Source organism: Klebsiella sp. 4_1_44FAA (assembly GCF_000238715.1).
Lineage (GTDB): Bacteria > Pseudomonadota > Gammaproteobacteria > Enterobacterales > Enterobacteriaceae > Klebsiella > Klebsiella pneumoniae.
The window spans coordinates 326752-383661 of record NZ_JH414799.1; the positions used below are offsets into that span (position 1 = coordinate 326752).

48 protein-coding genes and 3 pseudogenes (1 of these 51 only partly in view) are annotated in these 56910 nt (G+C 60.4%); 29 read left to right on the forward strand and 22 right to left on the reverse strand.

The window, feature by feature from the left end; genetic code table 11:
- Positions 1-538: 538 nt before the first annotated feature.
- Positions 539-1546, reverse strand: coding sequence for a Gfo/Idh/MocA family oxidoreductase (locus HMPREF1024_RS18815; protein ID WP_009308075.1), 1008 nt, complete (start codon positions 1544-1546; stop codon positions 539-541).
- Positions 1547-1647: 101 nt separating this feature from the next.
- On the opposite strand from HMPREF1024_RS18815, the gene HMPREF1024_RS18810 reads away from it, so the two are divergent.
- From HMPREF1024_RS18810 to HMPREF1024_RS18790, 5 genes and pseudogenes are all read left to right on the forward strand, one after another.
- Positions 1648-2667 (forward strand): LacI family DNA-binding transcriptional regulator, encoded by a 1020-nt coding sequence (locus HMPREF1024_RS18810; protein WP_004191476.1) that lies wholly within the window; start codon positions 1648-1650, stop codon positions 2665-2667.
- Between the two features lie 429 nt (positions 2668-3096).
- Positions 3097-4020 (forward strand): sugar ABC transporter substrate-binding protein, encoded by a 924-nt coding sequence (locus HMPREF1024_RS18805; protein ID WP_002892597.1) that lies wholly within the window; start codon positions 3097-3099, stop codon positions 4018-4020.
- Positions 4021-4052: 32 nt separating this feature from the next.
- Positions 4053-5537, forward strand: coding sequence for a sugar ABC transporter ATP-binding protein (locus HMPREF1024_RS18800; protein ID WP_004142660.1), 1485 nt, complete (start codon positions 4053-4055; stop codon positions 5535-5537).
- 19 nt (positions 5538-5556) lie between these two features.
- A complete protein-coding gene (locus HMPREF1024_RS18795; protein WP_176564480.1) occupies positions 5557-6579 on the forward strand; it encodes an ABC transporter permease in 1023 nt (340 codons plus the stop codon).
- A gap of 183 nt (positions 6580-6762) precedes the next feature.
- Positions 6763-7372 (forward strand): annotated as a pseudogene (locus tag HMPREF1024_RS18790) (hypothetical protein).
- Between the two features lie 47 nt (positions 7373-7419).
- Here HMPREF1024_RS18790 and HMPREF1024_RS18785 read toward each other — a convergent pair.
- The 5 genes and pseudogenes from HMPREF1024_RS18785 to HMPREF1024_RS18765 all read right to left on the reverse strand — a co-directional run bounded on the left by HMPREF1024_RS18785 (position 7420) and on the right by HMPREF1024_RS18765 (position 13933).
- A complete protein-coding gene (locus HMPREF1024_RS18785) occupies positions 7420-8430 on the reverse strand; it encodes a LacI family DNA-binding transcriptional regulator (protein WP_014907957.1) in 1011 nt (336 codons plus the stop codon).
- 23 nt (positions 8431-8453) lie between these two features.
- A pseudogene (locus tag HMPREF1024_RS18780) lies at positions 8454-9853 on the reverse strand (sucrose-6-phosphate hydrolase).
- Positions 9853-11223, reverse strand: coding sequence for a sucrose-specific PTS transporter subunit IIBC (locus tag HMPREF1024_RS18775; RefSeq protein WP_002892640.1), 1371 nt, complete (start codon positions 11221-11223; stop codon positions 9853-9855). Before HMPREF1024_RS18775 ends, HMPREF1024_RS18780 begins: the two are co-directional and overlap by 1 nt.
- Before the next feature lie 104 nt (positions 11224-11327).
- Positions 11328-12845, reverse strand: coding sequence for a carbohydrate porin (locus HMPREF1024_RS18770; RefSeq protein WP_004147437.1), 1518 nt, complete (start codon positions 12843-12845; stop codon positions 11328-11330).
- Positions 12846-13009: 164 nt separating this feature from the next.
- Complete coding sequence (locus HMPREF1024_RS18765) at positions 13010-13933, reverse strand: aminoimidazole riboside kinase (RefSeq protein ID WP_009308079.1); 924 nt, start codon at positions 13931-13933, stop codon at positions 13010-13012.
- Between the two features lie 238 nt (positions 13934-14171).
- Here HMPREF1024_RS18765 and HMPREF1024_RS18760 point away from each other — a divergent pair, with 238 nt between their 5' ends.
- The 3 genes from HMPREF1024_RS18760 to HMPREF1024_RS18750 all read left to right on the forward strand — a co-directional run bounded on the left by HMPREF1024_RS18760 (position 14172) and on the right by HMPREF1024_RS18750 (position 16435).
- Positions 14172-14813: a helix-turn-helix domain-containing protein gene (locus HMPREF1024_RS18760; protein WP_014599058.1), complete on the forward strand. Its 642-nt coding sequence runs from the start codon at positions 14172-14174 to the stop codon at positions 14811-14813.
- Between the two features lie 135 nt (positions 14814-14948).
- On the forward strand, positions 14949-15293 hold the full coding sequence (locus HMPREF1024_RS18755; protein ID WP_004178874.1) for a DUF3302 domain-containing protein: 345 nt from the start codon (positions 14949-14951) through the stop codon (positions 15291-15293).
- A complete protein-coding gene (locus tag HMPREF1024_RS18750; RefSeq protein ID WP_004223411.1) occupies positions 15293-16435 on the forward strand; it encodes an HlyD family secretion protein in 1143 nt (380 codons plus the stop codon). Before HMPREF1024_RS18755 ends, HMPREF1024_RS18750 begins: the two co-directional genes overlap by 1 nt.
- A 40-nt stretch (positions 16436-16475) precedes the next feature.
- Here the strand turns inward: HMPREF1024_RS18750 and HMPREF1024_RS18745 are convergent, their stop codons facing one another.
- The 3 genes from HMPREF1024_RS18745 to HMPREF1024_RS18735 form a co-directional block, all read right to left on the reverse strand.
- Complete coding sequence (locus HMPREF1024_RS18745) at positions 16476-17273, reverse strand: ABC transporter ATP-binding protein (RefSeq protein ID WP_002892698.1); 798 nt, start codon at positions 17271-17273, stop codon at positions 16476-16478.
- Positions 17270-18298, reverse strand: a complete 1029-nt coding sequence (locus tag HMPREF1024_RS18740; protein WP_072145329.1) for an iron ABC transporter permease — start codon at positions 18296-18298, stop codon at positions 17270-17272. The genes HMPREF1024_RS18745 and HMPREF1024_RS18740 overlap by 4 nt, the downstream gene beginning before the upstream one ends.
- A 61-nt stretch (positions 18299-18359) precedes the next feature.
- Entirely contained in the window at positions 18360-19478 is a 1119-nt protein-coding gene (locus HMPREF1024_RS18735; protein WP_009308082.1) for an ABC transporter substrate-binding protein, read from the reverse strand.
- A gap of 271 nt (positions 19479-19749) precedes the next feature.
- Between HMPREF1024_RS18735 and HMPREF1024_RS18730 the strand changes: the two genes are divergently transcribed.
- Entirely contained in the window at positions 19750-20139 is a 390-nt protein-coding gene (locus tag HMPREF1024_RS18730) for a hypothetical protein (protein ID WP_002892699.1), read from the forward strand.
- A 179-nt stretch (positions 20140-20318) separates the two neighbouring features.
- Positions 20319-20775 (forward strand): annotated as a pseudogene (locus HMPREF1024_RS18725) (RcnB family protein).
- Between the two features lie 64 nt (positions 20776-20839).
- Here the strand turns inward: HMPREF1024_RS18725 and HMPREF1024_RS31205 are convergent.
- Complete coding sequence (locus tag HMPREF1024_RS31205) at positions 20840-20965, reverse strand: hypothetical protein (protein ID WP_016831715.1); 126 nt, start codon at positions 20963-20965, stop codon at positions 20840-20842.
- Here HMPREF1024_RS31205 and HMPREF1024_RS31210 point away from each other — a divergent pair.
- The 4 genes from HMPREF1024_RS31210 to HMPREF1024_RS18710 all read left to right on the forward strand — a co-directional run bounded on the left by HMPREF1024_RS31210 (position 20928) and on the right by HMPREF1024_RS18710 (position 24337).
- The gene (locus HMPREF1024_RS31210; protein ID WP_012737575.1) at positions 20928-21065 is read left to right on the forward strand and encodes a hypothetical protein; all 138 of its coding nucleotides are present in this window, start codon (positions 20928-20930) and stop codon (positions 21063-21065) included. The two genes, HMPREF1024_RS31205 and HMPREF1024_RS31210, sit on opposite strands and share 38 nt — an antisense overlap.
- 215 nt (positions 21066-21280) lie before the next feature.
- Positions 21281-22459 (forward strand): M20 aminoacylase family protein, encoded by a 1179-nt coding sequence (locus tag HMPREF1024_RS18720; protein ID WP_004176999.1) that lies wholly within the window; start codon positions 21281-21283, stop codon positions 22457-22459.
- A gap of 19 nt (positions 22460-22478) precedes the next feature.
- On the forward strand, positions 22479-23255 hold the full coding sequence (locus HMPREF1024_RS18715) for an ABC transporter substrate-binding protein (RefSeq protein ID WP_002892707.1): 777 nt from the start codon (positions 22479-22481) through the stop codon (positions 23253-23255).
- A gap of 128 nt (positions 23256-23383) precedes the next feature.
- Positions 23384-24337, forward strand: a complete 954-nt coding sequence (locus tag HMPREF1024_RS18710) for an aldo/keto reductase (RefSeq protein ID WP_004147443.1) — start codon at positions 23384-23386, stop codon at positions 24335-24337.
- A gap of 1219 nt (positions 24338-25556) precedes the next feature.
- Here HMPREF1024_RS18710 and HMPREF1024_RS18705 read toward each other — a convergent pair.
- The 4 genes from HMPREF1024_RS18705 to HMPREF1024_RS18690 form a co-directional block, all read right to left on the reverse strand.
- Entirely contained in the window at positions 25557-26348 is a 792-nt protein-coding gene (locus HMPREF1024_RS18705; protein ID WP_009308084.1) for a MoaF C-terminal domain-containing protein, read from the reverse strand.
- A 25-nt stretch (positions 26349-26373) separates the two neighbouring features.
- On the reverse strand, positions 26374-27150 hold the full coding sequence (locus tag HMPREF1024_RS18700) for an SDR family NAD(P)-dependent oxidoreductase (protein WP_009308085.1): 777 nt from the start codon (positions 27148-27150) through the stop codon (positions 26374-26376).
- 87 nt (positions 27151-27237) lie between these two features.
- Positions 27238-28971, reverse strand: coding sequence for an arylsulfatase (locus HMPREF1024_RS18695; RefSeq protein ID WP_002892764.1), 1734 nt, complete (start codon positions 28969-28971; stop codon positions 27238-27240).
- Positions 28972-29014: 43 nt separating this feature from the next.
- Positions 29015-30202 (reverse strand): anaerobic sulfatase maturase, encoded by a 1188-nt coding sequence (locus HMPREF1024_RS18690; RefSeq protein ID WP_009308086.1) that lies wholly within the window; start codon positions 30200-30202, stop codon positions 29015-29017.
- A 425-nt stretch (positions 30203-30627) separates the two neighbouring features.
- Between HMPREF1024_RS18690 and HMPREF1024_RS18685 the strand changes: the two genes are divergently transcribed.
- The 3 genes from HMPREF1024_RS18685 (at position 30628) to HMPREF1024_RS18675 (ending at position 33730) form a co-directional block, all read left to right on the forward strand.
- Positions 30628-31311 carry a LuxR family transcriptional regulator gene (locus tag HMPREF1024_RS18685; RefSeq protein WP_009308087.1) on the forward strand — a complete coding sequence of 228 codons (684 nt, stop codon included), beginning with the start codon at positions 30628-30630 and terminating at the stop codon, positions 31309-31311.
- Positions 31312-31428: 117 nt separating this feature from the next.
- The gene (locus HMPREF1024_RS18680; RefSeq protein ID WP_009308088.1) at positions 31429-32601 is read left to right on the forward strand and encodes an MFS transporter; all 1173 of its coding nucleotides are present in this window, start codon (positions 31429-31431) and stop codon (positions 32599-32601) included.
- Between the two features lie 16 nt (positions 32602-32617).
- Positions 32618-33730 carry a class II histone deacetylase gene (locus HMPREF1024_RS18675; protein WP_009308089.1) on the forward strand — a complete coding sequence of 371 codons (1113 nt, stop codon included), beginning with the start codon at positions 32618-32620 and terminating at the stop codon, positions 33728-33730.
- Positions 33731-33736: 6 nt separating this feature from the next.
- Here the strand turns inward: HMPREF1024_RS18675 and HMPREF1024_RS18670 are convergent, their stop codons facing one another.
- From HMPREF1024_RS18670 to HMPREF1024_RS18655, 4 genes are all read right to left on the reverse strand, one after another.
- Complete coding sequence (locus tag HMPREF1024_RS18670; RefSeq protein WP_004183274.1) at positions 33737-34330, reverse strand: DUF3156 family protein; 594 nt, start codon at positions 34328-34330, stop codon at positions 33737-33739.
- Complete coding sequence (locus HMPREF1024_RS18665; protein WP_009308090.1) at positions 34308-35807, reverse strand: APC family permease; 1500 nt, start codon at positions 35805-35807, stop codon at positions 34308-34310. The genes HMPREF1024_RS18670 and HMPREF1024_RS18665 overlap by 23 nt, the downstream gene beginning before the upstream one ends.
- 418 nt (positions 35808-36225) lie before the next feature.
- Positions 36226-36591, reverse strand: coding sequence for a cupin domain-containing protein (locus tag HMPREF1024_RS18660; protein ID WP_002892824.1), 366 nt, complete (start codon positions 36589-36591; stop codon positions 36226-36228).
- 13 nt (positions 36592-36604) lie between these two features.
- Positions 36605-37906, reverse strand: a complete 1302-nt coding sequence (locus tag HMPREF1024_RS18655; protein ID WP_004176990.1) for an FAD-binding oxidoreductase — start codon at positions 37904-37906, stop codon at positions 36605-36607.
- A gap of 158 nt (positions 37907-38064) precedes the next feature.
- Here HMPREF1024_RS18655 and HMPREF1024_RS18650 point away from each other — a divergent pair, with 158 nt between their 5' ends.
- The 7 genes from HMPREF1024_RS18650 (at position 38065) to HMPREF1024_RS18620 (ending at position 48354) form a co-directional block, all read left to right on the forward strand.
- A complete protein-coding gene (locus tag HMPREF1024_RS18650) occupies positions 38065-39549 on the forward strand; it encodes an aldehyde dehydrogenase family protein (protein ID WP_009308091.1) in 1485 nt (494 codons plus the stop codon).
- A gap of 395 nt (positions 39550-39944) precedes the next feature.
- Positions 39945-41027 (forward strand): YncE family protein, encoded by a 1083-nt coding sequence (locus HMPREF1024_RS18645; RefSeq protein ID WP_004147457.1) that lies wholly within the window; start codon positions 39945-39947, stop codon positions 41025-41027.
- 59 nt (positions 41028-41086) lie between these two features.
- On the forward strand, positions 41087-43285 hold the full coding sequence (locus HMPREF1024_RS18640; protein WP_009308092.1) for a TonB-dependent siderophore receptor: 2199 nt from the start codon (positions 41087-41089) through the stop codon (positions 43283-43285).
- A gap of 107 nt (positions 43286-43392) precedes the next feature.
- Positions 43393-44769, forward strand: coding sequence for a phenylalanine transporter (pheP, locus tag HMPREF1024_RS18635; protein ID WP_009308093.1), 1377 nt, complete (start codon positions 43393-43395; stop codon positions 44767-44769).
- A 187-nt stretch (positions 44770-44956) separates the two neighbouring features.
- Positions 44957-46162 carry an MFS transporter gene (locus HMPREF1024_RS18630; RefSeq protein WP_004198867.1) on the forward strand — a complete coding sequence of 402 codons (1206 nt, stop codon included), beginning with the start codon at positions 44957-44959 and terminating at the stop codon, positions 46160-46162.
- 16 nt (positions 46163-46178) lie between these two features.
- Positions 46179-47201 (forward strand): sugar phosphate isomerase/epimerase, encoded by a 1023-nt coding sequence (locus HMPREF1024_RS18625; protein ID WP_004178891.1) that lies wholly within the window; start codon positions 46179-46181, stop codon positions 47199-47201.
- Position 47202: 1 nt separating this feature from the next.
- Complete coding sequence (locus HMPREF1024_RS18620) at positions 47203-48354, forward strand: Gfo/Idh/MocA family protein (RefSeq protein WP_009308094.1); 1152 nt, start codon at positions 47203-47205, stop codon at positions 48352-48354.
- A 19-nt stretch (positions 48355-48373) separates the two neighbouring features.
- Here HMPREF1024_RS18620 and HMPREF1024_RS18615 read toward each other — a convergent pair whose 3' ends face one another.
- Positions 48374-48790: an Exc2 family lipoprotein gene (locus HMPREF1024_RS18615; RefSeq protein WP_009308095.1), complete on the reverse strand. Its 417-nt coding sequence runs from the start codon at positions 48788-48790 to the stop codon at positions 48374-48376.
- Between the two features lie 248 nt (positions 48791-49038).
- Between HMPREF1024_RS18615 and HMPREF1024_RS18610 the strand changes: the two genes are divergently transcribed.
- Positions 49039-50019, forward strand: a complete 981-nt coding sequence (locus HMPREF1024_RS18610) for a LacI family DNA-binding transcriptional regulator (protein ID WP_009308096.1) — start codon at positions 49039-49041, stop codon at positions 50017-50019.
- Between the two features lie 3 nt (positions 50020-50022).
- Here HMPREF1024_RS18610 and HMPREF1024_RS18605 read toward each other — a convergent pair whose 3' ends face one another.
- Together HMPREF1024_RS18605 and HMPREF1024_RS18600 are read right to left on the reverse strand one after the other, a co-directional pair.
- Positions 50023-51267, reverse strand: a complete 1245-nt coding sequence (locus tag HMPREF1024_RS18605) for a mechanosensitive ion channel family protein (RefSeq protein WP_002892943.1) — start codon at positions 51265-51267, stop codon at positions 50023-50025.
- Between the two features lie 70 nt (positions 51268-51337).
- A complete protein-coding gene (locus tag HMPREF1024_RS18600; protein ID WP_009308097.1) occupies positions 51338-52765 on the reverse strand; it encodes an MFS transporter in 1428 nt (475 codons plus the stop codon).
- A gap of 108 nt (positions 52766-52873) precedes the next feature.
- On the opposite strand from HMPREF1024_RS18600, the gene HMPREF1024_RS18595 reads away from it, so the two are divergent.
- The 4 genes from HMPREF1024_RS18595 to HMPREF1024_RS18580 all read left to right on the forward strand — a co-directional run bounded on the left by HMPREF1024_RS18595 (position 52874) and on the right by HMPREF1024_RS18580 (position 56231).
- Complete coding sequence (locus tag HMPREF1024_RS18595) at positions 52874-53740, forward strand: helix-turn-helix transcriptional regulator (RefSeq protein WP_004151823.1); 867 nt, start codon at positions 52874-52876, stop codon at positions 53738-53740.
- A 665-nt stretch (positions 53741-54405) separates the two neighbouring features.
- Complete coding sequence (locus HMPREF1024_RS18590) at positions 54406-55449, forward strand: DUF2157 domain-containing protein (protein ID WP_009308098.1); 1044 nt, start codon at positions 54406-54408, stop codon at positions 55447-55449.
- A 184-nt stretch (positions 55450-55633) separates the two neighbouring features.
- Positions 55634-55951: a type II toxin-antitoxin system RelE/ParE family toxin gene (locus tag HMPREF1024_RS18585; RefSeq protein WP_004893639.1), complete on the forward strand. Its 318-nt coding sequence runs from the start codon at positions 55634-55636 to the stop codon at positions 55949-55951.
- The gene (locus HMPREF1024_RS18580; protein ID WP_004142561.1) at positions 55944-56231 is read left to right on the forward strand and encodes a helix-turn-helix transcriptional regulator; all 288 of its coding nucleotides are present in this window, start codon (positions 55944-55946) and stop codon (positions 56229-56231) included. The genes HMPREF1024_RS18585 and HMPREF1024_RS18580 overlap by 8 nt, the downstream gene beginning before the upstream one ends.
- 264 nt (positions 56232-56495) lie before the next feature.
- Here HMPREF1024_RS18580 and nfsB read toward each other — a convergent pair whose 3' ends face one another.
- Positions 56496-56910, reverse strand: partial view of an oxygen-insensitive NAD(P)H nitroreductase gene (gene nfsB / locus HMPREF1024_RS18575; RefSeq protein ID WP_004178896.1) — the 3' portion only. It continues 239 nt past the right edge of the window; only the last 415 of its 654 coding nucleotides appear in the window; the start codon falls outside the window, past its right edge; its stop codon occupies positions 56496-56498.

Consider the following 56910-nt stretch of genomic DNA (forward strand, 5'->3'; position numbering starts at 1 on the left):
GCAACCGTTTGATATTAAATCGTATTAATGCCTGTGTTATGTAGGCCGGGCAAGGCATCGCCGCCGCCCGGCATAAAACGGCTCCGCGCCCGCTGTTCTTGCCCGGCGGCGCTGCGCTTGCACGGGCCTACGATTTTACTGCAACCGTTTGATATTAAATCAGATTAATGCCTGTGTTATGTAGGCCGGGCAAGGCGTTGCCGCCGCCCGGCATAAAAGCGGCTCCGCGCCCGCTGTTCTTGCCCGGCGGCGCTGCGCTTGCGCGGGCCTGGGGTATCTATGCAAGTGTTTGATATTAAAGCATATTAATGCCTGTGTTATGTAGGCCGGGCAAGGCGACGCCGCCGCCCGGCATAAAAGCGGCTCCGCGTCGGCTGTTCTTGCCCGGCGGCGCTGCGCTTGCGCGGGCCTACGATTTTACTGCAACCGTTTGACATTACAGTGTATTAATGCCTGTGTTATGTAGGCCGGGCAAGGCATCGCCGCCGCCCGGCATAAAGGCAGGTACAGCGCCTGATAGCGGTTGCCTCGCACCCGCTCAGCGACAGTCGTCGACGGCGACAAACTGACCATACTGCAGGGACTGAACCGCCGCTTCGGCAATGGCCTGCGCCTGCAGGCCGTCCAGCAGGCCGGGCAGGTCGGCGACGGTTTCACCATTCAGGGAGCGAATAAAGGCGTCAAGATGCTGGTAATAAGATCCCTGTACCCGGCTGAACCAGTCCGGCCACAGGCCCGGCTCAATGCGCTGATTGCCGCGCCACAGGGTAGGGCCCGCCGGCGACTGGCTACCGGACTCCAGCGCGCCTTCGGCGCCCAGCAGGGTGATCCGTTCATCGTACCCGTGGCCGGTGCGGCGGGTATTGTCCAGCTGCGCCAGCGCGCCGCCGCGCATCTGCATCATCAGGATGGAGGTGTCGACATCGCCAAATTCGGCAATGTCCGGCAGGGCCAGCGCCGCGCCCATCGCTGCTACGGTGCGCACTTCATCGCCAGTGAGAAAGCGCAGGAGATCGAAGAAGTGGATCGCCTGATCGCGCATCTGGCCGCCGGAGCTGCGCAGATAGTCGAGCGGCGGCATGCTGGAGGCGCGGCAGACCATCTGCACCAGCTCGACCCGGCCGATCAGCCCTTGCTCCAGCTGGCGGCGGAGCTGCTGATGGCTGCTATCGAAGCGCCGGTTAAAGCCGACAGTGACCGGCACGTTCAGGGGGAGCACCCGCTCCACCACCTCACGGGCGCGCGCCAGGGAGAGGTCGATCGGTTTTTCGCAATAGACCGCCTTGCCCGCCCTGGCGGCGGCTTCCAGCAGTTCGGCATGCGACGGGGTTGAACTGGCGATCAGCACCGCGTCGATGGCGTCGCTATGGATCGCCTCGCTCACGGTCACCGCCCGGGCGCCATAGCGGGCGGCCAGCGCTTGGGCGCGCTCCGGGGCGGCATCGGCCACCATCGTCAGCGCACTTCCTTCATGACGGGCAAGACTGGCGGCATGAACCTGACCGATAAAACCACTGCCTACCAGGGCAAAACGTTTGCAGATCATTTTTTTCTCCAGAATGGCGAGGGGACGCTGCCACCATAATCGGTTTGCTAAACTCACTGACACTGCCGTTTTGATGGATTTCCATCATGAAGAGAGGGGCGATGAAAAACATTTCACTGGCGATGCTGGCCAGACAGATTGGCGTCGGCGTGGCCACCGTTGACCGGGTGCTGAACGAGCGCGGCGGCGTATCGCCGCAGACCACGCGCAAAGTGCTGCAGGCGGCGCGCGAGGCGGGGCTGAAGCGGATCCTGCCGGAGGAGCACCGCTTTCCCTGGCAGATTGAGGTCTTTCTCAGCAGCAATGACTCGTTCTTCTTTCCGCAGCTGGCGCAGGATTTTGCCGCCGTGGCGGATAGCCTCGGCTATCGCCGTCTGACCTTGCACCGCACCTTTGTCCCGGAGTCGCAGCCGACGACGCTGGCCCGGCGCATTGCGCGCAGTTGCCAGCAACGTCAGGGGATCATCGTCTTCGGCAATGACCATCCCGCGGTGCATGACGCGCTGCGCCGCTGCCGGGAGGCTGGCGTCCCGGCGATCACCCTGGCGACGGACCTGCCCGGCGCCGACCGACTCTGCCACGTGGGGATCAATCAGCTGCAGGCTGGCCGCACGGCGGGGTTAATGCTGGGGAGAATGACGCCGCGGCCCGGCGAGGTGCTGATGGTCAGCGGCCGGCAAGATTACAGCGCGCATCGCCTGCGCATTCAGGGGTTCCGCGAGGTGCTGAGCCAGCGCTTTCCCCACCTGCAGCTCAGCGACGTGCTGGCGGGCGAGGAGCGGCGGGAGCAGATCACCCGCCTGGTGGAGCAAGCCCTGTGCCGCAGCCGAAATATTGTTGGGATCTATAACACCGGGCTTGGCAATACCCAGATTGCCGAGGCGCTGGCCCGCCACCGCCGCGAAGGCGACGTCTGCTGGATCACCCATGAGCGTTACAACACCACCCGGCAGCAGCTGGCGAAGGGCAGCCTGGCGTTAACGCTCGATCAGAACACCCGCCAGCACGCCCAGCTGGCGATCGACCTGATGCTGCGCCATCTGGAGTCCGGCTACCAGCCGCAAACCTATGCCGACGGTAAAGTCGACTTTATCCTCTACAGCGCCGAGAACGTGGACTAAGGCGTGCGGCGCCTCCCTTCCTGACAACACGGATTTCCCCGGCGGGTAAATGACCACCCCGCCGGGAGGGATCGCTTCAAAGCGTTGTCTGCTTCTCATTTTTCGCTCATTTATGCGGCAATGTTAGATGTCTGTCAAAATTCTGTTACTGCATAGTTTTAAAATTTTCATTTCAGTTATTTACTTATAAAAGTTTCAAATGTCTTGTTAATGAAATAAATGGTCTGAAATCCAGGTTGCGGCGTAAATGGACTGATGTTTCAAAATAGTGATGATAAAACAGCCGTTATTTGTGATTTAGATCACGATGGAGTGCGAGAGGTGCCGCAGCGTCGTCGATATACCAGCAGACATTTGCCGCAACGTAACTGAAATTAATTTTTCATTTTGTTTCATTCACCGGCGTACCTACAAAATCAAGGATCAACTATGAATATTAAGAAAACGATTGTTGCCTCTTTGTTAGCCTGCATGCTGCCTGCGGTGGTTATGGCAAAAGATGTCTCCATTGGCGTCTCGATGGCGCTGTTTGACGATAACTTCCTGACGATCCTGCGTACCTCGATGCAAAAAGAGATGAAAAAAGATGGCGTTAAATCGCAGATCGAGGACGCGAAAGGGGATGTCTCCCAGCAGCTGCAGCAGGTACAGAACTTTATCGGCCAGGGGGTGGACGCCATTATCGTCAACCCGGTGGATACCAACGCGGTGAAACCGATCATGGATCAGGCCACCAAAGCCGGGATCCCGCTGGTGTTTGTGAACCGCCGTCCGCAGGCGGAGCTGACCGACAAGATGGCCTATGTGGGATCGGACTCCATTCTTGCCGGCCGTCTGCAGATGGAAGCGCTGGCGAAAGCGATGAACGGTAAGGGCAATGTGGCGATCCTGCTCGGCGACCTGGCGAATGAATCCACTCGCGACCGCACCAAAGGGGTGGAAGAGGTGGTAGCGAAATACCCGAACATCAAAATCGTCCAGAAGCAGACCGCGAAATTTACCCGCAATGACGCAGTGGATGTGGTCAGCAACTGGATGACCAGCGGTGAGGATATCCAGGCCATCGCCTCCAACAACGATGAAATGGCGATCGGCGCCCTGCAGGCGCTGGGCAAAAACCCGAACCATATTCTCATCGCCGGCGTGGATGGCACCCCGGACGCGCTGCAGATGCTGAAGAGCGGCAAGATGATCGCCACCATCTTCCAGGATGCGAAAGGCCAGGGTGAAGGCGCAGTCGACGCGGCCATCAAGCTGGCGAACGGCGAGAAAGTGGAAAAAATCATCGACGTGCCGTATCAGCTGATCACCAAAGAGAACATGGCTGAATTTACCAACCGTAATCAGAAATAGTCCTGGCCAACCTGTGGTACGGAGGTGGATGTATGAACGCTTTTGCCCTTGAAGCCGAAGGTATCAGTAAGTTCTTCCCCGGCGTGAAGGCGCTCGATAATGTCTCATTGCGCGTGCGTCCGGGAACGGTGCATGCCCTGATGGGCGAGAACGGCGCCGGTAAATCCACGCTGATGAAATGCCTGATCGGTATCTATCGCCCCGATAAAGGGTCGATTCGCGTGAAAGGGGAGCCGGTGGAGTTTACCGACACCATGGATGCGCTGCGCTCGGGGATCTCGATGATCCACCAGGAGCTCAATCTGGTGCCGCATATGACGGTGGCGGAGAATATCTGGCTGGGGCGCGAGCCGATGAAGTACGGCTTTGTCGACCATGGCCAGCTGACCCGCCAGACCCAGGCGCTGCTGGATAAGCTCAATATCCGCTTAACCGCTGACCGGCTGGTGGGCGACCTGAGCATCGCCGCCCAGCAGATGGTGGAGATTGCCAAAGCGGTTTCATGGAACGCGGATATCGTGATCATGGATGAGCCCACCTCGGCGCTGACCGAAGGCGAGGTGGCTCACCTGTTCACCATCATCCGCGACCTGCGCGCCCAGGGGAAAGCGATCATCTATATCAGCCACAAAATGGATGAGATCTTTGCCATCACCGATGAGATCAGCGTCTTTCGCGACGGCACCTGGGTGGGGAGCAAAAACACCACCGAATTTACCCGGCAGTCGCTGATCACCCAGATGGTGGGCCGCGAATTAACCCAGCTGTTTCCGAAATTTAATAACACCATCGGCGAAGAGGTGCTGACGGTTCGCAACCTGACGCGTCAGGGCGTGTTCCATGACGTCAGCTTTAGCGTACGCCGTGGCGAAATCCTGGGCGTGGCCGGGCTGGTGGGCGCCGGGCGCAGCGAGGTGATGGAAAGCCTGTTCGGTATGGAGCGCTTCGACAGCGGCGAAGTGCTGATCGACGGAGCGCCGGTGACCATCGATTCCCCCTCCGTGGCGATTGAAAAAGGGATGGCATTATTAACCGAAGACCGGAAAAAGTCGGGCCTGTTTCTGGTGCTGTCGGTGCTGGAAAATATGAGTATCGTCAAAATGCCGGAATATATCGGCAAGAGCGGTTTTGTCCAGCACGTGAAAATGGCCGAAGACTGCATGGAGCAAATACGCCGGCTCAATATTAAAACGCCGACGATGGATCAAATTATTAATAACCTCAGCGGGGGGAATCAGCAAAAAGTCCTGATTGCGCGCTGGCTGTTAGCGCAACCGAAAATCTTAATTCTCGATGAGCCGACCCGCGGTATCGACGTCGGGGCGAAGGCGGAGATTTATCATCTTATCAGTGAACTGGCGAATCGGGGGGTGGCGGTGATTATGGTCTCCTCTGAACTGCCGGAAATCCTTGGCATGAGCGATCGGGTCATGGTGATGCATGAAGGTCGTATCACCGGCATCCTGGAAAAAGACGAAGCCGACCAGGAAACCATTTTGTCGTTGGCATCCCATTGAGGCACAGAGAATGAGTAATATGAAATTAACGGCGGCTCCGGCCAGCGAGGGTTCCTCCTTCTTCGCTAATTTGCGGCATAAAATGCCGAAAGATACCGGCATCTTTGTGGTGATGCTGGTGATTGCCCTGACCTTTGAAATCGCCGGCTGGTATGTTCGCGACCAGTCGTTCCTGCTCAATACCAACCGACTGGTGCTGATTGTGCTGCAGGTGGCGATTATCGGCATCATCGCCGTCGGCGTCACCCAGGTGATCATCACCACCGGGATTGACCTCTCCTCCGGCTCGGTTATAGCCCTTGCGGCGGTGGTGGCGGCCAGCCTGGCGCAAACCTCCGATAGCCTGTCGCCAATGTTCCCGGCGCTGGTCAACCTGCCGGCGGTGATCCCCATTTGCGCGGGGATCGGCGTCGGCCTGCTGTGCGGCCTGACCAACGGTTTCCTGGTGACGCGGACCGGTATTCCGCCGTTTATCGCCACCCTCGGGATGATGGTTTCGGCGCGCGGTCTGGCGCAGTATTACACTCAGGGCAACCCGATCAGCTTCCTCTCCGACAGCTTTACGGCGATAGGCCAGGGGGCGATGCCGGTGATTATCTTCTTCGTGATCGCCGCCGTGTTTCACATTGCGCTGAAGCATACCCGGTATGACAAATATGTGTATGCCATCGGCGGCAACATGACCTCGGCCAAAGTGTCCGGCATCAATGTGAATAAATATCTGGTGATCGTCTACACCATCGCCGGGGCGCTCTCAGGGCTGGCGGGGGTGGTGCTGGCGGCGCGCGTCAGCAGCGGCCAGTCGAGTATGGGGATGTCCTACGAGCTGGACGCGATTGCCGCCGCGGTGATCGGCGGCAGCAGCTTAATGGGCGGAGTGGGGCGCATTACCGGCACCCTGATTGGCGCGATGATCCTTGGCCTGATCAAAAGCGGTTTTACCTTTGTCGGCGTCGATGCGTATGTGCAGGATATTATTAAAGGCATCATTATCGTTGCGGCAGTAACCATCGATATGCGTCGCAACAGGAAAAAACACTAATCTTATCAACGGGCGGCAACGGCGAAGGATGCCGTTGCCGCCAGTCCTGTCCAGAAATAAACAAAATACTCCCCGCCAGGCTCCGCCTGTCTGTTTTGCCCGCGCTGCGCATCCTGTACAGTTTCGCCACTTCCGTTGTCCATTCGTCAGGGGCCACGCGTGGCCTGCGGTTTCTGGAGTCGTATGAATACACCATCCTTTGGCAAATTCTCGCCGCGCTGGCTAGCGGGAAAAAGGGGCCTTATCGTCACGCTGCTCGCGGGGCTGGCGATCCTGGCGCTCGGTCGGGGCATGAATTTGCCGGCCAGAGAGGTTTACCGTGAGAGGCAGATCCGCCAGCTGGAGGAGGATGCGCAGTGGGTGACGGAACGCCTTGAGCGGCGGATGAACATTCCGGCGCCGCAGCGGGAAGCGACCTGGCCGCTGGCGGCGATGCGCGCCGCTCTCCAGACCCTCGCCCGGGAGCGGCATTATCAGCTGCTGCTGGTGAATGGCGACGGGCATCTGCTGGCGGCATCGCACGCGCTGCCGGCCAGCGTGCTGGCCCAGGTGCAGGCGCAGTTCCCGCGAGAGATGCAGCCCCCGCTGTTCGGCAGCCACTACCAGACCATTCAGCCATTCGCCCCGCATCAGCGGATGTTAAGCCGGGCGCTGAACGGCAACGCGGGGCTGGCGGGCTGGAATCTGGTGATGCTGGCGCCGGATGGTGGATTGCCCTCGTTGCTGGTGGCTTACCGCTGGCCGGTAACGATCGGCCTTGGCGCGGTGCTCGCCAGCGCGCTGCTGGCGCTGAGGCAGGCGGCGCGCGCCAGGCGAAAACGCTAATTGCCAACCGCGCCGTCAGGGATGGCGAATCTGCAGGGTGGCGGGCAGGTAGCGCTGAAGCGGCTCCGGGGCCTGACCATCGATCAGCTGGCTGAGCAGATCGTAGCAGTGCCAGGCCAGCTGGCGATTATCCTGCTGCACGGTATCAATGCGCAGGGAAAGCGAATCATACAGATAGTGATCGTCGAAGCTGGCGAGATGAATATTGGAATCCAGCAGATGATGCTGGCTCATATAGCGCAGCACCCCTTCGAGCAGCCCGCAGGCCGCGGTGAAGAGCGCCTTCGGCGGACGCCCCAGCCGCGCGCAGAGCGCCGCGAACATCTCATAGCCGGAGCTGGGGTGGTAGTTGCCGTTGATCACCCACTCGGGGCGCAGCGTGATCCCCGCCTGGGCCAGGCCCTGGGTGAACCCCGCCAGCCGGTCGCGCGACGGCGACAGCCGCGGCTGGCCGCCGAGAAACCAGAACTCGTCCGCATGCTGAGGCGCGATACGGGAGATCAGCTCGGCCGTTGGGGTGACCGAGTCGGTCATCACCAGCGGCAGGGCGCTGTCGCTGGGGGAGCGGTCAAACAGCACCACCGGCAGCTGTTCGCTGAGCTTCTGATAGTCGGCATCGCTGTGCATACAAGAGGCGACAATCAGGCCGTCGACCTGGCGGGCGATCATGTTATTGACCACCACGCTCTCCTGGCCAGGGTTTTCGTCGGTGCAGGAGATAAGCAGCTGCACGCCGGCTTCCCGGCAGAGCGTCTCAAGCTCGTGGGAGAAAACGGCAAACCCGTAGTTGGTGATCTCCGGCACCACCAGACCAATGGTATGGCTGCGGTTATCGCGCAGCGAGCGCGCGTGAATGCTCGGCTGATAGTGCTGTTCGCGAGCGATCGCCAGTACGCGCTCGCGCGTCTCCTGCGCCACGCGCAGCTCTTTACCACGACCGTTGAGTACCAGGCTGGCGGTCGCTTTGGAGACGCCCGCCAGTTCGGCGATATCTTTGATAGTTACGCGTTTGGTTTTCATCAGCACCCGGGAGCCTGAAAGCAAAACGCTTATTCTACCATGCATGGCCGCAGCAGCCAGCGGCAGAATGCCACCGGCGTCGCACCGCTGAAGATGAGCTGCCCCGGATAGCCCGGGAAGAAGCGGCTGCTCATCACCCCTTCGCCATCGTTGATGAAAATCTCCACGCTGGAGCGGTCGATAAAGATCCGCAGGCGTCGCGCCTCGCCGCGCCAGTAGCGGTGATGCATCTCCGCCGTCTGCAGGCCGCGGCGCGACAGACGCAGACCGTCGCGATTGACGGTGAGCTGCAGGGCGCCGGCAAAGTCCAGCCCCAGCGTGCTGTCGGGGGAAAGTCAAAGGTCAGCTCCATCGGGGCGAGGGGCAGGGTCTGTCCGCACCAGCCCTGAGCTTCCTCGCGCAGAGCGGCCAGCTCGCGCAGCGGACGCTGATACAGAGTGCCAGCCTGCCACTCCAGCTCACGCACGCAGGTCATCTGATGGATCCAGCCCTGCGCGCGGGTGGGCTGATGCATCTCGTCCCCGTCGGGGACGCCCATCCAGCCGACCAGCAGGCGGCGGCCATCATCGGCCTGCATGGTCTGCGGCGCGTAGAACTCAAATCCGCTGTCCAGCTCGTGCAGCGGGCCGTGGTCGAAGATCCCGCGTTCGGCGTCGAAGCGGCCTGCCATCCACACCGCCGGATAGGTATTGAGAAAGCGCTGCGCTTCGCGGGCCAGCCCCTGCGGGCAGCAGATCAGCAGGTGGGTGTCCGCCAGCGGAAAGAGATCCGGGCACTCCCACATGTAGCCGGCGTTCGCCAGGCCGTTCACGTCGTGCCCGGCGATCTCGCCCACCAGGCGCCACTCCCGCAGGTCGCTGGCGGTAAACAGCAGCACTTTGCCGCGCTGTTGCACATCCTGCGCCCCAAGAACCATGTACCAGCGCCCGTCCTGCCGCCACACTTTAGGGTCGCGCACATGGCCGGTATAGCCTTCTGGCAGCGGCAGCACCGGCCCCAGCTTGCGGAAGGTGCCATCGGCATTCTCGGTCGCCAGACATTGCCAGGCGGTGCGCCCGCCGTCGGGGAATTTCACGTTGCCGGTGTAGCACAGAGTCAGGGCGCCCTCGAACTCGACCGCGCTGCCAGAGTAGCAGCCGTTGCGGTCATACTCTTCATCCGGCATCAGGGCGATAGGTTCGTGCCGCCAGTGCAGCAGATCGGCAGAGCTCCAGTGTCCCCAGCACTTATAGGTATGGTCGCAGGCGAGCGGGTTCCACTGATAAAACAGGTGGTAACGCCCGGCGACCTGGCAAAAGCCGTTAGGATCGTTCAGCAGTCCGTTGACCGGCGCCAGATGCCATTGCGGATAATGGCTGTCGGCCAGCGCCTGCGGCTGGCCCTGCATAACGGCCTGCAGGATCGCAGGCAGACGTGACGGTAATGACATTATTCAGCGTCCGTTTTGTATTTCAGCGTCAGAGAGAGCGCGAAGGCCACGGCGAAGGCGATCGCCATTCCGATAATGTAGTTCAGCAGCGAGCTGGCCTGCACGATAGCCATCCCCGGGATCGCCGTCAGGCCCACCGCGGTCATGTAGACGTGCATCGACACCACCCAGGCGCCGCCGGCGGCACCGCCCACCAGCGCGGCGATGAACGGTTTCACAAAGCGCAGGTTAATCCCGAAGATTGCCGCCTCGGTGATCCCCAGCATCGCCGAAAACGCCGACGGCAGGGTGATGGCTTTTATTTTGGCATCTTTGGTTTTAAACCACACCGCAAAGCAGGCGCCGCCCTGGGCGACGTTGGCCATCGCCCAGATCGGCAGCAGGAAGTTGACGCCAATCGATGGGTTGCCCAGCAGTCCGGCCTCGATGGCATGGAAGCTGTGATGGATACCGGTAATGACGATCACCGAATAGAGGCCGCCGAACAGCAGGCCTGCCAGCCAGCCGGCGTGGCTGATAAGCGTGCTGAGGATAAACGAAATGCCGTCGCCGAGCGCGCGACCGGCCGGGCCGATCAGCAGCAGGGCGATAAAGCCGGAGATAATCACCGTCAGGAACGGAGTGAGGATCAGGTCCAGCGCGTCAGGGATCACGCGGCGCAGCCGCTTCTCGACCATGCTCATAAACCACACCGCCAGCAGCACCGGGAAGACGGTGCCCTGGTAACCGATCATCGCCACTTCGATGCCGAAGAAATTCATGGTGTGGAAGCCGGCGGCGACGCCCCAGGCGTTGGTCAGAGCCGGATGGGTGAGGATCCCGCCGAGGGTCGCGCCCAGATAGGGGTTACCGCCAAATTCGCGGGCGGCGGTAAAGCCGATCAGGATCGGCAGAATGATAAACGCCGCCGAACTGCACATATCCAGCATGATATAGAGAGCGTTGCTCGGGTCGACCCAACCGTAGGTTTTCACCATCCCCAGCAGGCCCATCAGCAGGCCGGAGGCGACGATGGCCGGAATAATCGGCACGAAGATGTTGGACAGCAGGCGGGCGATGCGCTGGAACGGGTTCAGCTTTTTCGCCGCCAGGTCGGCGGCTTCGGATTTGCTCGATTCGCTGATGCCTGCGGCCTGGATAAAGGCGGCATAGACTTTATTGACCACCCCGGTGCCGAAGATGATCTGCATCTGTCCGGCATTGCGAAAGCAGCCTTTCACCCCGTCGATTTTGCCAATCGCCTGCTGATCGGCGAGCGCGTCGTCGACCAGCACCAGCCGCAGGCGGGTGGCGCAGTGCGCGGCGCTGGCGATATTTTCCTTGCCGCCCAGCAGGGGAAGCAGTGAGCGGGAAATCTGTTCAAAATCCATAGTACCCTCTAAATGCATGATGATATGGCGTGGGCGGCGCCAGCCGTGGCAGGCGCCGCGAACCTTATATTTATGTGTTATTTACCCTGTCGCCCCGGTGGCCGTCAGAACCAGGTCTCCATTTGCATACCGAACGACCATTCGCCGCCCGATTTGAATCCGTTGCTGCCTAACGCGTCATCGTTGGCGTAGTTGTCCAGTTTTTTGCTCCAGTCCATCCACGATGTATAGAAGCGGATCTCCGGCCGCGAGAAGAAGTCGCCGATGCTGCCCACCTTGAAGGTCGGGGCGAAGGTCAGCTTGTAGAAGCTGCCATTGACCGCATGGCGATCGTTGTAGCCTTCAGGCTGCAGATCCATGTACTGATAGCTGCCCTCCCAGGCGAGGGCGAAGTTCTGCGTCACTTCCTGAATCAGACGCAGGTTGAGGGTGGCCCACTGATAGCTGTCGCCATCGACATAACGATCTTTACTGCTCTGCGCCAGCACGGCCGGGGCAATAAACCAGCGATCGCTCAGCGGCGTAGTGCCATAGCTGGCGAAGCGCCAGGTATTGGCCCCCGGGCGCAGCGCGCCGTCGGAGCCGATGCCTTTAACCTCGGCGCCCAGCCCGTGGCCGTACAGCAGGGCCGTTTTGCTGGTCCCGTCGCGCAGGCCATAGAAGCTCTCATTGTGCAGGCCCAGCAGGGCATGAACCCCGGTGTTAGCGGCATCGCCTTTCACCAGATTGCCGTTCGCGTCCTGGCGGTCGTCATTATCTTTCGCCCGCATCCCGCTGACCATCATCTGCACCGGGCCGGCAAAGTTATTCATGCTGACGATATAGTTCTGCACGCTGTTGCTGCTGTCGGCGATATCGCCAAAGTTGCGGCCGTATAACGAGAAGTTGCTGCGCAGGCTGTCGTTCCATTTCACGTCGTAGATCCCGCCGCCGGTCCCGGCGAGGAACACCACATCCGAGTCAATCCAGTGGATGTCGAAGTTGTCGCGGTCAAAGCGTTTCCCGGCCCACAGGGTCGAGCCTTTGAACGGGCCTTCGAAGGTCGGCAGATTGCCCAGCTCGACGAACGCCTGGCGTACGTTCAGGTCGCTGCTGCTTGCCGTCCAGTCGTTATAGGTGGTCTGTCCGTCGGCCACCATCACTTTGAAACGGGTGGTCGCCCCGTTGTCCAGGGTCTGTTTATGTTCGAGGTTCATTTCCACATAGGTGTCGGCCTGGTTGCCCAGGCGACCAATGGCGCCGCCGGTCTCCCCGGCGGGGGTCATATAAGCGCCGGATTTGGTACTGGCGGCCGAGTCGTTCATGATCACCCCGGAACGCGCATAGCCGTGGAACTCAAAGCCGCCGGGCCGTTCGGCTTTTTCTTCCAGTTGAGTGGTGCGCCTGGCCACCTGCTGGGTGGTGGCCTGGGTTTGCTGCTGCTGCTGGGTTAACTGCTGAACTTTCTGCTCCGCTGAGGCGGCGCGGCTTTCGGCAGTGCTGGCGCGGGTCTCGGCGTCCTGCAGGCGTTTTTCCAGGGCGGCGAGACGCGCTTCAATGCTGTTCAGGTCTGTCTGCCCATGGGCGGCGGCGGTGCCGGTTAGCAAAGCAATAAGAATGGCTAACTTCCGTTTTTTATACATGTTGGTGACATCCAAAGGTAAATCAGTGAGTGTGCTAATGTTTGCTAAACCGGTTTAGTTGATATGTTAAACATGTCGGTAACGCGGTGAAAATAAAAATTGCTAAACCGGTTTAAGAATTGTGATGTCGCCAGCAAAGTGGGCCGTTAACCGGCCCAAGGGGATCACAGCGAGCGCTGAAGATCGTCCTTGTAGGGCAGGGCGGTCATGGCGCCTTTGGCGGTGGTGGCCAGCGCGCCGCAGGTTTGCGCCAGCGCGAGGTCGGGAGCCAGGGCTGCGAGGTTGTCCGGGATACCGTGGGCGGCGAGGCCGGCGAGTAGCCCGGCGACAAAGGCATCGCCGGCGCCGGTGGTATCGACGGCCACCACCGGGCGGGCAGGGAAGTGGCTAACCTGCCCGCGCAGGGCGGCCTGGACCCCCGCTTTACCCTGGGTCACCAGCAGTAGCGTCGGCTGGAAGCGGGCGTTCAGCCGGGCGATGCCGCTGACGATGTCGTCGCTGCCGCTGATAAACGCCAGCTCCTCTTCCGAAAGTTTTATGGCGTCGGCGAGGGCCAGCGCCCGGTCGAGACAGTCGCGAAGGTCCTGCGGATCCTGCCACAGGTCGCTGCGGATATTGGGGTCGAAGCTGACATAGCCCCCGGCGCGCTTTATCGCCTCCATCGCCGCGAATGTCGTGCTGCGGCTCGGCTCCGCGCTGAGAGCGATGGAGCAGACGTGCAGCCACTGACCGGCGGCAAACGGCGGGAGATCCTCGGGCAGAAGGAACAGGTCGGCGCTCGGGCGGACCATAAAGGTAAAGGTGCGCTCCCCGTGGCTATCGAGATCGACCACCACCGTGGAGGTGCGCTGCGCCGCATCGAGGCGCATATAGTTCACATCCACTTGCTCCTGCGCCAGGGTGTGAAGCATAAAACGGCCGAAGGGATCGTCGCCGACGCGGCCGATAAACCCGCTGTCACCGCCGAGCCGCGCCACACCGACCGCCACGTTGGCCGGCGCGCCGCCGGGGCATTGCAGCAGGCGGCCCTCTCCATCGGGCAGGAGATCGACGACCGCATCGCCGAGTACCCAGATTTTTCCATTCATACGACAAGCTCCTCTAAGCTAAACTTTATTAAACCGGTTTAGCTCATTAAAGCACAGCCCACCGGTAAGCGGAACGATTGGGTCACGAAACAGGGAGGCGAGGGTAAAAAATGTGAGCCAGGCGGAATATTTCGCCACTCCAGATCTGGACTTTTCCTTCCCCACCCGCTTAGGTATAGTTCAACAGGTCGCGGTTAGCCCCGCCGCGGTGGCCAAAGGTAAAGGAGTGCGTAGCGCGATGAACCCCAGTTTTGGCGATATTTACGATCGGTACCAGAAGCTGACGCTGACTACGCATCTGCCGGCGGTGATCGCCTGCAGTGAAACGCTGAGTTTGGGCAAAGACCAGGGCTTTATTCCGCAGTCGGGCTATCTCTACTTTCTGCTGCAGGGGCAAATGACATTGGCCTTTGGCGATGAGCAGAACCTGGTCGGGATTGTTATCGCGCATATGCCGTTAGGATTACTGGAACATTATTGTCCGTCGGTCGCGCTCTATTATCAGTGTCTGGGCGAGTGCCAGCTGGCGAAAATAACCGCCAGCGATTTTGAGCGAATATTCTTTCATTCGTCGCCGGGCTATATGCAAGAGCTGACCACGATCCTGGCCTATATGGGCATATTTGCCCTTGATGCCCACTATGAACGCGGCAGCCAGACCAGCTTTCAGACCATTAAATCGATGCTGTCGCGCTATTTATATCGCGGCGAAATTGATGGGGGTCAGCATGAGAGCCTGTCGGCATTTATTATTAAACGAACCAATCTCTCGCGCAGCTATGTGTACCAGGTGCTGGCCGCGCTGCGCGAGGGGGGATATATCACGGTGAAAAAAGGCAAGCTGATCTCCATCGACCGTCATATTCCTGAGAAATTCTAAATCCGATTCGGCAGATTCACGCCATCACGTTGCTATTACCGCCAGGGAAAGCGCTAAGCGCGCTTTTTCCCCCGGCCCCGTTACGCCTGAATCTGGCTGTTTTATTTATTTAACCTTGCACTCTGGAGTTATTTTATGACCCTGGACTATGTGGCGCTGGCCATTCTGATCGCCGTGGCCTTAATACTTTTTTATGGCGTGATTGTTATTCACGATATTCCTTATGAAATCGCCAAAGAGCGGCGTCATCCTCATCAGGATGCGATTCATTATGCCGGTTGGGTCAGCTTATTTACCCTCCACGCGCTGTGGCCCTTGTTATGGATCTGGGCGACGCTGTGGCGCGAAGACCGCGGATGGGGGATGCGCCACATTGCCGACGATCAGCAGGCGCTGCATCAGCGTCTGGAAACGGTGGTCCAGCAGCTGGAACAGGTCCAGCGCGAGGTGGACGTTCTGAAAGCGAAGGAGGCAAAATAATGGAAACGTTAATGTTGCTGACCTACGCCGCGCTATGCATCGTGGTGTTTAAAGTTTTTCGCATCCCGCTCAATAAGTGGACCGTGCCGACGGCGGTGCTCGGCGGTATCGCCCTGATTGGCGCGGTGATCTTCGGGATGAACTACAACTTCCCTTATACCGACGTCGGTAACCAGGTGTTTCGCACCGTGCCGATTGTGTCGCAGGTACGCGGCCGGGTGCAGAGCGTACCGGTGAAGCCTAACCAGATGCTGCATAAGGGCGATGTGCTGTTTACCCTCGACCCGACGCCGTTCCAGGCGAAAGTAGACGATCTGCAGGCGCAGATAAAAGCAGCCAGTCAGGATGCGCTCTCCTTAAACGCGGCGTTAAGCCAGGCGCAGGCCGAGCTGAGCCGTGCGGTGGCCCAGCGCGACCAGTCGCGGCGGGAGTATGCCCGCTATCGGGAGGGCCATGCCCAGGGCGCCTTCTCCGATCAAATGGTTGATACCCGTCTGCAGACGTGGAAAGCCGATGAAGCCAGCGTCAGCGCGGCTCAGGCGAAGGTGGTTCAGGCGCGTAATGCGCTGGACTCGGTGGTGAAGGGCAAAAACACCACCGTGGCCTCCCTGCTGGCGCAGCTGCAAAAGGCGCAGTTTCAGCTGGAGAACACTGTCGTCCGCGCCCCGGAGGATGGCTATGTCAGTACCGTCGGCTTACGGCCGGGCACCATGTCCACTGCGCTGGGGATGATCCCGCTGATGACCTTTGTGCCGGTGGAGGGCGCCGCCTCGCGGGAGTACGTCGCGGCATTTCGCCAGAACGCCCTGCAGCGTCTGCACAAAGGCGAGCCCGCGGAGCTGATGTTTCCGGCTATCCCGGGCACCGTCTTTCACGGAGAAGTGGCCGACGTGCTGCCGGCGATTGGCGAGAGCCAGTTCCAGGGGCAGGGCAAATTGCTGACCACAGACGCGCTCAATACCCATGGCCGGGCGCTGGTGGTGCTGAAGGTGACCGATCCGCGTTTTGCCGAATACGCTCTGCCGCAGGGGGCCACCCTCGAGGCGGCGGTCTACTCGGATCACCTGAAAGAGCTGTCGCTGATCAGGAAGATCCTGATCCGCATGAAGAGCTGGGAAAACTATATCTATCTCGATCACTAAGCCGGCGGGCGCGGGGCGGACGAACCGCCCCGCGCCGCGGTCAGGCCTCGCTGTCCACCAGGCCGTCAATAATCACCTGCCGCACCCCCTGCGAACAGGGTTCAATACGCCCGCGCACCCCATAGACGGCCGCCAGAGTCTCGGGGGTGATGACCGCGGCCGGGGTGCCGTCGCCGAGCAGCTGGCCCGCCTTGAGCATCAGCACGTGGTCGGCGTGACGCAGGGCAATATTGATGTCGTGCACCACCACCAGGGTCACGATGTTGCGCCGCCGGGTCTCCCGGCGCACCAGATCCATCACGTGAAACTGGTAGTTGAGGTCAAGGGCGCTGAGCGGTTCGTCGAGCAGCAGCAGGCGCGGCTGGCGGATCAGCGACTGGGCGAGACCCACCAGCTGCTTTTGCCCGCCGGAGAGCTGATCGAGGTAGCTCATCGCCAGATGGGCAATCCCCAGCTGTCGCAGCAGCGCCATGACCTCCTCCTGGCGCTGCGGACTGTGGCGTCCTCCGGCGGCGCGCTGGGCAACGATTATCGACTCCAGCACATGCAGATGCACGCCGGCGGGCAGCGTCTGCGGAAGATAGACTACCTGCTCTGCGCGACGTGAGAACGGCTGCGTCAGCAGATTTTCCCCCTCCAGCAGCAGCTCGCCGCGGCAGGGGCCCAGACCCGCCATCGCCCGCATTAACGTTGATTTACCGCTGCCGTTTGGCCCCAGCAGCGCGGTGATTTTCCCTCGCGGCAGATGGGGAACCGTCAGGTTCTCGATCACCTTGCGTCTGGGGTAGCCGGCGCTGAAGTGAGACAGCGACAGCCCGGATAATGTCTGGTCGCTCATACCTGCCCCCGATGACGTAAAATGATGCTCAAAAAGAACGGGACCCCGACCAGGGAAGTGACGATCCCCACCGGAATAATGGCCCCGGGGATCAGGTTTTTCGAGGCGATGGAGGCCAGGGAGAGCACCAGGGCGCCGATCAGCGCGCTGGCGGGCAGGTAAAAGCGATGGTCTTCGCCGAAGAGCATCCGCGCAATATGCGGCGCCACCAGGCCGATAAAGCCGATTGGCCCGACAAAGGCCACCGAAAGCGCTGACAGGATGCTGATCCGCAGCAGCGTGGTCAGGCGCAGACGGCGAACGTTAATGCCAAAGCTGATGGCCCGGTCCTCACCCAACCGCAGGGCGGTCAGCTTCCACGCGCTGCGCAGCGACAGGGGCATCACCAGCGCCAGGGCGACCAACAGGATGGCGACTTTGCTCCAGGAGGCGCGATCGATGCTGCCCATGGTCCAGAACACCAGCCCCTGCAGCGTGTCTTCGTTGGCGATGAACTGCAGCATCGAGACCAGAGCGTTAAAGGTAAAGACCAGCGCGATGCCGAACAGAATGACGCCGGAGGTGGCCACCTGGGTCCAGCGGCTGATGCCGTCCAGCAGCAGGGCAGCCAGCAGGGCGAAGATAAAGGCGTTGGCCGAGATAAACCACTGGCCGGGAATACCGGGCAGGCCAATACCGAGCACAATCGCCAGCGCGGCGCCAAACGCCGCAGCCGAGGAGACGCCGAGGGTAAACGGGCTGGCCAGCGGGTTATTGAGGATGGTCTGCATTTCGGCGCCGGCCAGTCCCAGCGCCAGACCGACGATAATCGCCATCACCGCATAGGGCAGGCGGATATCCCAGACGATGGCGCGCGTGCCCGGATCGGCGCTGGCCGGATCGGTTAACGTCTGCCACAGGCTCTGCAGCGGCAGACCGGAGGGGCCGAGCATAAAATCGAGCAGCAGCGACGCGACAATCAACAGCGTCAGCAGGAGGATCAGCAGCAGACGGCGACGCACGATACGGCGATAATCATTCATCATGCCAGAGGTCCCGGCGGGCAGCCCGTCGAGCACGGAGTCGGAGGTTAAACGCATGCTGTATTTACTCGCTCTGCTGCCAGGAGAAGACGAACGGCTGGTCCGGCAGGTCGGTGAAATGGCGCACAATATAATGGTACGTCTCATCCGGGTTGAGATCGCCGAAGGCCTGCGGGTAGATATCTTTCGCCAGGTATTCCATGCCGACAATATTCCACGGGTGGTTATAGAAGTGGTGATAAACGCCATAGGCCCGCTTTTCCTGTACCGCCGGGATCTGGCTGACCCCAGGTCGCGCCAGCAGCGTCTGCGCCTGGGCCTTCACCGCCTCTGGCTTAACCGCATAACCCAGGGGCAGCACCTGGCTGTTGCCGCGCTTCGAGCCGGTCATGATCCAGGCGTCGGGCTTCATGCTGATGATTTTCTCCAGCGAAACGAACCCGGAGGCGCCCGGCAGCAGCTGCGAACCGATATTGTTCGCCCCGACCGCCTCTACCAGCCCGCCCCAGCCGCTGTGGCCATGAGTAAAGCAGCAGGCGTCGCTGTTGCCGGCCAGCGCTTCCACGAAGACGTTGGCCTTCGGCGTGATGGCCGCGGTTTTCTGGCGAATCGTCTGCAGCTGCTGACGATAGTAATCGGTAAAGGCTTTGGCCTGGCTCTCGCGGTTAAGGACTTTGCCCAGCAGGTCGATGCTGGGGGCGGTATCTTTCGCCGGGGCGATCTCATAGTCGACAAACAGCACCGGAACGTGCAGGGCGCTGAGCTTGTCGATGACGCCACTCTCCATCAGCGCTGGCCTGGCGCGCAGCTGGGCGATCATCAGATCCGGCTGACGGGCGATGACGCTTTCAAGATCGACGTTCCCTTTATCGCTGAAGCCCATGTCAAGGATCGTGGCCGACTGGGGCCACGTCGTTTTCAGCATCTGCCAGGTGGCAACATCCTGCTTTTTCGCCAGATTATTCCATGCCACCAGCCGTTTAAACGGATTGTCCCGGTCCAGCAGGGCGAGGGTCATAATGTCGCGGCCATCCTGCAAAATAATACGCTGCGGCTCTTTGGCGAGGGTGACCTGCCGGCCGTCGAGGTCCGTGACCGTCAGGGGATATTGGGTTGCATAGCTGAGGAGGGGCGTCGCGAGCAGCGCAGTAAGTAACAGCGATCTTACTGATTTTCTTGCCATAAAATGAGTTCCGTTTGCCAATTTATAAATATAATGATTCTGAGAATTATTCTCGAGTAAACGTCAACGGCAAGTATATCAAGGGCAAATTTCATAAAATGTAACAAACATGTTGGAAATTATGCCAACGCCGACAGGGCGCGCGAGGCGGCAGCATTTTCTGCCATGGCTGGAGGTCGAAGACGTTTTTCAGGCTAATTCCTAATGTCATCCCCGGTTCGTTGTGCCATCCTGAATGCGACTCATAACACGACACGTGAGAGAGGATATTATGAAAAAAGCAATGATTGCGTTATCGGCTATTCTGGTTGCGGCTCCGGTTTTTGCTGCGACAACACATGCAACAGATGATACCGTCGCGGCGGCGAATGCCAACGCCAACACCGCTAAAGAGAAGCTGCATCAGGCCCAGCACGAGGGCGAAGAGCAGCAGCTGAAGGCGAAACACGCCGCCGAAGGCAAGCAGGACAGCGTCGGCAGCCAGGTGAGCGAAGGCGCGCAGAAAACCTGGAACAAGACCAAAGAAGGCACCGAGAAGGGGTGGGATAAGACCAAAGAGGTCAGTGAAAAAGGCTGGAACGCCACCAAATCCGGTGCGGAAAAGGGCTGGGATAAAACCAAAACCGGCGCCGAAGAGTTAAAAAATAAAGTGACTGAATAAGTCCTTTTACCTGTCTGAATAAAGGTCGCGAAAGCGGCCTTTTTTATTGTCCTTCCTCCCGCTGCCTGGCTGTTGCGCAGCACAGCAACTGCCGATGCCAGGAATCGTCCTGGTTAACCAGTTACTCACTCTTTCTTCACATTTGCCCGGTACAAAGGAGCTGAATCAGGAGGTGTACCATGAAAAAGATGATTTCTCTGGCAGTAATTTTATCCTGTGTGCTGAGCGTCCCGGCCTTTGCCGATGGCCCGAACGACGGCCATCGTCCGGGGGCAACCCACGGTGTGGCAGAACGGTCCGGACCATGACGGGCATGCACCGCAGGGCGGACCTGACGCGCATCATCAGGGCGACCATGACCAGCGTGGCCCGGATCGCGACGGCCATGACAAACGCGATCTGGCACGTCATGAGCAGGACCATTTCGCCTGGCGCGGGAACGATTTCCGCAAAGGCCACCCGGCTCCGGCGCCGTTCCGTGGCGATGAATATCGCGTCCGCGACTGGAGCGACCGCGGCCTGCCGCCCCCGCCGGAAGGCCATCACTGGTCCTATATCGACGGTAACTATGTGCTGATCGCCGCGGCGACCGGGATCATCACCTCGATTCTGGTAAGTGGCGCCCTCGGCCACTAAATGCGCTGCTCCGCGACGCCGGGTCAGGAAAAGCCTGATCCGGCGATGGCGCACTCGCGGAAAGCTACGGATCCAGCGCAGCATCCGGCCAGTATTTATAACCATTGATCGTTGCCTGGGTGGACAGTTCTTTTTCGGTCAGATGATAAACGTTGACCTTCGAGAGCAACGAGGCGGTATCTGACGCCACGCCGCTGGAAGCGGCGGCGATCGGCGCGCTGCAGCCCGCCAGCGCAACGATAGCGAGAAGGAAAAGCCTCTGTAATTGTCTGCCCGTTTATTTTATATAACGCTGGATGTGGCCGTGCAGGGTAGGGTAAATAACGGGAAATTCTCAAAAAAATAAACTTTTATTTTTTAATTGCACTATTTTTATTATTCATTGCGCTGTGGTGAGTGGATTATTAAATAAGATGCGTCGATTCCAGGTATTAGAAATGCTGCTTGCATAAACTTTTCATCGCGATACCGTGATAAGTCCTTAATTTATTTCCCGGAGAGCGGCATGAGTGATTATGTAATTCCAGAAATTAAAGCGACGGAAGCGGAAATGATTTCTATCCGTCATTATTTACATGCCAATCCGGAATTAAGTCTTGAAGAGTTTAATACCAGCGAACTGGTCGCCAGCAAGCTGACGGAGTGGGGCTATCAGGTGACGCGCGGTCTCGGCAAGACCGGCGTGGTCGGCAGCCTGAGCAAAGGCGATTCTCCGCGCACCATCGGTTTACGCGCCGATATGGATGCCCTGCCGATCGAGGAAACCACCGGTTTACCCTGGGCCAGCACGGCGCCAGGAAAAATGCACGCCTGCGGCCATGACGGTCACACCACCATTCTGCTGGCGGCGGCGAAATATATCGCCTCGCCGGCCTGTCAGTTCAACGGCACGGTGCATCTGATTTTTCAGCCGGCGGAAGAGGCTATCGGCGGCGCGGATTTAATGATTAAAGACGGCCTGTTCGAGCAGTTCCCCTGCGAACGCATCTTTGGCTTGCACAACATGCCAGGCCTGCCTGTAGGCAAGCTGGGCTTCTACGCCGGCAACTTCATGGCCTCGGCGGACACCGTCAAAATCACGATTACCGGCTACGGCGGCCACGGCGCCCACCCCGAGCGCACCGTCGACCCGATCGTCGCCGGTGCGGCGCTGGTGATGGCCCTGCAGAGCATTGTGGCGCGCAACGTGCCGCCGGGAGAAACGGCAGTGGTCAGCGTCGGCACCTTCCAGGCCGGTATCGCCTCCAACGTCATTCCGGAGAGCGCGGTGATGGAGCTGAGCGTGCGGGCGATGAAGCCGGAAATCCGCGACCTGCTGATCAAGCGTATTCACGAGCTCGCTGACTTTACCGCCAAAAGCTATGGCGCCAGCAGCGTAGTGGAGGTTTACGACTCCTATCCGGTATTAACCAACAGTCCTGAAGAGACCGATTTCGCCCGGGCGCTGGCGCTGGAGGTGTTTGGCCGCGAAGGGGTCCTGGAGTCGGTCTCGCCGATGAACGCCAGCGAGGATTTCGCTTTTATGCTGCGTGAACGCCCTGGCAGCTACTTCCTGCTCGGCAATGGCGAGAAAGGGGAGAAGGGCGGTTGCATGGTGCACAACCCCGGCTACGACTTTAACGATGACATTATCACCATCGGCGCGACGCTGTTCGCCCGTCTGGTGGAAAAACACTGTCGCTAATCTCTGGAGAAGAACGCGAATGAAAAAATCACTGTTGCTATGGCTGGCATTAATGGCGTCGACGTCGGCGCTGGCCGAAGGGGGAAAGGAGATCCGCTTCGGCGTCGACCCGACTTTCGCGCCGTTTGAATGGAAAGATCCGCAGGGCAAGCTGGCGGGGTTTGATATCGATTTAGGCAACGCCATTTGTCAGCAGCTGCAGGCGAAATGCGTGTGGGTGGAAAGCAATTTCGACGGCATTATCCCGGCGCTGAAGGCGCGTAAATTCGACGCGATCCTTTCCGGGATGTACATGACCGAGAAGCGCAAAGCGCAGATTGCCTTTAGCGACAAGTTGTATAACGGACCGGTGTTCCTCGTGGCGCGTAAAAATACCCTGCAAGGCAATACGCCGGAACAGCTGAAGGGCAAAACCATCGGCGTGGAGCAGGGCTCGGCGCAGGAGACGTATGTTAACCAGCACTGGCGGCCGCAGGGGATAAACATTGTGGCCTACCAGGGGGCCGATAGCGTGGTGCGTGACCTGGAGTCGGGGCGCATCGACGGCGCGGTGCTCTCCGGGATGATGGCCGACTACAGCTTCCTGCAGCAGCCGCAGGGTAAGGAATTCGCCTTTGTCGGCGGCCATCTGCAGGACGATACGCTGTTTGGCGCCGGGGCGGCGATAGGTTTGCGTAAAGACGATGAGGCGCTGCGTCAGGAAATTAACGGCGCGATTGCGAAGATTCTTGCCGACGGCACCTATAAAAAATTAGCTGGCAAATATTTTAGCTTTGATGTTTATTCCGGGACATAATGTCAGAGTGTACCTGCGGGCGTGGAGCGCCCGCCGTAAGATTCCTTTTCTGATTATCCAATCGACCTCCTCTCCTGACCCCTGTGGTTACCTGAGGGAAGCAGAATATAAGCTAAGGAGTACTCGGCATGATGACACGTCCTTTGGGCAAAACCGGATTTTCCATCGCCCCATTAGTCTTTGGCGGCAACGTCTTTGGCTGGACCATCGATGAAAAAACCAGTTTTGCTCTTCTTGATGCTTTCGTTGACCACGGTTTTGACGCTATCGATACGGCGGATGTTTATTCCCGCTGGGCGGAGGGCAACCAGGGCGGCGAATCTGAAACCATAATCGGCCGCTGGCTACAGGCGCGCCCCGGCATGCGTGATAAAGTCAAAATTTTCACCAAAGTCGGCTCCGATCTCGGCCTCCCCGGCCATAAAGGGCTCAGCAAAGCCTGGATCCAACAGGCGGTTGACGACTCTCTGCGTCGCCTGAATACCGATTATATCGACCTCTACTTCTCCCACTGGCCGGATCCGCAAACCCCGGTGGCGGAAACGCTGGAGGCCTTCCACAGCCTGCAGCAGGCCGGAAAAATCCGCGCGATGGGGGCCTCTAACCTCGATGCGATGCAGCTGGCGGGGGCGCTGGAGGTGGCGCGTAAGGGCGGCTTGCCTGCGTGGCAGGTGCTGCAGCCGGAATATAACCTCTACCACCGCTCTGCGTTTGAAGGTGCGCTGTGCGATCTCTGCGTCAGCCGCGATATCGGGGTGGTGACCTACTACAGCCTGGCCTCGGGGTTCTTAACCGGTAAGTACCGCCAGCCGTCGGATCTGACACAGAGCCAGCGCGGAAGCGGGATTGGTAAGTACCTGAATCCGCGCGGCATGCGGATTATCGATACCCTGGCGGCGGTCGCGGACGAGCAGGGCGCGAAGCCGGCTGAGGTTGCCCTGGCGTGGCTGATCGGCCGCGAAGGGGTGACCGCGCCGATCGCCAGCGCCACCAGCGTGGCTCAGGTGGAGAGTTTTGCCCGCGCGGCGGCGCTGAGCCTGAGCGCGGAGCAAGTGGCGCGGCTGGACGGCGCCAGCGCCTGAGGCAATCCCTCTTCCCGGCGGGGAGAGGGGGGAAGGCTAAACATGACGCGGACCGTAGGCCGGGTAAGGCGCCAGCCGCCACCCGGCATAAAAGCGGCTCCGTGCCTGATGGCATCGCCCGGTGGCGCTGCGCTTACCGGGCCTACGAGGTGTGATCGTGTGAGAGGCCCCGGTAGGCCGGGTAAGGCGTAGCCTCCACCCGGCAATAAAGCGGCTCCGTGCCTGATGGCATCGTCCGGTGGCGCTGCGCTTACCGGGCCTACGGGGTGTGAGCCTGTGAGAGGCCCCGGTAGGCCGGGTAAGGCGCCAGCCGCCACCCGGCAAAATAACGGCGCAACCGGAAATGTCCCTGCCCGCGCTGCGCTTAGCAGGGCTACAGCTTCTATGTTACTTCCGGGCCGATTGCGCTCCCGGTTAATTGTCTGCGTTATGGCAGTCAAGGTGCAGGGAGCGCACAGGGGGCGGCCAGTCGCCGCCGCCCCCTGTACCCCCGGGCTCCGGCCAGCAACATCGCCGCTGCGCGGTACCTTCGACTTATCCCTGCAGGCTTCGGGTCGGGCCGAGGCAGCGTCCGTGCAAAACACGGCCCTCAGCCCGCATCCATGCGGGCTGCCCCGGCCTTCCGGGAACGTCTCAGCGATGTTGAGGCCGCAACACCGGCAGTTTCAGTCGCACATGTGGGTAAGTTAACGGCTGGCTGCTACGGACCGTAGGCCGGGTAAGGCGCCAGCCGCCACCCGGCATAAAAGCGGCTCCGTGCCTGATGGTATCGCCCGGTGGCGCTGCGCTTACCGGGCCTACGGGGTGTGATCGTGTGAGAGGCCCCGGTAGGCCGGGTAAGGCGCCAGCCGCCACCCGGCAATAAAGCGGCTCCGTGCCTGATGGCATCGCCCGGTGGCGCTGCGCTTACCGGGCCTACAGACAGTCGGAGCCGGACAAGTAGGCCGGGTAAGGCGCAGCCGCCACCCGGCATAAAAGCAGCTCTGTGCCTGATGGCATCGCCCGGTGGCGCTGCGCTTACCGGGCCTACGGGGTGTGAGCCTGTGAGGGCCCCGGCAATAAAGCGGCTCTGTGCCTGATAGCATCGCCCGGTGGTGCTGCGCTTACCTGGCCTGCGAGGTGTGAGCCTGTGAGAGGCCCCGGTAGGCCGGGTAAGGCGCAGCCGCCACCCGGCGAAATGACGGGTGCGGTGCCTGAAAGCGTGCCCGGCGGCGCCCTACTATTCCTGATGGCGGGTGACGTTGAGGATCTTCGCGCTGGCGCCGACCGGAAAATTGCTGAGGGCGCCGAAATCGCTGCCCTGATAGCCCATGATCTTGCCGTCAGTGCGCATCTGCTGCAGATCGATGAGGATCACCCCCAGCGTGGGAATGATTTTCTCCCGCCAGACGAACAAATAGAGATCCTCAGCCACCTGCACATAGTGGCAGCGATCGACATCCGCCAGCCCCTTTTCCACGCCGTCCAGACACTGCCAGGCGTAAAAATTGTCGTTGAGATAGATGTGCTCATAGCGCTCGGTCGGGCTATAGGTGTACTGATTGCGCATGCCGACCAGCGCGGTGGTAAAGCCCGGCAGCGGCCCCGGCTGGGCATCCAGGCGGGCGAAGACGAAACGGGCCTCAACCGCGGTCAGCGGCAATCCTTGTTCTACCCGGCTGAAGGCGTCCAGCCGCGCGGCGGCTTCGTCCGGCAGCTGGCCGTATACCAGCGTGGCATTGCGCTGCGTCAGGTTGCATACCGCGCTAATGCTGGCGTTATCCCGCTCCGGGTCAAGGAAGTCGATAAACAGAATGTCCGGGCGCAGGGCGGTCGCCCGCCAGGGGGCGCGCTTGCCGTTCCAGCTTAGCGTCTGCTCATCTTCGATAACCAGCTGCTGCGGCTCGCTCCCGGCGACATAAAAGGTAAAGTTTTCGCCTGCGGGCAGGCTGGCGGTAGCCAGCAGGTTACCGTGCGGCGCAAAACCATCGGCCAGCGCGCCGACCTGGATAAATACGGCTTCTGAAGTCATAGGGGCTCCTGAACAGAGTAGGGCGTTAGGCAAACGCCAGAGTGGGAACATCGACGATACTGGCCCCGCCGTCGGCGACCAGCGTAGCGCCGCTGATGATAGCGGCCTGCGGAGAGCAGAGAAACTGACAGGCCTGGGCTATCTCCTCGGGGCTGGCGGGGCGGCGCAGCGGAACATCACGACAGACCCGCTGATAAGCCTCAGTCAGCGATAGCCCTTCCGCCTGCATCAGCGGGTGCATCTCTTCATCCGCCATCGGCGTCGTGACCCAGCCGGGACAGACGGCGTTAGCGCGTACCCCCTGGGGGCCATAATCGCGGGCGACGGAGCGCATCAGGCCGATTAAAGCGTGTTTGGCGGTGACGTAGCCGCAGGCCTGCGGCCCGGCGGCCAGAGAGGCGATGGAGGCGACAAACAGCACATTGCCGCGGCGGGCAATCAGCGAAGGCAGACAGGCGCGAACGCTGGCGAAGGCGCTGGTGAGATTGCCGTCCAGCGCCTCGCGCCATTGGCGGTCGCTGGTCTCGGCGGCGGGGCTGTTGCCCATCCCGCCGGCGCTGCAGATGAGGACATCAATCCCGCCGGTCTGGTCGAGGATGGCCGGTAGCAGCCGCTGGCGCCACACCTCGCCGTCGGCGGCATCGCCCACCAGCGCCGTGGCGCCGGTCTCATCAGCGACAGCCTGCAGCGGCGCTTCGCGCCGTCCGGTAATAAACACCCGGTTGCCCGCGGCGCGCATCAGCCGCGCGCAGGCGGCGCCAATTCCGGTTCCACCGCCGGTAATTACCACGACTCTCGCCATCCGCACTCTCCTGTAATGGGGTTTCCGATTACCTTAAAAAGCGCGTCAGGTCCCGGCTATCGCCCGGAAGAACGATAGCCGTGGTGGTTAATGGATCTCGCTCACAGGGATCGCCTGCGGCGCAGGCACCGGCTTCATGGTGGCGGGGTCGACTGCCAGATAGCGCCCGGTTTTGCTATCGATACCGACGTAGTCGATCATTTTGCCCTGCGCTTTGGTAACCATGGTGCGCTTAGCAAATGCCTCGTAGGCCTCGCTCATGGCTTTGACCCGATCGGGATGTTCGGCCGCGACATCATGCGTCTCCAGCGGGTCGTCGTGCAGATTAAACAGCTGCCACGGCGCGTCGCCGGCGGTGAGGCCGCGCGGCACCAGCCGTCGCAGCTTCCATTCGCCATCGACCCAGGCCGCCTGATGATGCAGTTCAACCCCGTAGTTGCCGCGCGGCGGCTCCTGTACTTCGCCGGTGAGATAGCGCTTAAAGCTGACGCCGATCATCGGCAACACCGACTTCTTCGCCAGCGACTTGTTCGGATCGATGCCGGCGAACTCATATAGCGTCGGCGCCACGTCATACACCGCCATCGTCGAGGCGTCGATTTTACCGTGGCGGGTGATCCCGGGACCGGAGATCATAAAGTCGGTATTGATGCCGCCCTGGGCGCTGGTGGTTTTGTGATAATTGGCGTAGGGGGCGTTGCTGACGTTGGCCCAGTGGGGGCCGTAGGAGACAAATGATCCTTTGCGGCCGACGTTGTCATAGCTGTTATCGAACTGCTTCCAGAATTCCGGGGTAGATTCGTAGTAGAAACCCTGCGCCGGGTTGGCGCCGTTATCGGTTAAAAAGACCAGCAAGGTATTTTTATCGCGCCCGGTTTGTTTCAGCGTCTCCATCAGGGTGCCGATTTGCGCGTCCATATTGGCGATCATCGCCGCATACACCTGCATCACTTTCGCCGTATATTTCTGCTGCTCTGGCGTTAGCGCCTCCCATTCTTTATCCAGCTCCAGATGCGGCAGCGGGGTATCGTCATGGATAATTCCCAGCGCTTTCAGGCGGGCGATGCGCTGGCGATAGACCTCGGCGTAACCCTGCTCATACTGGCCTTTGAAGCGCTTAATCCACTCGTCCGGCGCCTGCAGGGGATCATGAGGGGCGGTGAAGGCCAGCCAGGCGAAGACCGGCTGTTCCTTCGGCGTCGCTTTAATCCAGCTGTTCATCTGGCGGGCGTAAGCTTCGCTGGAGTAAAAATCATCCGGTAGGGAGACGCGCTCGCCGTCGCGGGTGTAGTAGGTGTGGAAGGCTTCAACGGTCCCCAGCGGTATCGCGTCGTTAAAGTGGCTGGTGCCGCCGCCCATAAAGGCGAAGGCGTGATTAAAGCCGCGATCTTTCGGCGTGGCGCCGGGAACAAAACCGAGGTGCCATTTACCGGCCATCAGGGTGTTATACCCCGCGTCTTTAAAGCGCTCGGCCATGGTGGTGACGCGGTCGGTCAGCCGCAGCTCGTAGCCCTCCTTGCCAATGGTGCTGTCGTACCACCACATGCCGCCCATCCCAGCCTGCTGGTTACTGTTGCCGGTGAGCAGCATTGAGCGCGCCGGGGCCGACATCGGCGAGGTGTAATACTGGCTCATGCGCATTCCCTGCTCGGCCATCGCCTGCAGATTGGGGGTGGGGATCTCGCCGCCAAAGGGGCTGATGTCCGAGTAGCCCATATCATCGGCGATAATCACGATGACGTTTGGACGCTCCTGCTGCGCGGCGTGCGCGCCACCGGCGAGGATCATGCTGACCGCCGCGGCCATGGCTTTTTTGTTCACGACTTACTCTCCTGTTCAGGGGGGATATCATCAGGGTAAGGCGCTACGCAGTATGCGCAGTCCCAACAAACGCGGCCCGCCAGGCCTTCAGGCCATTAAGGTCGCGGGAAAAGGGGCGTACTGGCGCGAGGATGTCGCTAAAGAAGCGGTAGTAGCCTCCGCAGAGGCGGTTGTTGCCTGCGGCGTTGAGATGCGCCGGGCAGCCGCCCTGGCAGACCATTTTTACCGAGCAAGTCTGGCATTCGCGGCGCAGACTTTTCTGCTGACCGAACGGCAGTTGCACCGAGGCGTCGACCGCGGCGGCGAGCGTCTGCTCATCGAGGCGGCCCAGCCGATGTTCGGCGTTGATCAGGTGGTCGCAGGCGTAGAGCTGTCCGTCGGGCTCCATCACCAGGTTGCTGCCGCAGCGGGCGCTGTGCACGCAGCTGCCGCTGGTATGAGTGAAATACTGCGCCCACGCCTGTTCGATATTGATAACGAACACCCGCCCCCTATCGCAGCGCTTCCGCCACTGTCGCCAGATGCCGACCATAAAACGTCCCCAGTTATCGGCGCTGAGCTGGTATCCTTCGCGCAGGGCCGCGCCTTCGCTCATCAGCGGCTGAAACTGCAGATAGCGCGCGCCGAGGCTGACCAGCCGGTCATAAATCGCCGCCGCGTGGGCCGCCATCTCGTTATGCACCACCACCAGCAGATTAAAGTCCACCTGATGCTGATGGAGCAGGTCAATGCCGCGCAGCGCCGCCGACCAGGTCGACCGGCCGCGTTTATCCGGACGATGGTAGTCCTGCAGCGCTTCGTTGCCTTCGAGGCTCAACCCGATAATAAAGCCATGTTCGCGGAACAGTCGGCACCATGCGTCGTTGATCAGCGTCCCGTTGGTCTGCAGGCTGTTGCTGATAGTCACGCCGTCGGGGGCATAGCGTGCCTGCAGGGCGAGCGCTTTTTTGTAGAAGCTCAGGCCGGCCAGCAGCGGCTCGCCCCCCTGCCAGACAAAGTTGATTTCCCGCGCGCCGGCGGGCTGGGCGGCAATATAGCGGCGGATAAACTGCTCCAGCCGCGCGTCATCCATCTTGTTGACCGGCGTTTCGTCCTGCGGGTAATAGCAATAGCGGCAGGCGAGATTGCAGGCTGGGCCAATCGGCTTCATCAGAATATGAAACGGCACCGGCGAGCGCGGCTCAGCGGCCAGCGGAATTTGCTGCTGGCGCAGGGCGGCGATATTCAGCATCGGCTTATCCTCGGTTAATGACCGGTACTGTTGATATTATTTTGGCAACAGCGGGTCAGGCGTAATCACATGATTAAGCCGCGGCGAAAATTAAATGCATCCTGTTAAGGGTATAAGTGAAAAAAAACAAAAATCCATCGTTCTTTAGGATGAGAATCACGCGTCGGGAATAGGGTTTTTTTATCACCAGGGGCAGGTACGCCGGGTGTTAATCTTATTTGTTTATGTTTTAACGCCGCTATCGTAAAGCATGGCCGGGGTGTTTTTTAAATGCTTTATATAACAATGTATTGCTGAAAATTTTGTAACGGCTATCACATTGTTAATATGTTAATGATTGTGTTACTTAAATGTGAAATGTATGCTTCAATTATCAGTAGTCATCCATGTGTCATGTACCATCATCTCAACGGGGAGGCCCTATCATGTCTGCTTTGTTAAAAGCCAGCCATAATGATGCGATAATAGCCCGTTGTTTACAGACTATTTCCCAGTTAATTCCACTAACTTCAGCGGTGTTTTATCGAGTAAATAATCGTTTAAAACCCGAAAACTATATATTGCATAATATTTCCGATAATACGCACCAACAATATCTGGAAAACTTCCAGCCGCTGGATCCGCTTCTGCCGTCGCACTTTAGCCACCAGAACACCACCGTGGCGGCGATGACGCCGCGGCTCTGCGACCGCAACCGGCATTACTATCATGAATTTATGTTGCCGAATAACGTGCGCGACATGACCGAGATCTTTATCCGCCGCGAGCGGCGGATCGTCGCCGGTATCTCGCTGATGCGCGACGTGCCTTTCTCCAGCGAAGAGCGCCAGCGGGCCCAGGCGGTGCTGCCGCTGGTAGAGCTGGCCATCCGCGACTGCCTGCAGGAAGAAGATGATCTGCCCGCCATCCTGACGGCGAAAGAGCGGGAAATCGTCGGCATGGTGCGCGAAGGCGCCAGCAATAAGCTGATTGCCCGCCAGCTGGATATCTCGCTCTCGACGGTAAAAACGCACCTGCGCAATATTTTCGCCAAGACCGAAGTGGTCAATCGTACCGAACTGGTTTCCCGAACCTGGATGCCGGCCGCTCAGCGTACGCTGCATCTGTAATCTGACTTTCGCATCCCGCGCGCGCCGTGGCAGCACGGCGTTTTCCTGATGCCTGTGGGTATCACTCCCTGGAGGATCCCCCGGGGGGAGGCTTTTTTGACCGGAGCACGCCCTACGATGTCGAGTACACCTCTCACTGAAAATGCGCTTTCCCGGCCCGCCGGGCTGGTGGTGTCCCTGCGTTTGCTGGCGGCGATCGTGATTTTTGCCGCTATTGCGCCGGGTATTCTGATGACCGCGCCGGCGGTGGCGGCGCAGCTGGCCAGCGAATGGCAGCTAAAACCCGGGCAGATCGGCTGGCTGTTCTCAGCGGAGCTGGGGGCGATGAGTCTGGCGACGCTCCCGGCGTGGTGGTGGATGAGCCGCCTCGACTGGCGGCGGGTCGCTCTGATGGCCGGGGTGGTGTTTCTGACCGCCAACCTCGCCTCGGCGGTGGTCACCCAGTACGAGACGCTGCTGGCGGCGCGCTTTATCGCCTCGCTGGCGGGCGGCACGTTGATGATTTTGTGCATCAGCTGCGCGGCCGGAACGCCGAACCCGTCGCGGGTCTACGCCTTCTGGGTGCTCGGGCAACTGCTGTTAGGGATGCTTGGCCTGCTGGCGCTGCCCGGCCTGTTCGCGACCTTTGGCCTGAAGGTGGTGTATCTGATCCTCGCCGCCATCATGCTCTGCTGTTTGCCGCTGGTATCCGCTTTCCCTCCGCGCTTTCAACCGCTTTCAGTCTCCCGCCAGCAGCCGTCGACGGCGCTGTGGCGTCAGGCGCTGGCGGTGCTGGCGGTGCTCACTTTCTATATCAGCCTCAGCGCCGTGTGGACCTTTATCGGCACCATCGGCAGCGCGGCGGGGCTGAGCCCGACGCAGGTCGGTCTGGTGCTGGCGGCGGCGACGGTTTGCGGCATTATCGGCGCCGGCGGCGCGGCCCTGCGCGGCACCCGGCGGGCCGATCGTTTACCGGTGTGGCTGGGCTACGGCCTGTTGATCGTCAGCGTTGGGCTGCTGATCGGCCAGCCGCTGCTGGTGCGTTACGCCATCGCGGCGCTGCTGTTTAAGTTCACCTGGACCTTCGTGCTGCCCTTTATTCTCGCCCGCGTGGCCGGGCTCGATAACAGCGGTCGGCTAATGAACAGCATCAATCTGGTGATCGGCGGCGGCATGGCGGCTGGCCCGGCGCTTGCGGGGGCCTTACTGCAACACTTCGCCAGCGCCGACCCGCTGCTGGCGGCGGCAGGCGTCTGCGCGCTGCTGTCACTGATTTTAATTGTGGCGGCATCTGCCGCCGGGAAGGCTTAGCCCACGGGAGGATAGAGTGAAAAGAAAAACCGGTTTCTTTTTTGATGAACGTTGTTTCTGGCACAGTACCGGTCTGCACGCGGTGACGCTGCCGGTGGGCGGGTGGGTACAGCCGCCCGCCGGCGGCGGTCATGCTGAATCGCCAGAGACCAAACGGCGGATGAAAAACCTGATGGATGTCTCCGGGCTGACGCCGCAGCTGGCGCTGCGCAGCGCGGCGCCGGCGAGCCTTGAGGACCTGCGGCGGATCCACCCCGACAGCTATCTGGAGCGCTTCAAGGCGATAAGCGATAACGGCGGCGGCATGCTCGGCAAAGAGGCGCCGCTGGGGCCGGGCAGTTATGAAATCGCCTGTCTTTCCGCCGGGCTGGCCTGTGCGGCGGTGGAAGCGGTGCTGAAGGGGGAGCTGGATAACGCCTATTCGCTGTCGCGCCCGCCCGGACACCACTGCCTGCCGGACCAGTCGATGGGATTTTGTTTCCTCGCCAATATTCCCATTGCCGTCGAGCGAGCGAAAGCGCAGCTGGGGCTGGGCAAGGTGGCGATCATTGACTGGGATGTTCACCACGGTAACGGCACCCAGCATATCTACCTGCAGCGCGACGACGTACTGACTATCTCCTTGCATCAGGACGGCTGCTTCCCGCCGGGCTACGCCGGCGAGGACGATCGCGTCGTGGGCGCGGGCGAAGGTTACAACATCAATATTCCGCTGTTGGCCGGGGCGGGGGATGACAGCTGGCGCTATGCGCTGGAAACTATCGTTATTCCGGCGCTGGCGCGTTTTGAGCCGGAGCTGATTATTATCGCCTGCGGCTATGACGCCAACGCCATGGATCCATTAGCGCGGATGCAGCTGCACAGCGATAGCTTCCGGGCGATGACCGAACAGGTCCAGCAGGCGGCGGATCGCCTGTGCGGCGGGAAACTGGTGATGGTGCACGAGGGCGGCTACGCCGAATCCTACGTGCCGTTCTGCGGCCTGGCGGTGATGGAAGCCCTGAGCGGCATCCGCACTGAGGTCCAGGATCCGCTGCTGGAATTTATTCAGCAGCAGCCGCGCGCCGCATTCGCGCAGTTCCAGCGCCAGGCCATCGATCGGCTGGCGCAGCAGTTTGGCCTGCTATAAACCACCTCAGCTTCCCCGCGGTGATGGCGGGGAAGTCAATGCTTTCTCTTCTGCGATTTCACCGCGCATCCACTGACTTACCGCCTGATTAACCATCGCCAGCACGCTGAGCAGCAGCATCCGCTGCTGCGCTTCCAGCCGCAGATAACGGCGCAGCGGCGGCATTTTACAGACCACTTCGCTGGCGGCCCAGGGTTCAATGCTGCAGCGCCAGCCGCTACTATCAAAGGTCAGCGAAAAGCGGCGGTAATCCAGCTCGCTTAAGGTCTGCTGGAGATTAGGAAAACCGTTGAGATAGCCAGCGAGTTCCGCGCTGTCTTTGCCGCCGATAAAGCGGATCGGCTGGCGTTTCCACCAGCCGGATTGATGGGCGCGAATGTTACCGCGCACGGGCCGGGTCACCGGCCCCTCGACGACAAACTCGCAGCTGTGAATGCTGGCCATAAACAGCCGCTTCTGACGCACGCTGAAGGTGACGGCGGTGGCGTCGTTCAAGCGCAGCAGCGCGCTGCGTTCGCTCAGCTTTTCGCTGGGCCAGCCCGCCAGATCGCGCTGCACCGCGTTCATTAACGGCGTTTCAAACCAGGGGACGGAGGACATCTGGCGTCATCTCCCCGCGGGTCTGTTTTTCATAATTGTTGATGGCGCGCTCCACCACCTCTTCCACTACCAGCGGCTTGAACGGATTGACGCGCTGCACGCACACCGTCCAGAACAGGGCGTAAGCGGCGGTCATGCCGAGCATTATGCCGAACGGCACCAGCACCTGGCGGCTGTCCATCCCGGGCGGCGTGATATTGACGATAGCGATGATGATCCCGACGCTGGAGATAATCTGCGGCAGCGGGAACCACGGCGAGCGGTAGGCGCGCGGCAGGTCCGGGCGGCGAATGCGCAGCATCACCACCGACAGAGTAACCAGCAGATAGGCGACGCCCCAGGCGCAGACCGCGGCGAGGATCAGCGGCACGATGCGGTCCAGATCGCCGTTCAGATACCAGGCGTGCAGGCAGGGGATCGCCACCCCGATGGCAATGGCGATCACCGGCGTCTTAAAGCGCGGATGCAGCCAGGTCAGGAAACGGGGCAGCGCGCCGTCCAGCGCCATGCCGTAGATAATACGCGGCACGGCGGCCATCAGCGTATTGATGGTGGCGCAGCCGGCCAACAGTAGCCCGACCCCCAGCCAGTACTGGCCGGCGTGGCCCATCACCCGTTCGGCGAAGGCCGGGATCGCCATCGGTGTATCCAGCAGATGGACGTTGTTGGCCGCGTCGAGCACGGTATTCTCCACCTGGCGGTTGATCGCCGCGCCGTAGATAAACATGCAGCTGGCGACCCCCAGCAGGCCCAGCGCCATCGCCCGCGGTATGGTGCGGTGGGCCTGTTTGATCTCCGGCGCCATCGGCGTCACCAGTTCGCAACCGACGAACATAAACATCGCCATGCCGATATAGCCGAACAGGCCGTTGATATCGCTAACGTTCAGCGGCGTGCCGAACCAGCCGGAAAGATGAGTCACCGGCGCCATAAAAATGCCGCACAGGCCGAAAATGGTCAGCGTGGTCCACATGCCGAAGGTCAGCACCACTTCGACCTTGCCGAAGATTTCCACGCCGATGGCGTTGAGCAAGCCGAAAATCACCACCATGCCGACGCCCACCATCCAGGTGTTCTGGTGAGCGGCCATCTGGGCGTTAATCGACTCGAAGTTCACCAGCGCCATAATGCCCGCCAGGATCGTCTCCGCCGTCCCGGCGAAGATATGGACGATCAGATAGGCGCACAGCGCGCCGGTGATAGCGAAGAAGCGGCCCATGCCGCAGGAGATATAGTCGTACACCGAACCGGTGGTGGGAATGAGCGTCGCCGCCTCGGCAAAGGTGGTGACCTGCGCCTGCATCATAATAAAGGCCAGCAGCACCGCCAGCGCGAAGGTATCGCCGCCCATGCCGAAGCCGCTGGTGACCGTCAGGATCACCGGGCTGGCCATGATCAGCCCGACGGAGCTGGCGAGGGTGGTCGGGAAGCCGACGACGCCGCGCTCAAGATGGCTGGCGAGTCTGTTACTAAACATAGTCAACCTCTGCACAATAATGGGGTAGGGCAGGGAATAGCCAGCGCCACTCCCGGATAGTCATAATTTAGGCGGGCATCCTGCTCAACGAATATCGTCCGGAAGGTGGAGGGCGGCGCATGATTCTGTGACGCAGTCGATGAATGTCGCGGCGGATAAACAATATGACCCCGAAAACCGGGGCCATCCGTCTTGCCACGTTGCGCCTGTTTCTGCCGGATGGCGGCTGCGCCTTATCCGGCCTACGGTCCGTGCGGCCTGCCTTTAATTTATTCACCATGCTGACTGAAACTGCCGGTGTTGGCGGCCTCAAAACCCCCGGTGGCGCCGCTTACCGGGGCCTCCCCTGTGCGCTCCCTGCGCCACGAGAGTCCCCCAGGCCCGTGCAAGCGCAGCGCCGCCGGGCATTATCAGTTTGTTAGCGGGTCTCGACGTTCGCCAGGTAGTGCTTCACAAAGCGCGGCGTCAGAATTTTCCACTCCACTTCGGTGCCCTGTTTAACAAACCAGCTGTCGCCCGGCGCAAAGCGCTGCGGCTCGCCGCCGGCGACGGTCAGCTCCACTTCGCCCTCCAGCACGGTGGCGTGCTCGGTAAACGGATAGGTCATGGTAAAGCTCCCCTCAGTGGACGAAAACAGTCCGCAGGTAAAGGCGTCCTGCGGCTCGCCGTAGATCATCGCGCCCGCTACCTGCGGGTCGCCGGCGGTCGGCGTCGCGCCGAGCAGGCTGACGCTGCCGATCGGCTGCAGATCAGGTACCGGGTGTTTAAGTTTAAAAGCGTGCATAGCGTTCTCCTGGTTAACTCCGGCCTTTCCAGAAACCGGCGGTTTGATGCATCAGTTTTCCGGCCGTGACTAATAGCAAGCGCAGACTGTCACGACCGTGGATGGTCGCGTGGGGGATGCTGCTTAGCAGGCGATAGCGGTCGGAACCGCCGTTGATCCCTTCGGCGAGGATTTTGCACACGATGTGCGACGGGGTGACGCCGAAGCCGGAGTACCCCTGGACGTAAAAGACGTTGTTGTGATCGCGTAGGGTGCCGATCTGCGGGAACAGATTGGCGCTACAGGCCATCGGCCCGCCCCACGCAAAATCGATCTTCACATCCCTGAGATAGGGGAAGACCTCCGCCAGCAAGGTGCGGTTCCAGGCGGCGAAATCGTTCGGCGTATACTCCACAAAGCGGGTGGCGCTGCCGAACAGCAGGCGGTTTTCCCGGGTGACGCGGTAGTAGTTAATTACCGGGCGAATATCGCTGAAGGCGCCGCGCAGCGGGCTGATGCGCTCGATCAGTTCATCGGAGAGCGGCTCGGTCGACACCTGGTAGGAGTAAGTGACCAGCGTCTTGTTGTAGATCTCCGGCTCCATATTGTTGAGGAAGCTGTCGCAGGCCCACAGCAGTTTGGCGGCTTTGACGCTGCCCATCGCGGTGCGTACCCGCACCTGTTTGCCGTAATTCACTTCCACCACCGGCGAGGATTCGAAAATCTTCACCCCCAGCGAATGGGCGGCCTGCGCCGAACCGAGCAGCATATTGAGTGAATGGATCTGGCCGCCGCCCATATGTTTCAGCGCGCCGCAGTAGACCTCGGAGCCTACCACCTGCTGCACCTCTTTTCCGGTATACAGTTCGATCTCTTCATCCGGGGTAGCGGCTTTAAACTCCTTCTCCCACTGGCGCAGCGTTTTAAGCTGTCGCTGGTTATAGGCGAGATAGCCGTAGCCGGGCACGAAATCGGCGTCGATGTTATATTTGCGGATGCGTTCGCGAATGATGCCCGCGCCGAGGTTGGCGATTTTAAACAGCGTCTCCAGCCCCTCTTTGCCGACGTGCTTTTTTACCGCTTCGATATCGTGGCCGATACCGGCCATCACCTGGCCGCCGTTGCGCCCGGTGCCGCCGTAGCCGAGATGGCGCGCCTCCAGCACTACCACGTTGGTGATCCCCTGTTCCGCCAGCTCAAGGGCGGTGTTAATGCCAGAGAAGCCGCCGCCGATAATTACCACATCGGCTTCAATATCTTCCCGTAGCGCCGGGAAATGGAGGTGATATTTCTTCGTCGCGCCGTAGTAGTTCAGCGCATCGATCTTGATGTTCATCGCGTTACCCTGTGGTCTTGCCTGGCTCAAGACCCTCATCACAGCACGCCGCGCGGGCGTTGAATATCGTCCGGAAGAATGACGTTCTTTAGAACGATAGGCTGCGGCGGGAAGCCGTGCTGTGATGGGTTAACTTTGCTGAAAAACGGGTGCTGACGATGAGCGAGATAACCTTACTGGCGGAAGTGACCGCCTTCTTACGCCAGCCGCACGGGCAGTTTATTGCCGGTCAACGTGAGGCGGGCCGCGGCGCGCCGTTCGCGGTGATCAACCCGGCGACCGGGCAGGCGATTGCCGAGGTCACCGCGGCGGATAGTGACCAGGCGGATCGCGCTATGGAGAGCGCCCGCCAGGCGTTTAGTCAGTGGCGCGAGATGCCGACGCTGGCGCGCGGCGCGCTGCTGCTGAAGCTGGCGGACACGCTGGCAGAGCATCGCGAAGCGCTGGCGCAGCTGGAAAGTCTCTGTTCCGGCAAAACTATCACGCTGGCGCGGATGCTCGAGCTGGACCAGTCGGTGGCGTTCCTGCGCTACTTCGCCGGCTGGGCGGGGAAAGTCACCGGTGAAACGCTGGATGTCTCGCTGCCATCGATGGCCGGGGAGAAATATACCGCCTTTACCCGCCGCCAGCCGCTTGGGGTGGTGGTTGGCATCGTGCCGTGGAACTTCTCCATCATGATTGCCATCTGGAAGCTGGCGGCGGCCCTGGTCTGCGGCTGCACCATCGTCCTCAAGCCGAGCGAATATACGCCGCTGACGCTGCTGCGCGTGGCGGAGCTGGCAAAAGCGGTGGGTATCCCGGATGGGGTGATTAACGTGGTCAACGGCGCCGGCGGCGAGATTGCCCAGCGGCTGATTACGCATCCGGCCTGCGTCAAGGTGAGCTTCACCGGCTCGGTGGCCACCGGTGAAAAAGTCCAGCAGTCGGCCAGTGCGTCAGGTAAACGGGTGACCCTTGAGCTGGGGGGCAAAAACGCCGCGCTGTTCCTCGATGACCTGACGCCGGAGGCGATGGTCAACGGCATTATTGAAGCTGGCTACCTGAACCAGGGGCAGATTTGCGCCGCTGCGGAACGTTTTTATCTGCCGCAGGGAAAACTGGATGCGGTACTGGCGCTGCTGAAAGACAAGCTCAGCGCTTTTGCGCCGGGGTCGCCGCTGGATGAACGGACGCTGATGGGGCCGCTGGCCAACCGCCAGCAGTATGACAAAGTTTTGCGGCTCATTCAGACCGCCCGCGACGAGGGCGATACCATCGTCTGCGGCGGCGAAGCGCTGCCGGGGGAGGGCTATTTCCTGCAGCCGACCGCGGTCAAAGTGCGCAGCGAAGAGAGCACCCTGATGCGCGAGGAGACCTTCGGTCCGGTGTGCAGTTTTATCGGCTATCGCAGTGAAGAAGAGGCGCTGGCGCGGATGAATGCCTCACCGTATGGCCTGGCGGCCAGCGTCTGGTCGGATAATATTCGTCAGGCGCTACGCTACTCGGAGGCGATTGAGGTCGGCATCGTATGGGTCAATATGCATACCTTCCTCGACCCGGCGGTACCGTTCGGCGGCATGAAGGGCTCGGGCATCGGGCGCGAATTCGGCAGCGCGTTTATCGATGATTATACGGAGCTGAAGTCGGTGATGGTGCGCTATTAATCGCCGTTCAGCGACATAGCGCTGTCATGTGTCGCTTTGCGCCAGATAGGCAACACATTGTGTGCCTTCTGGCCTGCAACCCGGGCGGTGCACGGCATCGCTTCCGGGACGCTTTTCCCGTCACGGATCCTTTCTTCCCCTCCTAATCCGCCATTGCCGTAAAAAAAATCAGCAGATTATCTTTTTTGCCCGCCAGGACTTGTTTGACATTAGATAATGAGTATAGTTCTCATTCTCTTTTTCATTCGTAATTTTGGCAAGGTTCGAGCTGCGCCAGTGAGTCGTTCACTAAGAGTCGCGAAGGCGTAGGGTGACGTAAAGACAGCAGGCTGGAAACACACAATATCGGCCGCTGCGCGTCCATCGGGTCATTGATTTTTTATAGGGTTGATCCAATGAAATACACACTTCCGGCGTTGACGCTGGCCATCAGCGCGGCGTTAAGCGGCTGCGCGACGCCTCATTCCTCTGCCGTTTCCCAACCGGTTGTCGACTCGCCAGTCCCTAACGTGGCGCAACCGCTGCAGCGCCAGCTAGCGGAAGGGCTGTACGAGATGGCGTTAAGCCCGCAGGGTGATGCGCTGTACGTCGCCAGCGCTGAAGGCTTTAAAAATGTACAGGGCGGGGCGGTTTACACACTGGATCCGCACACCCTCAATACCATCGGCCTGACGCATACCGATCTGAAAAACTTCGCTTTACAGCTCTCTGCGGAGGGTAAAACGCTGTATGTCAGCAATTCGCTGGACGGCGGCATCAGCGCTATCGACACCGCCACCGGCAAGGTAAAAAACCGCCTGCTGTTCAGCGAGCGCAATGAAAAAGGTCGCCCTTATGGGGCCCGTCAGCTGCTGTTGCTGAATAATACTCTCTACGTTGGCGCGGTCGCCGATCCGGCGCAAATCTGGGTGGTTGACGCCACTACCCTGAAGCTGAAAACGCGGATTAAAAATACCGGTAAATGGATGACCGGCCTGCACTACTCCGCGCAAACCGGTCGCGTGTACGCCGCTAACGGCAGCGGTGAAATTCTGGTGATCAACCCGCGTAACCAACGCATTGAACAGCGCTGGAAGCCGCTGGGCGACAAGCCGGCGCTGCTGCTTAATATGGCCGAAGATAGCGACACCGGCCGTCTGTTCGTGACCGACAACTCGAAAGCGAAAACCACTCTGGTGCTGGATATCCACAGCGGCAAGCTGCTTAAACAGCTCGACGTCGGCGATTCGCTGGCGGTGCAGTTCAATAAGAAACGCCACGAAATTTATATTTCACAGCGTGAATCCGGCAAGGTCATCAGCCTTGACGCCAGCCGCTACACGCTGAAGAAAAGCTGGGCGCTGCCGGCCAATCCCAACAGCCTGCTGCTTTCCGCCGATGGTCAGACGCTGTTTGTCACCGTCAAACAGCCCTTCAATAAAGACCACTCCACTAAAGGCCCGGACAGCGTCGTACGTATCGACCTGAACGCGCAATAAAAATAACGGGTCCGGCGACGGGCCCTTTGATTCATTTATCCTCATCCATGGGGCAAATTATGCACACCACGCACTATTCATCCTTCCCGCTGCGTAAAACGCTGCTGGCCTTAGCCATCGGCGCCGCCAGTCAAACGGCGATGGCCGCGGACGCTGCCGCCGCGAAGCAGCCTGGCGAAGAGACCCTCATCGTCGAGGCTAACGAAACCAGCGATTTTAAATCCGGCGGCGACCTGGTGGTTCCGGCATTCCTCGATGGCCAGATCGCCCACGGCGGCCGTCTGGGGATGCTTGGCGAACAAAAAGCGATGGACGTCCCGTTTAACGTCATCGGCTATACCTCGAAGCTGATTCAGGATCAGCAGGCGAAAACTATCGCCGATGTCGTCAGTAACGACGCTGGCGTGCAGGCCGTACAGGGCTACGGCAACTTCGCCGAGACCTATCGAATCCGCGGGTTTAAGCTCGATGGCGATGACATGACGATGGGCGGCCTGGCGGGCGTGGTGCCGCGTCAGGTGATGGACACCCAGATGCTGGAGCGCGTTGAAATTTTCAAAGGGGCTAACAGCCTGCTTAACGGCGCGGCCAGCAGCGGCGTCGGCGGGATGATTAACCTCGAGCCGAAGCGGGCGGAAGATCTGCCGACCGCACGCGTTGGCGTCGACTATACCTCTGATTCTCAGGTGGGCGGCACCCTCGACCTGGGGCGCCGTTTCGGCGACAACAACCAGTTCGGCGCCCGGGTCAACCTGGTGCACCGCGAGGGTGAAGGCGCTATCGATAATGATAAACGCCGTACCACGCTGGCTTCGCTGGGGCTTGATTACCGCGGCGACCGTTTCCGCTCCTCGCTCGATTTCGGCTATCAGAAGAAAACGTTCCACGGCGGTACGATGGGCGTCAATATCAGCGGCGTGGATTTCGTTCCGGCGCTGCCGGACAACAGCAAAAACTACAGCCAGAAGTGGGGCTATAGCGATATTGAAAGCGAGTTCGGCATGGCGAAGGCAGAATATGACCTGACCGATAGCTGGACGGTATACAGCGCCCTCGGCGGCCAGCATTCGCATGAAATTGGTACCTACAGCGCGCCGAAGCTTCTGAATAAAAACGGCGATGCGACGGTGGGCCGCCTGGATACTAACCGCATTATCGACGCGATCAGCGGCATGGGCGGGGTACGCGGCGATTTCAATACCGGCGCGATTTCGCATAAGGTGAACCTCGGCTATGCGGCGCAGGTGCATACCGATGCGACCGCCTGGCGGATGTCGGCCAGGAACCCGACCACTAATATCTATGACAACCATGATGTGGCGATGCCGGATAACGCCTATTTTGGCGGCAACTACCACGATCCGCTGGTCACCTCGCGCAGCCGTACGCAGGGCTGGCTGTTGAGTGATACCCTCGGCTTCTTTAACGATAAAGTGCTGTTTACCGCCGCTGCTCGTCATCAGAAAGTGGTTGTGCGCAACTACAGCAACGCCACCGGGCTGGAAGATACCTCTTCGCGTTATACCCAAAGCCGCTGGATGCCGACGTTTGGCCTGGTGTACAAGCCGTGGGAGCAGCTGTCGCTGTATGCTAACCATACCGAAGCGCTGCAGCCGGGCTCTGTGGCGCCGACGACGGCGGCCAATGCCGGGCAGAGTACCGGGATCGCGCACTCGAAGCAGGACGAAGTGGGCGTCAAGATCGACTACGGTACGATCGGAGGATCGCTGGCGCTGTTTGAAATCAAAAAACCGAACGCCATTTCCGATACCGCTGGCAATTACGGCCTCGACGGCGAGCAGCGTAACCGCGGCGTAGAGATGAACGTCTTTGGCGAGCCGATGCTGGGACTGCGTCTTAACGCCAGTACCGTCTGGCTGGATGCCAAACAGACTAAAACCGCTGAAGGCGCAACCGACGGTAAAGATGCCATCGGGGTGGCTAACTTCTACGCGGTACTCGGCGCCGAATATGACATCAAGCCGGTGGAAGGCCTGACCGCCACCGCGCGCGTCAATCATAGCGGCTCGCAGTATGCCGATGCGGCCAATACCAAGAAGCTGGATAGCTACACCACCCTGGATTTAGGCCTGCGCTATCGTATGCGTCTGAACGCCGACCAGAACGAAATGATCTGGCGCGTCGGGGTGACCAACGTGACCAACGAGAAGTACTGGTCTGGCATTGACGATACCGGTACTTACCTGTTCGAAGGCGATCCGCGTACCGTCCGCGTCTCAATGAGCTACGACTTCTGACGCTAAAAAAAGCGGGGCGGGCGGCTGACGCTCGCCCCACGCAACTTGCGACAATCCCCCCTAAGTGATAAAAGGTGCCCCTTCACAAAAACACACAGGGGAACGACGTGAAAGACGCGTCAACGTCGTCGGAGACCGTCACGGAAAGTGGCCCGACGCTTCATCGCGGTTTACAGAACCGACACATTCAACTTATCGCCCTTGGCGGCGCGATTGGCACCGGCCTGTTTCTCGGCATTGGTCCCGCTATCCAGATGGCCGGTCCGGCGGTCTTACTGGGCTACGCCGTGGCCGGGATTGTCGCTTTTCTGATCATGCGCCAGCTGGGCGAAATGGTGGTGGAAGAGCCAGTATCCGGTTCCTTTGCCCACTTTGCCTATAAATACTGGGGGCCGTTCGCCGGCTTTCTCTCCGGCTGGAACTACTGGGTGATGTTCGTGCTGGTAGGGATGGCGGAGCTGACCGCCGCCGGGATCTATATGCAGTACTGGCTTCCCGACGTGCCCACCTGGGTTTGGGCGGCGGCTTTCTTCATCATTATTAACGCCGTCAACCTGGTCAACGTACGCTTGTATGGCGAAGCGGAGTTCTGGTTCGCGCTGATCAAGGTGCTGGCGATTATCGGCATGATTGCCTTCGGCCTGTGGATGCTGTTCGGCGGCCACGGCGGCAGCAAAGCCGGGTTCGACAATCTGTGGAAACACGGCGGCTTCCTCGCCACCGGCTGGCACGGACTTATTCTGTCGCTGGCGGTGATCATGTTCTCCTTCGGCGGGCTGGAGCTTATCGGCATCACCGCCGCCGAAGCGCAAAACCCGGAAAAGAGCATTCCAAAAGCGGTCAATCAGGTGGTCTATCGTATCCTGCTGTTCTATATCGGTTCGCTGGTGGTGCTGCTGGCGCTCTACCCGTGGGTGGAGATCAAATCCGACAGCAGCCCGTTTGTGATGATTTTCCATAATCTGGACAGCAAACTGGTGGCCTCCGCGCTGAACTTCGTCATTCTGGTGGCCTCGCTGTCGGTGTATAACAGCGGCGTGTACTCCAACAGCCGGATGCTGTTCGGCCTGTCGGTGCAGGGTAATGCGCCGAAATTTCTCGCCCGCGTCAGCAAGCGCGGCGTGCCGGTGAACTCCCTGCTGCTCTCCGGAATTATCACTTCGCTGGTGGTGGTGCTGAACTACCTGCTGCCGCATGAAGCGCTGGGGCTGCTGATGGCCCTGGTGGTGGCGACGTTGCTGCTGAACTGGATCATGATCTGTATGGCGCACCTGAAGTTCCGCGCCGCCCAGCGCCGCAAAGGGCGCGAATCGAAGTTCAAAGCGCTGCTGGCGCCCGCCAGCAACTACTTCTGCATTGCTTTCCTTGGGCTGATCCTGGCGCTGATGTGCACTATCGACGGCATGCGTCTGTCGGCGATCCTGCTGCCGGTGTGGATCCTGTTCCTGTTTATCGCCTTCAAACTGCTGCGCCGCCCGGCGTAAGCGAGATGCCCCGCCGTCCGGCGGGGCTGCCTGCCTTTTTATTGTGATCCTCTTCGCAGGCGGCGCATTTGCCTGGCGATCTTCTTTTTGTAATCGATTACTTTTGTTTTGAGCGGTTTTGTAATCGATTACTTTTCTGAGGGCGAGCAACATGGTCACAACAACAGAAGGTCGGGAAAGTGCCCGCGTGAGCCACCGTTTTCTGGTGCCGCGGCTGTCGTTAATGATGTTTATGCAGTTTTTTATCTGGGGCAGCTGGTCGGTGACCCTGGGGCTGGTGATGACCCGGTATGAGATGTCATTGCTGATCGGCGATGCGTTCTCCGCCGGGCCGATCGCCTCAATCTTGTCTCCCTTTGTGCTGGGGATGCTGGTGGATCGCTTTTTCGCCTCGCAGAAGGTGATGGCGGTGATGCACCTGGCCGGGGCGGCGATCCTGTGGTTTGTCCCGCAGGCGCTGGTGGCGCAGAACGGCGCCCTGCTGATTGGCCTGCTGTTCGGCTATACGCTGTGCTATATGCCGACCCTGGCGCTGACCAACAATATCGCCTTCCACAGCCTGGCCAATGTCGATAAAACCTTCCCGGTGGTCCGCGTGTTCGGCACCATCGGCTGGATTATCGCCGGGATCTGCATCGGGGTGACCGGTATCTCTGATACCACCGGCATCTTCACGCTGGCGGCGCTCTGTTCGGTCGCGCTGGCGCTCTACAGCCTGACGCTGCCGCACACCCCGGCGCCGGCCAAAGGCATGCCGGTTCAGTTTCGCGACCTGCTGTGCGCGGACGCCTTCGCGCTGCTGAAAACCCGCCATTTCCTGATTTTCTCCCTCTGCGCCACCTTAATTTCCGTGCCGTTAGGCACCTATTACGCCTATACCGCGTCGTATCTGGCGGATGCCGGCGTCAAAGATGTCAGCACCGCGATGTCCTTCGGTCAGATGTCAGAGATCGTCTTTATGCTGGTGATCCCGTTGCTGTTCCGTCGCCTCGGGGTGAAATACATGCTGCTCATCGGCATGGCGGCGTGGTTCGTCCGCTACGCCTTTTTCGCTCTCGGAGTCAGCGAGGAGGGGCGCTTCCTGCTCTATCTGGGCATTTTGCTGCACGGCGTGTGCTATGACTTTTTCTTTGTCGTTGGCTTTATCTACACCGATCGCGTGGCGGGCGAGAAGGTAAAAGGCCAGGCGCAGAGCATGATTGTGATGTTCACCTACGGGATCGGCATGCTGCTGGGCTCGCAGATCTCCGGCGCGCTGTATAACCATCTGGTGGCCGGCCAGAGCGTGCCTCAGGCCTGGGTGACCTTCTGGTGGATCCCGGCGGTGGCCGCCGCGGTTATCGCGCTGATTTTCCTTTTCTCTTTCCAGTACAACGAGAAAGAGCCGCACTAATTTTTCAGGAGGGGGTATGAAAACGATTAAGGGACCGGGCATTTTTCTGGCGCAGTTTATCGGGCCGCAGGCGCCGTTCAACACCCTGGCGGGGATAGCGCAGTGGGCCGCCGGCCTGGGGTACAAGGCATTGCAGATCCCCTGCAACCACCCGGCGATTTTTGATGTCGAGCGGGCGGCGGCGAGCCAGACCTACTGCGACGAGGTCAGCGGCATCCTGGCGGAGCATGGGCTGGTGATCAGCGAGCTGTCCACTCACCTTGAAGGACAGCTGGTGGCGGTGCATCCAGCGTATGACGCGGCGTTTGATGCCTTTGCCCCGGCGGCGCTGCATGGCGATCCGCAGGCGCGCCAGCGCTGGGCGGTGGAGAAAGTGCGCCAGGCGGCGGTAGCCTCCGGCCGCCTGGGGCTGCAGGCGCACGCGACCTTTTCCGGGGCGCTGGCATGGCCCTTTTTTTATCCGTGGCCGCCGCACAATCAGCCGCTTCTGGATGAGGCCTTTGCCGAGCTGGCCCGGCGCTGGCGGCCGCTGCTGGACCTCTTCGACGAGCAGGGGGTCGATGTCTGCTATGAGATCCACCCCGGCGAAGACCTGCACGATGGCGTGACCTTTGAGCGTTTTCTCGCGCTGGTGGATAACCATCCGCGCTGCAATATGCTCTATGACCCGAGCCACCTGCATCTGCAGCAGATGGACTACCTGACCTATATCGATATCTATCATGCGCGTATTAAAGCGTTTCACGTCAAGGACGCCGAATTTCGCCGCAACGGGCGCAATGGCGTCTACGGTGGATACCAGCCCTGGCAGCAGCGGGCCGGGCGTTTCCGCTCTCCCGGCGACGGGCAGATCGACTTCAAAGGGGTGTTCAGTAAGCTGACCGAATATGATTTTGCCGGCTGGGCGGTGCTGGAGTGGGAGTGCTGCCTGAAGGATAGTGAGACCGGCGCGCGCGAGGGCAGCGAGTTTATCCGCCGCCATATCATTCCCGTTGCCGGACGGGCCTTCGATGACTTTGCCGCCGGCGGGAGGGAGTAACATGATTCAGGTTGCGATTATCGGGGCAGGGTTTATTGGCCCGGCGCATCTGGAGGCGCTGCGGCGGCTGGGAGATGTCGAGGTGGTGGCGCTGTGCGACAGCCGCCTTGAGGCGGCGCAGCGCAAGGCGCGAGCGCTGAACATTGCCCATGCCTACGACAGCGTGGAGGCGCTGCTGGCCCATCCGGGGCTGCAGGTGGTGCATAACTGTACGCCCAACCATCTACATGCCCAGATTAACCGGCAGATCCTCGCCGCCGGGCTGCACGTCTTCTCGGAAAAGCCGCTGTGTATGACGGCGGAGGAGGCGCGGGAGCTGGTGGCGCTTGCCGCCCGGGCCGGCGTGGTGCATGGCGTCAGCTTCGTCTATCGCCAGTTCGCTATGGTCCAGCAGGCGGCGGCGATGATCCACCATGGCGAGGTCGGCGGAATCTTCGCGGCCCACGGCAGCTATCTGCAGGACTGGATGCTGCTGGAGACCGACTACAACTGGCGGGTCGATTCGGCGCAGGGCGGCGCGTCGCGGACGGTGGCCGACATCGGCTCCCACTGGTGCGATACCGTGCAGTTTATGACCGGTCGGCGGATTGTCGAGGTGATGGCGGATCTGTCTATCGTCTGGCCAACGCGTAAAGCGCCGGTCAATGGCAAAGCGACCTTCAGCGCCGTTCACGAGGCGCAGGCATATGAAACGCGGCCTGTCGATACCGAGGACTTTGGCTCGGTGCTGTTGCGTTTTGACGATGGCAGCAAGGGCAGCTTTATGGTTTCCCAGGTGAGCGCCGGGCGGAAAAACCGTCTGGCGGTGGAGATTAACGGCAGCCTCTGTTCTCTGGCCTGGGATCAGGAAGTGCCCCAGCGGCTGTGGATCGGCCACCGCGAGCAGCCGGATCGCCTGCTCAGCGATGACCCGAGCCTGCTGCGGCCGGAAATCGCTGACAGCGCCCATTACCCCGGCGGCCATATTGAGGGCTGGCCGGACGCCTTTAAGAATATGATGGGGCATTTTTATCAGGCGGTGCGCGCCGGGAAGATGCCGGCGGCCGGGGCCCGGCGCTTCGCCGCTTTCGACGACGGCGCCGATGTGATGTACATCATCGAGGCGATCGTCAAAAGCCATCAGCAGCAGCGCTGGGTCAGCGTCGAACGCTGAGCGCAGGCGGGGCGCAGGATTATTTCACCCCAAGATAGCCGTCGAGATAGGCACCGGAGAGCTCGTTGCCGAACAGGACGGCATCTTTATTTTCCATCGCATTATCCCATTTGTCGCTGGCATTGCCGGTGAAGGCGTGCTCGGTGCGGGTGCCCTGCGCCGCCTGCTGTTTGATGGCTTCCGCGGTGCGGCGGGCATCACTTTCGCTCATGCCAGCGGCTTTATCCTGCTGTCCGCGGGCATACATCGCCGTAAAGGTCGGCAGGTTTAAACGGTAATTTTCCTGGCGGTTGACGGTGAAGTTGCCGCCGACAAAATCGGACCGGTGGGCGACGAAGGCGTAGGCATGGCGTTCCGGTGACGATTTTGACGAGGTGCAGCCGGTGATCGTTGCCAGGGCATAGCTGAGGGCGAGAACCGCGGTGGAGAGCCTCATGGGGATATCATCCTTAATCATAAAAGAAAAAATGGGGCGCAGGCGGTCTGTTGCGCCTCCTGCGCTAATGAGAATATGAAACGGCAAAAGGATGCGCGTTAACGGGGCGGGAGAGAAGCCCTGATTATTAATAGTTTTCCGGGACACCGTCTCGCTGAGCTACGCTTTCGCGCCAGGCTGGCAGGCCAATCAGAGGTCATTTATGATAGCCTGCAGGATCCACCTCTATCGCAGGAAGTGCAGGGTTTATGTCTATTCAGAAAATTGCTCGTCTGGCCGGCGTCTCGGTGGCCACGGTGTCGCGGGTGCTGAACAACAGCGATACGGTAAAAGCCAAAAACCGTGAGCGCGTGCTGCAGGCGATCAAAGAGAGCAACTATCAGCCGAACCTGCTGGCGCGTCAGCTGCGAACCGCCCGCAGCAATATGATCCTGGTGATGGTCTCCAATATCGCTAACCCCTTTTGCGCCGAGGTGGTGAAGGGGATAGAAGAAGAGGCGGAGAAGAATGGCTACCGCATTCTGCTGTGTAACTCCGGGTCGGATCTGGCCCGCTCGACCTCGGGCCTGCAGCTGCTCTCCGGCAAAATGGTCGACGGCATTATTACCATGAACGCGCTCTCCAGCCTGCCGGAACTGACCACCATGATTGGCGATGCGCCCTGGGTGCAGTGCGCGGAGTATGCCGACACCGGCAGCATCTCCTGCGTCGGGATTAACGACGTCGAGGCGGCTCAGGGGGCGGTATCCCGGTTGGCCGATAGCGGCCGCCGACGCATCGCGCTCATTAATCACGACCTCAGCTATCGCTATGCCCGTCTGCGCGAGCGCGGCTATAAAAGCGTGCTGCACGTGCACGGTCTGGCGTATCAGCAGGTGACCTACGCGCAGGATCTTAGCGCGGCGGCCGGTAAACGGGCGATGGAGCAACTGCTGTCGCGAGACGAGAAGCCCGATGCGGTGTTTGCCGTTTCGGACTCCCTCGCCGCCGGGGCGCTGCGGGCTATCGCCCAGGCCGGACTGCGGGTGCCGGAGGATATCGCGGTGATCGGCTTCGATGGCACCGAGCTGGCGGAAGTGGTCTCCCCGCAGCTCACCACCGTCGAACAGCCCTCCCGGGCGATCGGCCGTACGGCGGTGTCTCTACTGATGAAACGCATCGACGATCCCGACGCTGCCGTCGAGCGGGTGATGATGGACTGGCGCGTGATAGACCGCGCCAGCGTCTGAGGATCAGCGGGAGAAGGCGCCGGTCAGCGCGCGAATATCGTTGCCGGTGGGCGTTTGATGAATGCGTAAGCCAAACTCATCCACCACAGCGAAGACATGGTCGAAAATATCCGCCTGGATCCCTTCATATTCCGCCCATACCACGGTGTTGGTGAAGCAGTAGATCTCGATCGGCAAGCCGTTGGCATCCGGCGCCAGCTGGCGCACCATCAGGGTCATATCCTGGCGGATGCGCGGATGATGGCGTAAATACTCCTGCAGATAGGCGCGGAAGGTGCCGACGTTGGTCATTCGCCGCTCATTGAGAACCGACTGTTCCCCGGCGTACTGCTGGTTCCAGGCGCTTATCTCTTCGTGGCGTGAATCCATATAGGGTTTAAGTAATTTCGCCCGGATCAGGCGCTGCTGCTCCTGTTCATCAAGAAAATGAATGCTGGTGGTGTCGATGTTAAGGCTGCGTTTGATGCGGCGGCCGCCGGAGGCCGACATGCCGCTCCAGTTTTTAAACGAGTCAGAGACCAGCGACCAGGTCGGAATGGTGGTGATGGTATTGTCCCAGTTGCGCACCTTGACCGTGGTGAGGCCGATATCGATCACCGCGCCGTCGGCGCCGTACTTCGGCATCTCCAGCCAGTCGCCAAGCTTGAGCATATCGTTGGCAGAGAGCTGGATACCGGCCACCAGACCGAGGATCGGATCTTTAAACACCAGCATCAGCACCGCGGCCATCGCGCCGAGCCCGCTAATCAGGATCGCTGGCGACTGACCTATCAGTAGCGAAATAATCAGAATGCCGATAATAATCGCCGTCACCAGCTTAATTCCCTGGAATATGCCCTTCAGCGGCAGCTGTGAGGCGGCGGGAAATTTCTGCGCCAGCTTTAAAATGACATCCAGCAGCGAGAAGAAGGACAGCATGGCATATATCATCACCCATAGCTGGGCCACGGTGGTTAATATTTCCGCGGCCTCGCTGCCTTTTTGCAGCCACAGCACCGCCTGGACGTTGACGATGATCCCCTGCAGGGTAAAGGCCAGTCGGTGAAAGAGTTTATTCTGCGTGATGATTTGCAGCCACAGATGGCTGCTGGCCAGCGCCCGTTTTTCAAATGCGCGCAGGACCACTTTGTGCAATATCAGATGCACGACCACGGCGGTGAACAAGATAATGCCGAAGATAATCATCAGCGAGCGGGTGGGGGTTATTTCGATTCCTAAGGCGGCAATTTGCGATATTAATTCCTGCATAACGTCTCCTGAATATCCAGCGGGTATGATGACCGCTGGATAGCTATTATGCAAATTACCGCCGCCGGTATTACGAGGCCACCGTCGCGGGCTGTCGGTTGAGATGATGGCGTAGCCACAGCGCTATCGCCCCCAGCAACAGCATCATGGCCACCTCGACCAGCAGAAAATCAATCAGCGCCTGCGGATAGTTGCCGCCGCCGCGACGGGCCAGCGCCAGGAACAGCGAACCAAGGATAGCCGGTCCGAGACCGAGGGTCGCCTGCTGCAGGGTGCTGAGGATTGCGCTCCCGGCCCCGGCGTCGCTGGCGCTGATATCGCGCATACCAATCCGATAAAAGCTGTTGACGATCAGCGCCTGGCCATAGCCGATCAGCGCCGTGGCGGGGACCAGCGTCAGGGCGCTGGTGGCGACGCCGAAGCGGGAGAAGGTGGCGCACAGCAGCAGGAGTCCGGCGATCTGCACCGCCAGACCGGTCAGCAGGATCCGCCCCATGCTGTAGCGGGCGATAAGCCGCGGGGCATACAGCGCCGAAATAAAATAGGCCACGCCGAGGGCGATGAAGCTATTGCCGGACTGCCACGGCGCCATCCCCAGCCCCTCCTGCATGGTCAGCGCCATGCAGAACATAAAGCCGGACCAGGCGCTGAAAAACAGCAGGGCGATGGCCATCCCGAAGCGGATGCTGGTCAACTGCAGCAGACGCGGCGGCAGCAGAGGATGGTCGCCACGCTGCTGCTGGCGCAGGGCGCTCTGACGCATGGCGAACAGCAGCGGCAGGACCGCCACCAGCATCAGCTGCAGCCACAGCGGCCAGTGCAGCTCCGGACCGAGGGCCATCGGGAACAGCAGGCAGCAGAGGATCAGCGCGAGGTACAGCGTACCCTGCCAGTCAATCCGCGACGGCGTCTCGCGACGGGTTTCCGGCACATAGCGGCGGCTCAGAGCCAGCACCAGCAGGCAGATCGGCACATTGATAAAAAAGGCGTTGCGCCAGCCCAGCCCGGCGATGTCCGCCGACACCAGCCAGCCGCCGCCCATCTGACCGACGATAAAGGCGATCCCGCCGATCCCGCCATACAGGCTGATGGCCCGGGCGTGGGCGGGGCCTTTGAGGGTGACGTGCAGGGTGGCGAGGATCTGCGGCACAATCAGCGCCGCCCCGGCGCCCTGCAGGGTGCGGGCCGCCAGCAGGGCGCCGATGCTGTTCGCCATGCCGCACAGCAGGGAAGCGATGCCAAAGAGGGCGACGCCCCACATAAACAGGCGCCGGCGGCCATAGTTATCGCCAAGCTTACTGCCCATCGCCAGGCAGACGGCAAAGGCGACGCCGTACAGCGCGACGATAAGCTCCAGCTGCGTGGCGCTGGCCGCCAGGGTGTGGGTGATGGCGTCCAGCGCCACATTGGTGATCGAGGTATCAATAAGCGGCAGCATCTGGCCGCTCAGCAGCAGCAACAGACCGGCGCGGCCGGGTGAAACAGCAGACGTATTCATGGGATTCTCCATTGCGTCATTCAGCAGACCGACGTAGCATTACCGATAAATTAAACGGGTACCAGTTCCTGTCTATACTGGTATTGGCACTACTATGCTGGAGGGGTGATGACCACGATGCCGCAACGGGAGTCGACGATCGCCGTGCCGGACGATCGACGCAAACAGCTGGGGGCCTTTCTGCGCGCCCGCCGTGAAAGCCTCGATCCGCAGCGCCTGGGGTTGCCCCGGGTGGGCCGCCGGCGCACGCCGGGTCTGCGCCGGGAAGAGGTGGCGATGCTCGCCGACGTCGGCGTTACCTGGTACACCTGGCTGGAGCAGGGGAGGGAGGTGAATCCGTCGGAGGCGGTGCTGGTGGGGGTGGCGAATGCCCTGCAGTGCAGTCCGCTGGAGACCCGGCATCTGTTCGTGCTCGCCGGGCTGACCCCGCCGGAAGCCACCCAGGTGACGGTGTGCGAAGGCATCAGCCCAGGGACCCGCCGGATGCTGGACAGCCTGATGCCGCAGCCGGCCAGCATTCAGAAACCGAACTTTGATATTGTGGCGTGGAACGACAGCTTCTGCCGCCTGATGGGCATCGATTTCGCCACCCTCCCGGAAGAAGATCGCAACTGCATTTATCTCTATCTGACCCATGAGACCTGGCGCAGCCGGATCGAAAATCGCGATGTGCTGCCGACCTTCGTCTCCTATTTCCGCGCCGCGATGGCCGAGCACCGCGGCGATCCGGCGTGGGAAAACAAACTGGCGCGCTTTTTCGCCGCCTCGTCGGAGTTTGAAGCGCTGTGGCATCAGCGCTACGAGGTGCGCGGCGTGGAAAACCAGATTAAACATTTTAACCACCCGCAGCTCGGGCGATTCAGCCTGCAGCAGATGTACTGGTATTCGGCGCCGCGCAACGGCTCGCGCCTGCTGGTCTACCTGCCGATGGACGAGGCGGGCGAGCAGGCGCTGGCGTGGCTGGACCAACATTAATCACAGGGAATCAGATGGCTGGCAATGTGCCATCTTCGGGTATTGCCCGGCCGGCGCTGCTGGACGGTTCCCTTTCCCTCCGGGAGTAGGGGAGGGAAAGCACTGTCGGGAAGTCCTGTATGTGATCTACGACTTCAGCACACATTGCGCTCCCGATACGCCTTCTGCGTTATGTCACTCATGGCGCAGGGAGCGCACAGGGGGCGCCAGTCGCCGCCGCCCCCTGTACCCCCGGGCTCCGGCCAGCAACATCGCCGCTGCGCGGTGCCTTCGACTTATCCCTGCAGGCTTCGGGTCGGGCCGAGGCAGCGTCCATGCAAAACACGGCCCTCAGCCCGCATCCATGCGGGCTGCCCCGGCCTGCCGGGAACGTCTCAGCGATGTTGAGGCCGCAACACCGGCAGTTTCAGTCGCACAAGTGGGTAAGTTAACGGCTGGCTGCTACGGACCGTAGGCCGGGTAAGGCGCCAGCCGCCACCCGGCAATAAAGCGGCTCCGTGCCTGATATCATGCTCGGCGGCGCTGCGCTTACGCGGGCTTACGGTAAGGAGTAACAATCTGATATATAAATGGTTAAGTAGGCCGGGAAGGGCGACAGCCGCTGCCCGGCAGAAAGGCGAGCATATTAGCGAAAACAGGTTTGTCATCAGTCTCAAGGAATGCCTATGAACGTAACCCGAAAAGAGCAGCGCATTATTCAGCGCGCGCTGAATGCCTGGCAGGCCAGCGGGGAGTTAACCCCCTCGGACAGCCAGCGGCTGGCGCAAACGATGCGCGTCTCCCCCTTCGACTGGCGGCGCCTGAGCCGCTATGCCTTCTGGACCGCGCTGGCCTGCGTGCTGATTTCCCTGGGCAGTCTGTTCGCCGACAGCGAGCTGGTGGCGTGGCTGCTGAGCCTGTTCAACCACTCGGCGCTGATGCGGATCCTGCTGCCTGCGCTGCTGGCAGTCGCCTGCTACGGCTGGGGTTTTCGTCGCCAGCGGCGGGAGACGCAGTGGCACTACAGCACCGAGGCGATTTTGTTTCTGGGCGTCGTCTTTACCGCCGTGGCGCTATGGCAGCTTGGCGAACGGCTAGATAACGGCAGCGGCCATATCGCACCGCTGTTTCTGGCCGGATGCGTGATTTACGGCGCCATCGGCTATATTGCCCGCTCCGGGCTGGTGTGGCTCTTTTTTCTGCTGGCGCTGGGCAACTGGTTCGGCGCGGAAACCGGCTACGTCTCGGGGTGGGGCGCCTACTGGCTGGGCATGAACTACCCGATTCGCTTCGTCCTGTTCGGCGGCGCGCTGCTGGCGCTCTGCTACGGCGCGCAATCCCTGCTTCGCCAGCGGCAGCTGTTTACCGTCAGCAAGGCGATGGGCCTCACGTACCTGTTTATTGCGCTATGGATCATGTCGATTTTCGGCAATTACGACGCAGACAACTGGTACCAGGTGAGACAGGCGCGACTCCTGCCGTGGGGGCTGCTGTTTGCCGTAGCGGCCGGCGTCTGCATTTTTATCAGCCTGAAAACCGATGACGGAATGCTGCGCGGCTTCGGACTAACCTTCCTGGCGATCAATCTCTATACCCGTTTCTTTGAGTTTTTCTGGAACGGGATGCACAAAGTGCTGTTTTTCCTGATCCTTGCCGTCTCGCTGGCGGTGATTGGCCGCTATGCCGAGCGCATCTGGCATGCCGGCGAAGGGCAGGTGGAGAAAAAATAAGCTCGCGTTGAGAACGCTAACCACTCAGGCCGCGCTCAGTCGCGGCCTTTTTTCGTCCCTGATTCCAGTTTTAGCGCATTTTTCTGCGATTGGCTGCAAATGAGCATAGGCTTGCCGGGTATCTCAAAGATTAGCCTTTAAGGCAATTTGTCTTATATGCTAACATCCAGAGGAAGGGAGTCTGATGTTCAGATTGGTTGTGCATGTGGACGTTAAAAAGGAATTGCAGGCGCTTCCGTCCATTGTCCAGGCGAAGATGATCCGGCAATTAGACAAGTTACGCCAAAATCCCACCGCGCTGAGAGAACCTGACAGTAAACCGCTGGGGCAGGGGCTATTTGAAATTCGTGCGTTAGGTTCGGTACAGGGGCGAGGGATCTACGTTTTTCAGCAAGGCAAGACGCTCTTTCTGCTACGGGTTTTTGTCAAGAAAACGCAAAAAACCCCGTCATCGGAAATTCGCCTGGCGCTGAAGCGATTAGAGGAGATGCGCAATGAGTAAAAAGATCATTGACTGGGATACGTTAAAAACAGAACTGCTTGGCCAGCCTGAGGTTCAGGCTGCATTCGATGCGCAAGAACGTCAACAGCGATTACGTACTATGCTGGCGCAATGGCGCGAGCAGGCGGGGCTAACCCGAGCCCAGGTGGCGCAGAGGATGGGGGTGAGTGCGCCGACGGTCTCCAGAATGGAAGCCAATATCACCCGCGCCAGTCTGGATACCTTAACGCGATACGCGTTAGCCTGCGGTATAAAGCACCCGCAAGTTTTACTTTACTAACGCGCTCGGTGGCTATTCACTTACCGGCGCAAATTAACGACAGGTCGCACGGGCCGTAGGTCGGGTAAGGCGTAGCCGCCACCCGGCATAAAAGCCGCTCCGCGCCCGCTGCCCCTGCCCTGCGGCGCTGCGCTTGCGCGGGCCTACGTTGAGGGGTAACAATCTGATAGAGAGATGGTTACGTAGGCCGGGTCAGGCGTAGCCGCCACCCGGCAATAACAAGCGGCACCAGAGGCGCCCGGTGAAAGGCGCCTGGTGGAGAGATTAAATCTCGGTAATGGTCGTCGACTGCGGCAGACGCGACTTCGGCAGGGTAGCGTTGAAATCTTCTACGCTATGGTGGCCGACCGGGACCACCACCAGGCTGGTGTAGCCCTGGGCTTTCAGGTCAAATTCCTCATCGAGGATCGCAAAATCGACCCCTTCAATCGGCACGGCGTCGAGACCCATCGCCGCTACGCCCAGCAGGAAATTGCCGACGTTGAGATACACCTGTTTCGCCATCCACTGATCGTCATCTTTCAGCTCTTTGCGGTGCATATCGGCAAAGAAGGTGCGACCCTTGTGGTTAGCGGCTTTTGCGTCCGGGGTGGCGAAACGGCCATCGGCCTCTTCCTGATCCACCACGCGCTGCAGCCAGGCGTCGTCCATCGCGGTTTTCGCGCAGAACACCACCACG

Coding starts and splice junctions, on each gene's coding strand:
- HMPREF1024_RS18810 (WP_004191476.1), top strand. CDS start 1,648: ATGAAAAACATTTCACTGGCGATGCTGGCCAGACAGATTGGCGTCGGC.
- HMPREF1024_RS18800 (WP_004142660.1), top strand. CDS start 4,053: ATGAACGCTTTTGCCCTTGAAGCCGAAGGTATCAGTAAGTTCTTCCCC.
- HMPREF1024_RS18755 (WP_004178874.1), top strand. CDS start 14,949: ATGACCCTGGACTATGTGGCGCTGGCCATTCTGATCGCCGTGGCCTTA.
- HMPREF1024_RS18625 (WP_004178891.1), top strand. CDS start 46,179: ATGAAAACGATTAAGGGACCGGGCATTTTTCTGGCGCAGTTTATCGGG.
- HMPREF1024_RS18660 (WP_002892824.1), bottom strand. CDS start 36,591: ATGCACGCTTTTAAACTTAAACACCCGGTACCTGATCTGCAGCCGATC.
- HMPREF1024_RS18705 (WP_009308084.1), bottom strand. CDS start 26,348: ATGACTTCAGAAGCCGTATTTATCCAGGTCGGCGCGCTGGCCGATGGT.
- HMPREF1024_RS18665 (WP_009308090.1), bottom strand. CDS start 35,807: ATGTTTAGTAACAGACTCGCCAGCCATCTTGAGCGCGGCGTCGTCGGC.
- HMPREF1024_RS18700 (WP_009308085.1), bottom strand. CDS start 27,150: ATGGCGAGAGTCGTGGTAATTACCGGCGGTGGAACCGGAATTGGCGCC.
- HMPREF1024_RS18730 (WP_002892699.1), top strand. CDS start 19,750: ATGAAAAAAGCAATGATTGCGTTATCGGCTATTCTGGTTGCGGCTCCG.
- HMPREF1024_RS18640 (WP_009308092.1), top strand. CDS start 41,087: ATGCACACCACGCACTATTCATCCTTCCCGCTGCGTAAAACGCTGCTG.
- HMPREF1024_RS18620 (WP_009308094.1), top strand. CDS start 47,203: ATGATTCAGGTTGCGATTATCGGGGCAGGGTTTATTGGCCCGGCGCAT.
- HMPREF1024_RS18750 (WP_004223411.1), top strand. CDS start 15,293: ATGGAAACGTTAATGTTGCTGACCTACGCCGCGCTATGCATCGTGGTG.
- HMPREF1024_RS18595 (WP_004151823.1), top strand. CDS start 52,874: ATGACCACGATGCCGCAACGGGAGTCGACGATCGCCGTGCCGGACGAT.
- HMPREF1024_RS18650 (WP_009308091.1), top strand. CDS start 38,065: ATGAGCGAGATAACCTTACTGGCGGAAGTGACCGCCTTCTTACGCCAG.
- HMPREF1024_RS18590 (WP_009308098.1), top strand. CDS start 54,406: ATGAACGTAACCCGAAAAGAGCAGCGCATTATTCAGCGCGCGCTGAAT.
- HMPREF1024_RS18605 (WP_002892943.1), bottom strand. CDS start 51,267: ATGCAGGAATTAATATCGCAAATTGCCGCCTTAGGAATCGAAATAACC.
- HMPREF1024_RS18735 (WP_009308082.1), bottom strand. CDS start 19,478: ATGGCAAGAAAATCAGTAAGATCGCTGTTACTTACTGCGCTGCTCGCG.
- HMPREF1024_RS18715 (WP_002892707.1), top strand. CDS start 22,479: ATGAAAAAATCACTGTTGCTATGGCTGGCATTAATGGCGTCGACGTCG.
- HMPREF1024_RS18720 (WP_004176999.1), top strand. CDS start 21,281: ATGAGTGATTATGTAATTCCAGAAATTAAAGCGACGGAAGCGGAAATG.
- HMPREF1024_RS18745 (WP_002892698.1), bottom strand. CDS start 17,273: ATGAGCGACCAGACATTATCCGGGCTGTCGCTGTCTCACTTCAGCGCC.
- HMPREF1024_RS18655 (WP_004176990.1), bottom strand. CDS start 37,906: ATGAACATCAAGATCGATGCGCTGAACTACTACGGCGCGACGAAGAAA.
- HMPREF1024_RS18585 (WP_004893639.1), top strand. CDS start 55,634: ATGTTCAGATTGGTTGTGCATGTGGACGTTAAAAAGGAATTGCAGGCG.
- HMPREF1024_RS18740 (WP_072145329.1), bottom strand. CDS start 18,298: ATGATGAATGATTATCGCCGTATCGTGCGTCGCCGTCTGCTGCTGATC.
- HMPREF1024_RS18615 (WP_009308095.1), bottom strand. CDS start 48,790: ATGAGGCTCTCCACCGCGGTTCTCGCCCTCAGCTATGCCCTGGCAACG.
- HMPREF1024_RS18690 (WP_009308086.1), bottom strand. CDS start 30,202: ATGCTGAATATCGCCGCCCTGCGCCAGCAGCAAATTCCGCTGGCCGCT.
- HMPREF1024_RS18795 (WP_176564480.1), top strand. CDS start 5,557: ATGAAATTAACGGCGGCTCCGGCCAGCGAGGGTTCCTCCTTCTTCGCT.
- HMPREF1024_RS18645 (WP_004147457.1), top strand. CDS start 39,945: ATGAAATACACACTTCCGGCGTTGACGCTGGCCATCAGCGCGGCGTTA.
- HMPREF1024_RS18805 (WP_002892597.1), top strand. CDS start 3,097: ATGAATATTAAGAAAACGATTGTTGCCTCTTTGTTAGCCTGCATGCTG.
- HMPREF1024_RS18815 (WP_009308075.1), bottom strand. CDS start 1,546: ATGATCTGCAAACGTTTTGCCCTGGTAGGCAGTGGTTTTATCGGTCAG.
- HMPREF1024_RS18670 (WP_004183274.1), bottom strand. CDS start 34,330: ATGTCCTCCGTCCCCTGGTTTGAAACGCCGTTAATGAACGCGGTGCAG.
- HMPREF1024_RS18580 (WP_004142561.1), top strand. CDS start 55,944: ATGAGTAAAAAGATCATTGACTGGGATACGTTAAAAACAGAACTGCTT.
- HMPREF1024_RS18760 (WP_014599058.1), top strand. CDS start 14,172: ATGAACCCCAGTTTTGGCGATATTTACGATCGGTACCAGAAGCTGACG.
- HMPREF1024_RS18775 (WP_002892640.1), bottom strand. CDS start 11,223: ATGGATTTTGAACAGATTTCCCGCTCACTGCTTCCCCTGCTGGGCGGC.
- HMPREF1024_RS18770 (WP_004147437.1), bottom strand. CDS start 12,845: ATGTATAAAAAACGGAAGTTAGCCATTCTTATTGCTTTGCTAACCGGC.
- HMPREF1024_RS18680 (WP_009308088.1), top strand. CDS start 31,429: ATGTCGAGTACACCTCTCACTGAAAATGCGCTTTCCCGGCCCGCCGGG.
- HMPREF1024_RS18710 (WP_004147443.1), top strand. CDS start 23,384: ATGATGACACGTCCTTTGGGCAAAACCGGATTTTCCATCGCCCCATTA.
- HMPREF1024_RS18610 (WP_009308096.1), top strand. CDS start 49,039: ATGTCTATTCAGAAAATTGCTCGTCTGGCCGGCGTCTCGGTGGCCACG.
- HMPREF1024_RS18765 (WP_009308079.1), bottom strand. CDS start 13,933: ATGAATGGAAAAATCTGGGTACTCGGCGATGCGGTCGTCGATCTCCTG.
- HMPREF1024_RS18685 (WP_009308087.1), top strand. CDS start 30,628: ATGTCTGCTTTGTTAAAAGCCAGCCATAATGATGCGATAATAGCCCGT.
- HMPREF1024_RS18600 (WP_009308097.1), bottom strand. CDS start 52,765: ATGAATACGTCTGCTGTTTCACCCGGCCGCGCCGGTCTGTTGCTGCTG.